Annotated in this window: 42 protein-coding genes and 6 pseudogenes (2 of these 48 only partly in view); 34 read left to right on the top strand and 14 right to left on the bottom strand. The window is 38.5% G+C overall.

Annotated features, from left to right (window positions below; genetic code table 11):
• The 10 genes and pseudogenes from P4S71_RS22010 to P4S71_RS21965 all read left to right on the top strand — a co-directional run.
• Nucleotides 1-325: the 3' portion of a hypothetical protein gene (locus tag P4S71_RS22010; protein WP_337151520.1), read on the top strand. Its footprint begins 23 nt before the window's first position; the window shows 325 of its 348 coding nt (coding positions 24-348); its start codon lies off the left edge, out of view; its stop codon occupies nucleotides 323-325.
• 232 nt (nucleotides 326-557) lie between these two features.
• Nucleotides 558-1,682, top strand: coding sequence for a DUF4297 domain-containing protein (locus P4S71_RS22005; protein WP_337151519.1), 1,125 nt, complete (start codon nucleotides 558-560; stop codon nucleotides 1,680-1,682).
• 57 nt (nucleotides 1,683-1,739) lie between these two features.
• A complete protein-coding gene (locus P4S71_RS22000) occupies nucleotides 1,740-2,243 on the top strand; it encodes a hypothetical protein (protein ID WP_337151518.1) in 504 nt (167 codons plus the stop codon).
• On the top strand, nucleotides 2,126-3,451 hold the full coding sequence (locus P4S71_RS21995) for a hypothetical protein (protein WP_337151517.1): 1,326 nt from the start codon (nucleotides 2,126-2,128) through the stop codon (nucleotides 3,449-3,451). Before P4S71_RS22000 ends, P4S71_RS21995 begins: the two co-directional genes overlap by 118 nt.
• Before the next feature lie 196 nt (nucleotides 3,452-3,647).
• The gene (locus tag P4S71_RS21990; RefSeq protein WP_337151516.1) at nucleotides 3,648-5,516 is read left to right on the top strand and encodes a hypothetical protein; all 1,869 of its coding nucleotides are present in this window, start codon (nucleotides 3,648-3,650) and stop codon (nucleotides 5,514-5,516) included.
• 330 nt (nucleotides 5,517-5,846) lie between these two features.
• Entirely contained in the window at nucleotides 5,847-8,390 is a 2,544-nt protein-coding gene (gene hrpB / locus P4S71_RS21985; RefSeq protein WP_337151515.1) for an ATP-dependent helicase HrpB, read from the top strand.
• 178 nt (nucleotides 8,391-8,568) lie between these two features.
• Complete coding sequence (gene istA, locus P4S71_RS21980; RefSeq protein WP_337149780.1) at nucleotides 8,569-10,119, top strand: IS21 family transposase; 1,551 nt, start codon at nucleotides 8,569-8,571, stop codon at nucleotides 10,117-10,119.
• Nucleotides 10,120-10,130: 11 nt separating this feature from the next.
• Entirely contained in the window at nucleotides 10,131-10,886 is a 756-nt protein-coding gene (gene istB, locus P4S71_RS21975; RefSeq protein ID WP_076923272.1) for an IS21-like element helper ATPase IstB, read from the top strand.
• Nucleotides 10,887-11,210: 324 nt separating this feature from the next.
• Complete coding sequence (locus P4S71_RS21970) at nucleotides 11,211-11,837, top strand: hypothetical protein (protein ID WP_337151514.1); 627 nt, start codon at nucleotides 11,211-11,213, stop codon at nucleotides 11,835-11,837.
• A 556-nt stretch (nucleotides 11,838-12,393) separates the two neighbouring features.
• Nucleotides 12,394-12,522, top strand: a pseudogene (locus P4S71_RS21965) (transposase); the annotation flags it as partial.
• A 404-nt stretch (nucleotides 12,523-12,926) separates the two neighbouring features.
• Here P4S71_RS21965 and P4S71_RS21960 read toward each other — a convergent pair.
• Nucleotides 12,927-13,781 carry a hypothetical protein gene (locus P4S71_RS21960; protein ID WP_337151513.1) on the bottom strand — a complete coding sequence of 285 codons (855 nt, stop codon included), beginning with the start codon at nucleotides 13,779-13,781 and terminating at the stop codon, nucleotides 12,927-12,929.
• A 303-nt stretch (nucleotides 13,782-14,084) separates the two neighbouring features.
• Between P4S71_RS21960 and P4S71_RS21955 the strand changes: the two genes are divergently transcribed.
• From P4S71_RS21955 to P4S71_RS21945, 3 genes are all read left to right on the top strand, one after another.
• The gene (locus P4S71_RS21955; protein WP_076920515.1) at nucleotides 14,085-15,791 is read left to right on the top strand and encodes an AAA family ATPase; all 1,707 of its coding nucleotides are present in this window, start codon (nucleotides 14,085-14,087) and stop codon (nucleotides 15,789-15,791) included.
• Nucleotides 15,791-16,654 carry an HNH endonuclease gene (locus P4S71_RS21950; RefSeq protein ID WP_337151512.1) on the top strand — a complete coding sequence of 288 codons (864 nt, stop codon included), beginning with the start codon at nucleotides 15,791-15,793 and terminating at the stop codon, nucleotides 16,652-16,654. Before P4S71_RS21955 ends, P4S71_RS21950 begins: the two co-directional genes overlap by 1 nt.
• A gap of 329 nt (nucleotides 16,655-16,983) precedes the next feature.
• On the top strand, nucleotides 16,984-17,448 hold the full coding sequence (locus P4S71_RS21945) for a nuclear transport factor 2 family protein (protein WP_337151511.1): 465 nt from the start codon (nucleotides 16,984-16,986) through the stop codon (nucleotides 17,446-17,448).
• 155 nt (nucleotides 17,449-17,603) lie between these two features.
• Here P4S71_RS21945 and P4S71_RS21940 read toward each other — a convergent pair whose 3' ends face one another.
• Nucleotides 17,604-17,924 (bottom strand): alpha/beta hydrolase-fold protein, encoded by a 321-nt coding sequence (locus P4S71_RS21940; protein WP_149615300.1) that lies wholly within the window; start codon nucleotides 17,922-17,924, stop codon nucleotides 17,604-17,606.
• 184 nt (nucleotides 17,925-18,108) lie between these two features.
• Between P4S71_RS21940 and P4S71_RS21935 the strand changes: the two genes are divergently transcribed.
• From P4S71_RS21935 to P4S71_RS21925, 3 genes and pseudogenes are all read left to right on the top strand, one after another.
• The gene (locus tag P4S71_RS21935; RefSeq protein ID WP_337151510.1) at nucleotides 18,109-19,224 is read left to right on the top strand and encodes an HDOD domain-containing protein; all 1,116 of its coding nucleotides are present in this window, start codon (nucleotides 18,109-18,111) and stop codon (nucleotides 19,222-19,224) included.
• Nucleotides 19,225-19,239: 15 nt separating this feature from the next.
• Nucleotides 19,240-19,791, top strand: a complete 552-nt coding sequence (locus P4S71_RS21930; RefSeq protein WP_337151509.1) for a heme NO-binding domain-containing protein — start codon at nucleotides 19,240-19,242, stop codon at nucleotides 19,789-19,791.
• Nucleotides 19,784-20,757 (top strand): annotated as a pseudogene (locus P4S71_RS21925) (sensor histidine kinase). Before P4S71_RS21930 ends, P4S71_RS21925 begins: the two are co-directional and overlap by 8 nt.
• Nucleotides 20,758-20,809: 52 nt before the next feature.
• Here the strand turns inward: P4S71_RS21925 and P4S71_RS21920 are convergent.
• The gene (locus tag P4S71_RS21920; RefSeq protein ID WP_007376172.1) at nucleotides 20,810-21,025 is read right to left on the bottom strand and encodes a hypothetical protein; all 216 of its coding nucleotides are present in this window, start codon (nucleotides 21,023-21,025) and stop codon (nucleotides 20,810-20,812) included.
• Nucleotides 21,026-21,196: 171 nt separating this feature from the next.
• Between P4S71_RS21920 and P4S71_RS21915 the strand changes: the two genes are divergently transcribed.
• From P4S71_RS21915 to P4S71_RS21900, 4 genes and pseudogenes are all read left to right on the top strand, one after another.
• Complete coding sequence (locus P4S71_RS21915; RefSeq protein WP_337151508.1) at nucleotides 21,197-23,104, top strand: DUF1800 domain-containing protein; 1,908 nt, start codon at nucleotides 21,197-21,199, stop codon at nucleotides 23,102-23,104.
• Nucleotides 23,105-23,114: 10 nt separating this feature from the next.
• Complete coding sequence (locus tag P4S71_RS21910; protein ID WP_337151507.1) at nucleotides 23,115-24,455, top strand: DUF1501 domain-containing protein; 1,341 nt, start codon at nucleotides 23,115-23,117, stop codon at nucleotides 24,453-24,455.
• A 107-nt stretch (nucleotides 24,456-24,562) separates the two neighbouring features.
• Nucleotides 24,563-25,274, top strand: a pseudogene (locus P4S71_RS21905) (DUF1499 domain-containing protein).
• Between the two features lie 143 nt (nucleotides 25,275-25,417).
• The gene (locus P4S71_RS21900; protein ID WP_337151506.1) at nucleotides 25,418-26,464 is read left to right on the top strand and encodes an NAD(P)-dependent alcohol dehydrogenase; all 1,047 of its coding nucleotides are present in this window, start codon (nucleotides 25,418-25,420) and stop codon (nucleotides 26,462-26,464) included.
• 64 nt (nucleotides 26,465-26,528) lie between these two features.
• On the opposite strand, the gene P4S71_RS21895 is transcribed toward P4S71_RS21900, so the two are convergent.
• Nucleotides 26,529-27,770 (bottom strand): MFS transporter, encoded by a 1,242-nt coding sequence (locus P4S71_RS21895; protein ID WP_337151663.1) that lies wholly within the window; start codon nucleotides 27,768-27,770, stop codon nucleotides 26,529-26,531.
• 472 nt (nucleotides 27,771-28,242) lie between these two features.
• Between P4S71_RS21895 and P4S71_RS21890 the strand changes: the two are divergent.
• Nucleotides 28,243-28,919 (top strand): annotated as a pseudogene (locus P4S71_RS21890) (IS30 family transposase).
• A gap of 239 nt (nucleotides 28,920-29,158) precedes the next feature.
• On the opposite strand, the gene P4S71_RS21885 reads toward P4S71_RS21890, so the two are convergent.
• Genes P4S71_RS21885 through P4S71_RS21850 form a run of 8 tightly spaced genes read right to left on the bottom strand, consistent with a single transcriptional unit; the run spans nucleotide 29,159 to nucleotide 37,432 of the window.
• Nucleotides 29,159-29,911 (bottom strand): DUF3379 family protein, encoded by a 753-nt coding sequence (locus P4S71_RS21885; RefSeq protein WP_337151505.1) that lies wholly within the window; start codon nucleotides 29,909-29,911, stop codon nucleotides 29,159-29,161.
• The gene (locus tag P4S71_RS21880; protein WP_007377767.1) at nucleotides 29,911-30,468 is read right to left on the bottom strand and encodes a sigma-70 family RNA polymerase sigma factor; all 558 of its coding nucleotides are present in this window, start codon (nucleotides 30,466-30,468) and stop codon (nucleotides 29,911-29,913) included. The genes P4S71_RS21885 and P4S71_RS21880 overlap by 1 nt, the downstream gene beginning before the upstream one ends.
• A 60-nt stretch (nucleotides 30,469-30,528) precedes the next feature.
• Nucleotides 30,529-32,187, bottom strand: a complete 1,659-nt coding sequence (locus P4S71_RS21875) for a BatD family protein (protein ID WP_337151504.1) — start codon at nucleotides 32,185-32,187, stop codon at nucleotides 30,529-30,531.
• Nucleotides 32,181-34,112 carry a VWA domain-containing protein gene (locus P4S71_RS21870; RefSeq protein WP_337151503.1) on the bottom strand — a complete coding sequence of 644 codons (1,932 nt, stop codon included), beginning with the start codon at nucleotides 34,110-34,112 and terminating at the stop codon, nucleotides 32,181-32,183. Before P4S71_RS21870 ends, P4S71_RS21875 begins: the two co-directional genes overlap by 7 nt.
• The gene (locus P4S71_RS21865) at nucleotides 34,112-35,098 is read right to left on the bottom strand and encodes a vWA domain-containing protein (protein ID WP_024591645.1); all 987 of its coding nucleotides are present in this window, start codon (nucleotides 35,096-35,098) and stop codon (nucleotides 34,112-34,114) included. The genes P4S71_RS21870 and P4S71_RS21865 overlap by 1 nt, the downstream gene beginning before the upstream one ends.
• Nucleotides 35,091-35,525, bottom strand: a complete 435-nt coding sequence (locus tag P4S71_RS21860; protein WP_004335624.1) for a DUF4381 domain-containing protein — start codon at nucleotides 35,523-35,525, stop codon at nucleotides 35,091-35,093. Before P4S71_RS21860 ends, P4S71_RS21865 begins: the two co-directional genes overlap by 8 nt.
• Nucleotides 35,526-35,527: 2 nt before the next feature.
• Nucleotides 35,528-36,472, bottom strand: coding sequence for a DUF58 domain-containing protein (locus P4S71_RS21855; protein ID WP_007377763.1), 945 nt, complete (start codon nucleotides 36,470-36,472; stop codon nucleotides 35,528-35,530).
• 3 nt (nucleotides 36,473-36,475) lie between these two features.
• Nucleotides 36,476-37,432, bottom strand: a complete 957-nt coding sequence (locus P4S71_RS21850; RefSeq protein ID WP_007377762.1) for an AAA family ATPase — start codon at nucleotides 37,430-37,432, stop codon at nucleotides 36,476-36,478.
• A 306-nt stretch (nucleotides 37,433-37,738) separates the two neighbouring features.
• Between P4S71_RS21850 and fadI the strand changes: the two genes are divergently transcribed.
• The 12 genes and pseudogenes from fadI to purF all read left to right on the top strand — a co-directional run bounded on the left by fadI (nucleotide 37,739) and on the right by purF (nucleotide 55,803).
• Nucleotides 37,739-39,049 (top strand): acetyl-CoA C-acyltransferase FadI, encoded by a 1,311-nt coding sequence (gene fadI / locus P4S71_RS21845; RefSeq protein ID WP_004335629.1) that lies wholly within the window; start codon nucleotides 37,739-37,741, stop codon nucleotides 39,047-39,049.
• Nucleotides 39,049-41,295 carry a fatty acid oxidation complex subunit alpha FadJ gene (gene fadJ, locus P4S71_RS21840; RefSeq protein WP_337151502.1) on the top strand — a complete coding sequence of 749 codons (2,247 nt, stop codon included), beginning with the start codon at nucleotides 39,049-39,051 and terminating at the stop codon, nucleotides 41,293-41,295. Before fadI ends, fadJ begins: the two co-directional genes overlap by 1 nt.
• A gap of 504 nt (nucleotides 41,296-41,799) precedes the next feature.
• Nucleotides 41,800-42,921 (top strand): 4-phosphoerythronate dehydrogenase, encoded by a 1,122-nt coding sequence (locus P4S71_RS21835; RefSeq protein ID WP_337151501.1) that lies wholly within the window; start codon nucleotides 41,800-41,802, stop codon nucleotides 42,919-42,921.
• A gap of 48 nt (nucleotides 42,922-42,969) precedes the next feature.
• A complete protein-coding gene (locus P4S71_RS21830) occupies nucleotides 42,970-43,986 on the top strand; it encodes an aspartate-semialdehyde dehydrogenase (protein ID WP_007377758.1) in 1,017 nt (338 codons plus the stop codon).
• A 353-nt stretch (nucleotides 43,987-44,339) separates the two neighbouring features.
• The gene (locus P4S71_RS21825) at nucleotides 44,340-44,789 is read left to right on the top strand and encodes a FimV/HubP family polar landmark protein (RefSeq protein WP_337151500.1); all 450 of its coding nucleotides are present in this window, start codon (nucleotides 44,340-44,342) and stop codon (nucleotides 44,787-44,789) included.
• The gene (locus tag P4S71_RS21820) at nucleotides 44,702-49,660 is read left to right on the top strand and encodes a FimV/HubP family polar landmark protein (protein ID WP_337151499.1); all 4,959 of its coding nucleotides are present in this window, start codon (nucleotides 44,702-44,704) and stop codon (nucleotides 49,658-49,660) included. The genes P4S71_RS21825 and P4S71_RS21820 overlap by 88 nt, the downstream gene beginning before the upstream one ends.
• Before the next feature lie 148 nt (nucleotides 49,661-49,808).
• Nucleotides 49,809-50,603: a tRNA pseudouridine(38-40) synthase TruA gene (truA, locus tag P4S71_RS21815; RefSeq protein WP_007376857.1), complete on the top strand. Its 795-nt coding sequence runs from the start codon at nucleotides 49,809-49,811 to the stop codon at nucleotides 50,601-50,603.
• 155 nt (nucleotides 50,604-50,758) lie between these two features.
• A complete protein-coding gene (accD, locus tag P4S71_RS21810; protein ID WP_007376856.1) occupies nucleotides 50,759-51,634 on the top strand; it encodes an acetyl-CoA carboxylase, carboxyltransferase subunit beta in 876 nt (291 codons plus the stop codon).
• A gap of 25 nt (nucleotides 51,635-51,659) precedes the next feature.
• Nucleotides 51,660-52,924 (top strand): annotated as a pseudogene (gene folC / locus P4S71_RS21805) (bifunctional tetrahydrofolate synthase/dihydrofolate synthase).
• An 11-nt stretch (nucleotides 52,925-52,935) separates the two neighbouring features.
• A pseudogene (locus P4S71_RS21800) lies at nucleotides 52,936-53,570 on the top strand (SPOR domain-containing protein).
• A 193-nt stretch (nucleotides 53,571-53,763) separates the two neighbouring features.
• Nucleotides 53,764-54,258 (top strand): CvpA family protein, encoded by a 495-nt coding sequence (locus tag P4S71_RS21795; protein ID WP_007376853.1) that lies wholly within the window; start codon nucleotides 53,764-53,766, stop codon nucleotides 54,256-54,258.
• An 18-nt stretch (nucleotides 54,259-54,276) separates the two neighbouring features.
• Nucleotides 54,277-55,803, top strand: coding sequence for an amidophosphoribosyltransferase (purF, locus tag P4S71_RS21790; protein ID WP_007376852.1), 1,527 nt, complete (start codon nucleotides 54,277-54,279; stop codon nucleotides 55,801-55,803).
• 116 nt (nucleotides 55,804-55,919) lie between these two features.
• Here the strand turns inward: purF and P4S71_RS21785 are convergent, their stop codons facing one another.
• Nucleotides 55,920-56,519 (bottom strand): Yip1 family protein, encoded by a 600-nt coding sequence (locus P4S71_RS21785; RefSeq protein WP_007376851.1) that lies wholly within the window; start codon nucleotides 56,517-56,519, stop codon nucleotides 55,920-55,922.
• Between the two features lie 205 nt (nucleotides 56,520-56,724).
• Between P4S71_RS21785 and miaE the strand changes: the two genes are divergently transcribed.
• Complete coding sequence (miaE, locus tag P4S71_RS21780) at nucleotides 56,725-57,492, top strand: tRNA isopentenyl-2-thiomethyl-A-37 hydroxylase MiaE (RefSeq protein WP_007376850.1); 768 nt, start codon at nucleotides 56,725-56,727, stop codon at nucleotides 57,490-57,492.
• On the opposite strand, the gene P4S71_RS23240 is transcribed toward miaE, so the two are convergent.
• Nucleotides 57,493-57,671: the 3' portion of a hypothetical protein gene (locus P4S71_RS23240; protein ID WP_442961704.1), read on the bottom strand. Its footprint extends 169 nt past the window's final position; only the last 179 of its 348 coding nucleotides appear in the window; the start codon falls outside the window, past its right edge; it ends in the stop codon at nucleotides 57,493-57,495. It lies immediately after the preceding gene.

Raw genomic sequence — 57,671 nt, 5'->3', positions numbered from 1 at the left:
AGTTTTATGGGGTTTTTTAGGGATAGCTGTTGGTGGTGGTGCATATGGTGCTTATGTGAAATTTTTCGGTAAAACAGTAAAAACGCAAGGACAGTCTTACATATCAGTAATTGAGTGTACTGTTTTACAAAACTCTAATAACAAAACAGAAATAAATGAGTTTCTTAAAAAGTATGAGGAAAGCAAAATAGATATTAAAAAATCTGATGCGGTAATGACAGGGGTAAACGCTATCATTAGTCAAAATGCTCAGCCAAAGGCTGCAGGAATGGGAGTTCCACTATCTATGTGCATTGAAATTTTAGAAAAAAAGTTACAAAACTAGAAAGCTAACAAGTGATTAATGTTCTCCCACCGTCCGCTATTGGCTTTGAACGAATATCGGATGGACGCACTAACACTTTTTTGGACAAAAGTAAGTGAGCTTACTTGAATCCGTGGACTAAAAAACATACTTTGAGTGAAAAAAAATTTCCAAGAACTCATTTCATTTCTTGAGAAGTACATTCGAAATTTATTTTCTAGCCCAAGGGGTTATGCCAATTTAGAGATGTTGTATGCTAACATCCATTAAAAAGTATAAATCACTTTTAGTTGGTATAGGTCATATGGCAGATAATCCACTCGCAGAAGCTCAGCGTGAATCCGCTGGAGCAAGCACATTTGGTAAGTATAACTTCCAGTTTCATTGGGCTTTATGTGAAATCATTGAAAAACATAAACAGCAAAAAGAATATGCATTGCTGATTGAGCATCATGAAGATGTAGTTATTGCTGATAGCTTGAATGTTTCTAGTGCGACTTTTGAGTTCTATCAGGTTAAAAATCAAATAGCCAAATTTACACCTGCAAGCTTAACCAAACGGAAAAAAGGTGATAAAGGAACACTAAAAGGTTCTGTACTTGGAAAATTACTAGAATCCTGTGTTAACACACCGTACGAAGATAAAATTACAAAAATTGGTTTAGTTTCCTCTAGTGGTTTTAGTTTAAAGCTTGATAAAGGCGTAGAGCTGGATGTGATTAAAACTGGCGATATCGATGAGGATGAATTGTCTACCTTAACTCAGAAAATTCAGACTGAGTTAGGAATTACCGTATTACCCGAGCATCTTCAATTCATAATTCCTGATATCAAGCTTGAGAATCAAGAGGATTACGTCCTAGGTAATTTTGCCAAGCTAGTTCACTCGCTTTTTCCAAATTCTCAGTGTAATGCTGTCGATATATACCGAGCAGTAATTGATGAAATGGGGCGCTTAGGGCGGATAAAATATGACTATAAAGACTGGGGCCGACTCATCGAGAAAAAAGCACTTACATCTACTAATGTACATGACGTGATTGTTCGACACTCTAGTTACCCAGGGGTTCAAGCTTTAAAAAGTGAATTTGATGACATTATCAATGAACTAGATTGTAACGCTAGAAAAAAGCGAACACTCAAACGTAGCTTTGGAGATTTGGCTCTGCGCAGAGCTGGCTTTATGAGTGCGTTAGATATAAAAACCACAACTCTTTTCAAGTCATCTTACAATAAAGTCGATGAAAGCAACTATGCTGATGATGTTTTACACATAACAGCACTAGAGCAACAAGCAATAGCTGATGGTTTAGATAAAGCAGTTGGCTCTTCTGATGAGATGTTGCTTGAAGTGATCTACTGCTTATTAAAGGCTTAATGATGAAAACAGAAAAAAATTACAAACTATTGATTAGAAATCTTAGGGAACACAAAAATGAAAGGCTTGCAATTTCAACGTCTAGTTCTACTGTCCGATTCGAAAAGAACGGCGAATCAGTTCACGTTTCCGAAGAGGTTCAATCTCGTTACAGGAAGCGACAATAGTGTTGGTAAGTCTACGTTAGTTAAAAATCTATTTTGGGCTCTTGGCTGTGACCCTCATTTTGATAAGGATTGGAAGTCCAACGATGTTAAAACAATTCTGTACTTTACGGTAAATAAAAATAAATACATTGCAAGCCGCTATGCTGATGGTATTTACTTTGGGTCAGAAGGCTCACCATTAAATAAGTATTCGAAAATTACAGGTCAATTCGCTGAAGACTTTTCTAAAGTTGTAGGTTTTGACTTATTGCTGACCAATAGAAATGAAGGTATAGATTGTCCCCCACCAGCTTACTATTTCCTACCGTTTTATATAGATCAGAAAAAAGCTGGGATGAGCCTTGGAATGGTTTTGAAGGGCTCGGGCAATACGCTCGATTCAAACCAAACCTAATAAAATATTTCAGTGGTTACTTGCCTAAAGAGCACTTTGACCTTGAAGAAGAGATCTTTGAACAAAAAGCCATTCAAGAAGAAGCTAATCAACAAGTAGTTCGGATAACAGAAGCAATAGAGCTTCTTAAAGAAGTTGCTCCAGAGCAAACCGTTGCAATTACTCCTGAAGAGTTTCAAAGCATTCAACGTGAAATAGAAGAAGAATTGGCTAGCTTCTCATATAGTCAATCAAACCTGTACGAGCTGCAATCTACATTAGCTAATGAGATCCATGAATTAGAACAGCAACACTTAATCGCTAGTACCTCAGCCAGAGAATTGAATGAGGACTACATATTTGCTGTCGAAAACATTCCATCAGACTCTCTTGAATGCCCTCTATGTGGTATAGAGCATGATAATTCTCTGTTAAGCCGAGCAGGACTTTTAGCTGATAAAGAAAGTATTGAGCAACAAGCAGACAAGATAAAATCTCTACTTGGGATTAAGTACCAAGAACGCAACGCTCTCAACCAAGAGATTAGTTTTATTACTGCTGAAATTGAGCGTATAAACGAAAAATACTTAAAAGAAGATTCTGGGGAACAACAAGAGAAACTTGAACAAGCAATTTATTCTATTTCACAATACAAGGTTAATCAAAATGTCTCGCATAAAAAAGAAAGCTTTCAGCTGCAGTTAAAGCAAGCGGACGACCAACAAAAGGAAATGAGGAAGGAGCAAAGAAAGCTGATTAACAAGGCTACTCGTGATGAACTGAATGAGCTTTTTATGGGCAATTTAGTTGAATCCATCAATTCATTGTCTGCCACGGGTGTAAACCTTGATGGCGTTAAAGCACCAATGGATTACAAAAAAATCCTAGGAGGTGGTGCAGCTGAAGGAACTCGGGGAACACTTGCTTATCAACTTGCCGTTCTTCGCCAAATTGAACATGCTAATCCATGTCAAATAGCCCCTTTCGTTATTGACACTCCTAATCAACAGGAGCAAGCCAAGCATCGATATGATCAAGTTATGGGCGTTCTTAAGGAAAACATCCCTAAAGCCTACCAAGTCATTTTATGTGCAATGGATAACCCGGCTTTAGATAGCTATAAGCAAGATGCTCATGTTATTAAGTTGGACAATAACCGCCTGTTGCAACATAAACCTTATGCACAACTACGTGCTGAGTATGAGCAAGTAGTCTTAAACAACACTTAAAAACAAGCTTAAGGTAAATTTTCTTTGTAGGATCATTACCTAACACACTTTGGGGCAGAAATAGTTATACCTCGCTAAAAAAATGAATAACCCACTAGTATTATTATACATATTTTAATGAGTAAGATATGAGAAACTAGCACAATGATACAAGCTAAAGAACGCTCCTAGCGTATATTATAATTAGGATCTAACAATGAATGACAGTCTGCCATACAGTTTGCCAGTAATAGATGCTATACGGCACGATTATGAGCGCTTTCGATTTGATACTCATCAGCATACCCACAAGGGACTGTTTACTAATGGTAAAGAACTATTTGCAGTTGTTCTTGATGTAAAAAATAACGAAGAACTGCTTAATAATTTAAAAGAGCAGTATCATAGATTTCATACAGTTGGCATACCTCCTGCTACTATTGTGGGCGAAATTCTTGATACCTATTGTTTGATCGAGTCACGCAGCAAGTTTGAAAAAACTCAAATACATGGTCAGCCCATGACGATGAATGAGACGATAAATCAATTAGTTTTAAATGTACCACGTAAGTACCATCCATTTTATGTCGATTTCTTATGGGCCACAAACGAGTTTAAACTGACTTTTAAAACAGCGATAACAGAGAGTGAGCAGCAAGATATTAAGTTAATTTGCGAATCTTTGGGGTATCAAGGGTATGACTACATTTTTGACGTTGAGACTACAATCCCTGATTATCCTGGGAAAGTGGAGCATAAGCCTAATACTTACAACAATATGCAACTTACAGCTAGTGGTTTGATACAGAAACAATTTCCGCAACAACTATTAGCTCGTTACGAAGAAGACGAAGACTTTTGGATTCAAAATAGACATTCTGTTTTCAGCGGAGATGAAACTGAGCAAAGGGATCGTTTTTTGCTCCCAAACTTTGAGATAAAGAAAACAAGATGTTTCGTAGATGCATCTGTGTTTCCTAGACAAAATATAAGAGTTTATTTAACGCTATACGAGCAGGTTGTCATCGCACTACCATTAAAGAGTGAAGCTGAATATTTCTATAGAATGTTCAAAATGAATCAACATGAGCTCAAAGAGTTGGTCGCCCGTGGTCGCTTACTCTTTGCAATCCCTCAAAATCTTAGTCGGTATTCAAAAGAACTATTACTAGACATTATTTCTGTAAACCCAAATGCCATCTTTTTTTCAAGACGATTAGCCGCCACTACTATTCAAGGGATTCAGAAGAAGTCGGGCATAATTGGGACTACGTTCTCAAGTGATGAACAATATAATTTCTTACACCACTGCTCGCGTATCGATAACCTCGATATCCAAAGGTTTGCACTAATGCTATCTGAGCAGTGGCAATTCGGTGAGTTTTTGGTAAACAAGGAAGGTGCAACTTCAGCTCACAGGCTAGGTATTTCAAATTTAGCTGTAAAAAGCTTTCAGGATCGGGGGCGAGATTTACTAATCGAACTGACAACAGCAAGTTCTAGCTATGAGTATGCCCAAGGGCTAGGGGCTCATCATTTTCCATTCGATGATGAAAACTACTCTGAAGTTGCAGCTTGCCAAATCGTTAGCGGCCTTTATAACGGTGTTACGGGAAACTCACAACAAGTTCGAGAGTCTGAGCTCAGTATGTTGTTAAATGAAATATTTGCTATAAATAACGATATGAACGTACTCGAACTTGATTCAGCTTTGTCCTCTAGTTTGATTCGTTCTATACCAAATATTGTTAAAGATTATGGAAACATGGATGAGGGCGAGTATTTCCACAAACTAAGAACGCTCAAGCAAGAGATCAAAGCAATAGAGAGTAATAAGGCTCGCTTATCAAAGCTTAATATTTCCGGGTTTGCTCCTACTTTAGTTGGCGCAGGCATGGAAATCTCTAACATCAAGGGTGGAGGCTTAGTCGCACTAGGTGGCTGGCTATTGAATGCGATAAAGGTTTATGCGGATGAGTCTGAATTAAAAAATAACCCTGTATTTACTCGAATTTCGAGTTTTAATCATTTCACAAGTCATGATGCTATTATCGTGCAGCGAGTGAGGGGTTCTATATCAAAATAAAGCATTTAGATATTGAGCACATTCTTTAGACTTATTTCAAATAATCTATAAAAGCATTTCAGGGAAATACTCGAACATGCTTTTGTTTAATCAGCGACTTCATTAAGTCCACTATGCCAATATAAAAACCATCATATAGAACGATTTATAGTAATGAAGTTTATCGATGTAGGTGAAAGTCTTTAAAAGAAATGAGTCCTAGTCTAATTTTGAGAGGGAAGAATATGAGCGGTTTTAGCTGCCCTATTTTTTATGATAATAAGTTAGATTCTATACTTAATTTTTAATACAGCACAGCATTGATAACCTCTAAAGGAATTTAAATATATTTTGAAAGAAGAACTCCCCATTATTAAGTTTCTCCCTGAAATTTCAGAGCAGCTCGGGGCTGCTCGTTCATTGATACTTCAAGCTGAGCCTGGTGCAGGTAAGTCGACGGAGGTTCCGTTGTATTTAATTAACTCTGATTGGCTGGATTCGAAAAAAATTATCATGCTTGAGCCGCGACGGATGGCAGCGCGCAACATTGCCAACTATCTTGCCCATAGGCTTGGCGAGAAAGTGGGGGAAACTGTTGGTTACTCAGTAAAAAATGATAAGAAAGTATCGGAGCATACAAAGCTTGAAATAGTAACAGAAGGGGTTCTGGCAAATCGCTTGCAAATTGATCCTGAGCTACCAGGTACAGGTTTAATAATATTTGACGAGTTCCACGAAAGGAGTATTTATTCCGATATTGCTTTGATGTTGTCATTGGAAGTGCAGCAATCTATCAGAGAAGACTTACGGTTATTAGTGATGTCCGCAACCATAGATACTGAGTACATTGCTCAATATATGAATTTTTCACCTGTAATTAAATGTCCTGGAAGATCATACCCCGTCAAAATAAGTTACAAGGGAGCTGGGTATGATCTTAAAAAAAGTGTGTGCGATGCTATAAATGATGCCTTATCAAAAGATGGAGGAGATATTTTAATCTTTTTGCCAGGCCAAGCGGAGATACGCAAATGCCGTGAGTATGCAGAGAATAACCTTGGTCAAACAAAGTACTTGGTATTTCTTAGTCTATATGGCGCATTACCAATCGATATGCAAGAACAGGTACTCTCTTCGGATTCTGCTCGTAGACAGAAAGTGATATTTTCAACTAATGTTGCAGAAACAAGTTTAACAATTGAAGGTGTTTCATGCGTAATCGATAGTGGGCTAGAAAAAGTACTCATGTATGACCCAACAAGTGGCATGAATAGATTAGACACTTGTTGGATATCTAAGGCATCAGCTACACAAAGAGCAGGGCGCGCAGGTAGGTTACAACAAGGACAATGCATTAGGCTATGGACAGAGAGAGACAATCAAAAACTACAGGACTTTAAAGATGAAGAAATAAAAAGAGTAGATCTTGCTCCCACTGTGCTTGAAACTCTCTTATGGGGTTATAAAGATTATGCAGGTATAAAATGGTTAACATCCCCACCAAAGCATCATTTCGAGATATCACTTGCATTACTTTCAACCTTAGGACTTGTAGATAAGCTAAATAAGCCGACCAAGCTGGGCCAAAGAGCTTCGAAGCTAAATTTGCATCCTAGACTGGCGGCTATGCTTTTAACAATCCAAGAGCCTGAATTAGTGACATTAGGGTGTGAGTTAGCATCACTAATCTCTGAAAGAGATTTGTTCTACAGTTCTGATAGCGTTGACATCACCCAAAGGTTATCCGCTTTACAAGAATATAAAGTAAACAAAAGTGGCGCTCTTCATTCATATCCAATTAAAAGGCAGACCGTAGAAGCTATAATAAAGGAGTCGAAAAGACTGAAACGGATGTTAGGGGTATTCCCAAGAGAAATTGAATTTTCGCTTGAACAACTTAATCGTAATGTTGGTACTTTGCTTTTAAGTGCTTACCCTGAACGATTAGCTAAAAAACGCTCCTCAGGTAGCTCCGGTTATTTATTGGCTAATGGGCGTGGTGTGGTTCTAACTGAGCATGATCCTCTTAATAATTTTGATTGGATCGTTGTATGTGACTGTGACGCTCAAAAGAAAGAAGGAAGAGTATATTCTGCAAGTCCGATAGATTTGGCTAGTATTGTTTCCAACAAGAAGCAGCTCATTTATAAAAATGAGTACAAGCTAGATAACAATAAGACAAAAATTGTTGGTAGAGAAGTGGTTAGCTATGGTGCAATAACGGTCTCTGAGAAACCCATAGCAAACATTCAAAAATCACAGTTCCAAAGTTGCTTAGCTAGCTTATTTAAAGTTGAAGGACTATCGTTACTCAATTGGACTGAAAAATGTGAGAGTTGGACCCAAAGAGTTAAATGGTTAAGTGAAAAAATCAACTTTCCTTCATTATCGAAAGAATCATTGTTGGATAGTTTAGATAATTGGTTATTGCCTTATATTAATCATATAAATAGTTTGCAGGCTCTCAGAAGCCTAGATGTCTACCCTATTTTAACTGCGATTTTATCGTATGAAGAGCAAAAAATTCTAAATTTAGAAGCCCCTACTCATTATATTACACCAAGCGAAAAATCAATTAAGATTAGGTATGAAAAGTATCAAGAACCAACGGTGTCAGTCTTACTGCAAGAAGTCTTTGGTGAATTAAAGTCACCAATGATAGCTAAAAATACAGTCAGATTAAGGTTTGAATTACTTTCACCTGCCAAGCGACCAATTCAAATAACTAGTGACTTAGCTAACTTTTGGGAAACATCTTACTTTGATGTCGCGAAAGATATGAGATCAAAATACCCTAAACATCGTTGGCCAGATGAGCCTTTAAAAGCTAAAGCTGGCCGTTCAATAAAGTCAAAGTGCATATTCTCTCCTGCTTTGATCACCCAATTGCATTAACTTTGATCGCTTATTCTCATTAAGCTTTGATCACTAAAATCACTTGTAAATGATCACTTTTATGCTCTTAATGATTTTGCCGTTCAAAGCTTAATACCACTCGTAACCGAGTTCACGTTTTATCATTTTTGTAGGTGTGTTAAACCGTTATCTGAATCGTTTGATGAGGATAACAACAATGACAACAAGACCTATATCTATGAGTAAATTACATTCCATTTTACGGCTGAAGTACTCAGCACAATTATCCCATCGAGAGATTGCCAGAAGTTTAAATATTTCACCTGGTACTGTGGCTAATTACCTTAAAAAGGCCAATGAGTTAGGCTTAAATCAATGGCCAATACCTGAGGATAAACAGCAAAATACATTTTTCAACACCAAACTCAAGCGCTTCTCAACGCGTAAAAAAAGACACCCAACGCCTGACTGGTTAAATATCAATAAAGACTTAAAACAACATAAACACCTAACATTACAGCTCGTGTTTGATGAGTTACTTGAAAAAATGGGTGAGTCTTATTACAGCTACAGTCACTTCTGCCGAGCTTATAAACAATGGTTAGGTACGCAACGACTCTCAATGCGTCAGCAGCATAAAGGGGGTGAAAAGCTGTTTGTGGATTATTGTGGTCCCACAATTACCATTACTTGTCCGACGACACAGGAAAAACGCACTGCTCAGATATTCGTTGCTGTGCTAGGTGCATCAAATTATACCTATGCTGAAGCAACGTATAGTCAGCAACTTGAAGATTGGGTAATGAGTCATGCGCGTTGCTTTGAATTTTTAGGCGGCGTTCCTGACGTTGTTATTCCCGACAATCTCAGAAGTGCTGTCAGTAAAACCTGTCGCTACGAGCCTGATTTAAATCCGACGTACTACCAGTTAGCCGAGTACTTTAACGTTGCTGTCATTCCGGCTAGACCTTATAAACCCAAAGATAAATCGAAGGCTGAAGTGGGCGTACAAATTGTTGAGCGTTGGATCATGGCACGCTTACGTAACCAAACCTTCCACAGCTTAGCGCAACTCAATCATGAAATAGCAAAGCTACTGGATATGATGAACAATAAGGTGATGAAGCAATATCAACAATCACGTAAACAGCTATTTGATATGGTGGATAAAAACGCATTAAAGCCATTGCCTGAAAAGCCCTATCAATATACACAAATCAAAACAGTGCGTGTGCATATTGATTACCATGTTGAAATAGAAAAACATTACTACAGCGTGCCTTATCTGTGGGTTAAAAAACAATTACGCGCACACATATCCAATCAACTCGTGCAGCTTTATTATGACGGTACTTTAATAGCACAGCATCCACGCTCAAACCGTTTAGGCGGACATACGACACAGACACATCATATGCCAAAGGCGCATCAAAAACAGCATGAGCAGTCACCGATAAATTTACGCTCATGGGCATTGAGTATCGGTGATTATACTCATCAAGTCGTTGAATTATTGCTTAATAGCAAACGTCATCCAGAGCAAGCTTATCGCACTTGTTTAGGGGTGTTAAGTTTAGCTAAAACGTATTCAAAGGAACGCCTCGAGCGAGCATGCTACCGAGCAATTTGCATGAATACGACCACACTCAGATCTATTAAGCAAATGCTGCAAAAAGGGTTAGACCAACAACCATTACCCACACTCCAAACAGAGCCAGAAAAGCCAATTACACATAGCAACATACGTGGCACAGATTACTACCATTAAGGAATGCAAACATGATAGAAACAATTAATCAGCAACTTCAACTGCTCAAGTTATCGGGTATAAAGCAAGCACTCAAGCAGCAGCTTGAACAGCCAAACCTATATCAAGAACAAAGCTTTATAGAGCGCGTCAGTTTATTGCTAACGCATGAAATTGATACGCGTGACCAAAGAAAAATAGAGCGACTAGTGCGACAAGCAAAATTCCGCGTACCGGGTCAGTTAAATCAACTCATTTACTCGCCGAAGCGCAATCTAGATAAAGCACAAATACGTAGCCTCAGCCAAAGCACCTGGCTGAGTTTACATCAGAATATATTAATTACAGGCGCCACAGGCTGTGGCAAAACCTACCTCGCGTGTGCCTTGGGTCACGAGCACTGTTTACAAGGGAAAAGTGTCTTCTATATTCGATTAAAAGAATTACTTGAAAGTCTATTTCTAGCACAGGCCGATGGCAGTTATCGAAAATTATTGGGTAAACTCATTAAATACGACTTACTTATTTTAGACGATTGGGGGCTAGAGCCACTCAGTGCTCAGCAACGAAGTGACTTACTTGAATTAATCGATGCTAGATATGGTTATAAATCACACATCATCATTAGTCAGTTACCACAGGAAAATTGGCACCAAATGATCGGTGAATCAACGCATGCTGATGCTATTTTAGATAGGCTGATTCATGGTGCAATTAAGTTGAATTTAAAAGGAGAATCGATACGAAAACAGTTAAATGAATTGACTGATGATGATCAGTTAAGTTAATTTAAAAATGGCTCTACAAAATGATAAATCAAGCGATCAAAGCTGATGAGAATCGGTGATCAAAGTAATGAGAATACGCACAAAGGCCAATTAGTCTTTGAATGAATTTAGTAGCTCATGTCTGATTTTAGAGTTTTGATAAATAAGTTCGGGCTTCATCTAACAGGCAGCTTAGAGCGAATAGCAGACATTAAAAAATTAAATTTATTCCTATGTTTTGAGTAGAAACCTAATTTTGTCCAATAACATTATTAAACGCCGTTTTGGTGTGTTATAAACCACCACAATGGTGTTTAATAAGCTGTTAGGCCTCTAAGGATAGATATGAGTTACGACGAACATGATGCTGCAATGGATGATTTTTATGATCGTATGAGTGAAGAGCTTTATCCTGATCATAAAGAGCAAGCTATCGATGAATTCATTGAAGAAAGGATGCAGTCCTATTATTTAAAACATCCTCATCTAATAGAAGCTCCGATTGTTAGTTATCATCACGCAAATGAGCTTTTACAAATATCTCCTCGCTCAGCATTAATTATGTACACAACAGCAATCGAACTATTTTTAAAAGTTGTTTTGTTAAAGCCTGTCCTATACGGCATGGTGCATAACGAAAGCGTAGCAGAACTAATTGTTGGTTCTACTATTGGTCAATCTGGTTTTGCTAGATATAACAAATTACTAAATGCACTGTGTTCACATGCCGCCGATATTGAGTTATCCGATATCAAAGGTATGAATGGAAAGCCAATTTTGTCAGAAGCCGAAGATGTACAAAAAATTAGAAATAAAGTGGTTCATCAAGGTTATGTTTGTACTGTAAATGAAATGGGATTGGCAAAAAATATTGCATCTCAAATTCTAACAGAGGTTGTTGAACCGGTCTTAAATAACTTGAACTTGGTTATTAGTACAGTAGATTCAAGGTTTTGCGTAATCAAGGCCTAACAAATGAAAATTGCAAAATACAGACTAAAACTTGTTGATAAATTAAAAGTATCCATAGATCGCAGGCTGTCTGGCTTAAATAGTGAGATGCAGGTTCAAAACCTTCGGTTCAATAGAAAGTACTCATTACTTGTTGGGCTTTTGATTGTAATTCAGATCTTGCTAGCTTATCTAGTAACGAACGTGTGGGTTCGAAACAAGAAGCAGACGATAAAGACGAACATAACACATATGAGCCTTAACTCTGTCAATAGGCATTAGTATTTTATTTGACCGTTTTTATACAGTGACGGTCAATTCTAAATCAATAAACAAATTCGTTTACTTCGTCTGTCGATGTGGTTGTTAAGCAAGTAGCTTACGGCAAACACATATAGAGGCTCTCTTATTGCGATCTCATCGCAGCCAGGTTTTTCCCAAATCCTTTTGGGGTTACTGGGGCACTAGACATTCATCGGTTAACATAATCATGGCACTACCAAGGCGGCTGGTTGGACTTCCCATAGTTTGCTAGACACCATTGAGTTACATTGTAACTTCTAATAAGAGGTGTTTTATGAGCAAAGGCAAACGTTATACTCAAGAGTTTAAAGAAGCGGCGGTTAAACAAATTACTGAGCGTGGATATTCAGTTGCAGAAGTCGCTGAGCGATTAGATATTTGTACCAAAACGTTATATCACTGGCGGAGCCAGTTATCTGTAGTGGCAGTTAGCAACAACAAAGGCAATAATTTTACGCCAAGCAAAGTTAAATTCCATATCGACCATTTTTTTGTTGCCAATGATACATGTGATTTAAACCTATGTTCGTTATAAATCATTTTTATCAAATTGTGATTTAAAAATCCATATTTTATGAATCGTATGGAGAGGAGTATTGATTTATAAAGTGAAGATGTATAAATCAAATTAATCCTTTTGGGCAGGGTTGAGTTATTTAAACGTCCGCTTTGTAAAAATGTTTAAATCGTTGTAAATGATAGCGATCATCTCTTGATAGCTTAAAGTTGCCAGTCAGGTGAAGTCCAAACTTATTCATAGAAACTGTAAGATCAGATATGAGCTACTACAATTAAAGGGATGTTTAATTATATTTCGTTAACTTGGGAGCTTTTTTGCCTCAGCTTCCCTAATTTTTCAAAGAAATCATTTTCTTCTAATCTGTCTATAAGGATGTCGAATATTTCGTATAAGTTTGAATCATCATTATCTAAACCCGTCAAAAGCAGAAACTCTGTTGATTTATAAATAACTTGAGGAATCTGCTGTGCCAAGTCAATAAATGCTTCTTTATCATGATATGGGGCCCAGTAATTAGGTTCTGCCTTAAATGGTTTTACACTTAAAAATGATAATAACTTAAAAAAAGCCATTTCTGCAGTCAATTCACCTTTATCAGCTTTATCGATTAATTCAGACCCAATGCAATCCATCATAGTTAATATTTGATGAAACAGTTCATAGCGATCAACTGAATATTCCAAATATTCGACGGTGTTCTTTGAAAATAGCAAATCATATAAGCCCATTGCATTTACATCGATAGTATCCGTCTGCCCCACAATTTCTAAACTGATACTTTCGGATTTGAGCCAGTTTTCAAATTGAGTTCTATGTTCAAAATAATGTTGAAAAGTTTGGCTTTTTCGAGCTAACTGGTAGTTGATTTCATTCTGTGATATTGACATTGCTCTTTGTTTCGAACCGTGGAAGCGTCCAATCATTACACCCAAAACTATTGAAATAGATGCTATACCTAAAGGAAGTGTAACGGCTGTCAAAAAATATTTATATCCTTCCACACTAATTTCGAAATTAAGAGCTGGGATTAGTAAGATTACTAATAAGATTGACACAATACATGGTGTAATTGTAACCCACCAAAAAATAGCGTTTTCATGTAGTGGTTTAGTGGGAACTATTGAAAAGTCAAAATATTTCAAGGTTTAATTCATCTTATAAAATTTGTGAGAGCGACATAAATAAAAATATTAGTTCCTCATGCTACCACAAAATACAGTCTAAAAAAGATAGGTCGTGAGACAGGTGCTTTGATAACCCTATTTTGTAATTATGCTTTAGAAAATTTACAGTTAGCAATACTTAAAGTTTTTTGTTAAAACTATCCAGAACAAGGTTTAAGTTTAAGCGCGACGTCTTAAAAATTACACGAGTCACATAAATATTAAAGTCTTATACGTTCAAGTACCATATCCTCAGGCTCTTATTAAAGGATTAGATAATAAATGAAAGTGTTTTACCAGAAAGGTATCAATTGGCGCGCGACTCCTGCGAAGCTCCCATCTGAAAATACCATGCTTTCTCTTTCGTTCAATAATTGGGATGACTATGGAGTAAGTACAACCCTTAATGCTGTCTTATATGTTGATGGTAAGAGTTTTCTCGATTTTGAACTCAAATTGTTAATTGAAGATGATAAATATTCACCAAAAAAATTAAATGAGTTATGTGAAAGTGGATGGGATGGCTTTTTTCCTATCCCAGAATTGAATTATGTATCGGTCCCCAGTGACATTGATCTTTATAATTTTTTAATTGCAAAGATTGGAATTGAAGAAGCTAAGAATACTCTTACATCAATAAGGGATGCGGGTTATTTAAAAAATATTATAGGTGATCAAGAAGCTGTCAAACTAATTGAACACGATGACTTTTCTATATCACCGCTTCGAGAAGGAGGGGCAAGGAAAGCATACGAAGACGGATGGAAGGTGTTTAATGCAGAGGTATCGAGCATTAAGGATTTCACGCTTAATACAATTAAAAGAGATGGGTTAATCGAGCCAATTTGTTTTAAGTTTAATTCTAACTTACTGCCCTACGATATTAATGTTCTTATTGGTGAAAATGGCATAGGAAAATCTCATACATTAAAGTCTTTAGTTGAATACTGGCTAGGTGTTGAACGAGGAAGCAAGCCTTCCCTTGCTAAAAGTCAGCACGAACCATTTGATCACTACCCAAATATTTCTAAATTAATTCTTATATCTTATAGCCCGTTTGAGGAATTTACGATTGATTTATCAAAAACAAATTTGAAAGATAAAGATGCTTATAAATACTTTGGTTTTCGTAAGATAATTGAGGATGTAGATGGGAATCAGAGAGTAGGCATTAGTCGAAATCTACCAGCAAGCGATTCTGTATCGTCAATATTGACGTCAATACATGATGATTTGAAGTTTGGCTCGCTAACTAATTGGACGCATAAGTTCGAAACTATATTATCTGTTTTGATGTCAGCTATTGAGTTTGATTTTGTCGCATTTGAAATAATTGAAAGTTTTGAGTTATTTAATCAAACTCCAGATTTCTCTGAGTTTTTAGTTGGTGAAGACAAGAAACATCTTAAAATCGACGGTCATGTTATTCAGAAAATAGAAGAATGGAATATTGATTTAAAAAGTTGTATTAAGTTTGATTCTGGCGCTGTCTTTATCAAAGACAATAAGGCAATTGAAATCAGTTCTGGGCAAAGACTGTTCTGCTATATTGTGGTAAATGTGGTTGGGCAAATAAGGAAAGATAGTTTAGTTGTTATTGATGAACCTGAACTTTTCTTACATCCGGCACTTGAAATTGAGTTTATTGCGTTGCTTAAAAAAGTTCTGAAAGCCTTTACATCAAAAGCAATTCTGGCTACTCACTCTTTATCTATCACTAGGGAAGTTCCTGCTAAATGTGTGCATGTTTACCGAAAGCAGAATGATAACGTCGAAGTGGAATATCCGCCTTTTGAAACATTTGGTGGAGATATGCAGAGAATTTCATCATATGTTTTTGGTGATAACTCGATTACTAAACCATTCGATACGTGGGTAGAAGAGCAGCTAGGAATATATGGCGATCCTCAAGACATTATCGATAGGCTCGGAGGTGAGCTTAATGAGGAAATGTTGATGAAATTGCTGAATTCAAGGAAGCCTAATTAATGGTATCTAAAATACGGCTTCCCGAAGAGGACTCTCTCGAAATTTTGAGAGGGATTATAAGCGAAAGACAAAAGTATAAAGTATTTTACAATCGGATTACTAATGATCTTATAAACCAAGCTGAAATGTTTATAGAGCATCATGGAAACCCATTAGGGCTTATTCCTCTTGACATGAATAACTATACAGATTCCGAAGAAGAGGCTCGTAAGCGAAAAAAATCTTTGATAGGGCTATACACACCTAAATGTGAAAAGTTACCTTTTGATCAACTAGAGATGATGAGGAAGCATAATGGACTAGTTGTTTGTCCTAGCTGTGGAGAACCTGGAAGACCTAGAACGCTTGATCATTACCTTCCTAAAGATATATTTCCAGAGCTATCTGTTTTGTTATTAAATTTGACGCCAATGTGTGATTGGTGTCAAGGTGAGAAACTCACAGACTATGTCACTGAAGATGGCCAAAAGAGATACATCCATCCATATTTTGATGACGTAGATAGACCTTTGTTCTCAATAACATTTGCGCCACCATTTTCTACTCCTTCAATAGATATAGCTGTTAAGGAAGAAATACCAGATGACTTGAGTTTATTAGTTGAGTCTCATTTGGAGGGCGTTGATTTTCTTACTCGTTTCAAAGAGTACTTTAAGACAAGGTATATAAGCGTCTTACGTAGAGCTCATAATTGTCGACAACGACCTGAAGAAAAAAACTTTCGGGATACTCTAGCTCTATTTCTGGAAATGGAACAGGAAAAATCCATCAATTCATGGGATGCAGTACTATACAGATCTATTCTTGAAAATGGTGAGTTAATGGAATACCTAGAGAATAGTCCATTACCGGGTAATTTATAGAGTATGCTTTTTTAGTTCAACTTAACAGTGTCAATGAGTCATCTTTTTTATCAATCTTTTGTCAATCTGAGTTGAAAATTATAGCGTCAATATTAATTTCTATTTTTTCACCGCTAAGTCTATATTTAAAGGACTTAGAGTCTGTCAAACCATTATACAGTTGCATAGTAATGCTAACTTTTGGCCAGACGACCCCGCTAATAGCGTTGCAACCAACAGAGTGAAAAGCAAAATGTAGGTGTTAATTCACTTAAAACTGATTTTGTTTGATTATTGAACTTACTAAGGTAATGTACCTATACAATATTTTTAGCTACAGGGAATAAGTGATGAAGCTACTTTTAACGTTAGGCTTGGCCTTAGTAACTGCTTTTTCGGCGTATGCTGAAAAGCCACTCGACTTAAAAGCGTTTGCGCAGCAGTACTATAAAACAATGTCCGCCACACAAGCACCCAACGCAGGTGCTAAAGAGCTTGAGGCTTATCTTGCATTGTTAACCGATGATATTGGTAATCAGCATATTCCGTATCAACCGGATGACTCACGTATTCCTGATGGTAAAAAGCAGATGCGCAAAGGTATGAGTTTTTACTTAGGTGCACACACGTTGTTTGAAAGCACACTGCTTAATACATTTGTGTTTAACGATACAGGCTTTGCTATTCGTTATAAGAATTTTGCAAAAGGCATTCACCCACAAAGTAAGCAGCCAATAGAATACACCTCCACAATGATGGAAGTAATCGAAATTGAAAATGGTAAGGTGGCGATGATCCGCAAATACCATGAATAATACTTAAAGTCTTATAAGCATTTTTATTAATTACTTTTTTGGATGGTAGTTAATTTATGTAAAAGCGTCGTATACAGCTAAATGCAGAGTATCGGCGTGATCTAGGTTTTTAAAATAGCCTAATTTCACTTGGCTTTTATTACCAAAAATAGGCGCTATTTTCTTATGCAATCGCCTTCCATTAATTCACCTTCTTTACCAACGTCAATATAAACCGATTGAGGAAACGATTGTGGCTCAAAAGGGCTATTTAGTAATTCATTATTGGCCCACCATAAGCTTGAGCTAATTATTACGTAATAATTAAAAGTTGCAGAGTGATTAAATAAAATATCGCTTGAAAGCAGACCAGCTAATGATTGACCAATTAAAGTATTTGTTGAGTTGGAACGGTATGTTTTATTAATCAGTGGGCGAAGCTTGTCGTTTATAAAACTAATAAAAAAGGTGCTATTAAAAATATCTTTTTCATTCAATCTATTTAACCGGCTGGTTTAACATTAATTGTGCAGTAATTAAGTATATCCTATCAGAGCTCAATGGCTTTATCTTAATCCTATGAATCTCTAATACGATTAGGCCCTTTTCGTTTTATGTCTATTTGTGAATTTATACTACGCTTTGATTAGAAATTAATACGTTATAGCGAAGGTATAGTGAATGCATGAGCAAAAAATAAATATACTTTTAATTGATGATGACGAATTACTATTACGTGCACTAGCAAAAACGTTGAGCCGCTTATGTGTAAATGTAACTGTAGCCTGCTTACAGTTACCTAATGAATTTGAACGCTACATAGGAAATAATAAAACACCCGACATTATTTTTTGTGATTCTATGATGCCACTTTCTTCAGGGCTTAAAGTACTAGAGCACGCTAAAGCGATCTGTCCTACAGCCTTAAGGTGTTTATTTACCAGTGATTTAAGTAGTAACTATCAACTACAAGTTAACAACACAATCCACTTTCATCTTGTAAAACCTTTTACACAAAAACATTTAGTAGCGGTGCTAGACAGCGCTAAGTTATTAAAATTACTTCCTATTCATGCTCCTCATCGCGTTATTTTAGGGCAGCTTTCAGACTTGCCATTTTTAGGTGTTGTGACTCAAAACTTATTAAGTGAGTTAAACAAAAATGAGCCAAACATTTCTATTTTAGAAAATAATATTAGCCACGACCCTGTATTAACGGGAAAAGTTTTGCAGGTAGCCAACTCCGCATTTATGGGGTTTGATAGTCAAACTACAAACTTAAAAGAGGCGATTATAAGAATTGGTTTAGTTAGTTTAAAGGCGATTGTGGTTTTTTCTGAATTGTCTCAACAATTACTTAATAAGGCTAAGCAAGAGACGCTTAATGAGTTAATTAATAAAGGATATAAAAAAGCAAGTATGGCGCAATCGCTCGCTAAGTATTTAAAGCAAGATAGGCAAACACAGTTGTTTGCATTTGCAGTTGGTTTGCTTAGTGTTATTGGTGAATTAGCTTCTATGTGTATTGTGCAAGATAACGAAGATGAAAACGTGCCTAAGTACGCTCTTAGTGCCTACTTATTAGCGCTTTGGGGGTTTGAAAAGTCAATTGTTAGGGCGCAGTTACTGGATGATTTACCTGTGGATGAGGGGATATCATTAACTGTTATTCATATGATTGTTGAGCATGCTTATTGCCAGCAAGTAATTGAGTTTAATCAAACTGAATATGACTTTATTGATGATTTGAAAATACTAGAAGATGTACAACAATGGTTTTTAAGTTTTAAAAAGTGATACACGAGGGGATGTATGAAAGGTGTTATTTTTAGAGGACTTGAAGCCCTCGTTATTGAAAAGTGCGGCATGGCTGCGTGGGATGATTTACTTGAAAGAAATGCACCTAGTGATCGTATTTATATTTCAGCAGAAAGCTATCCAGATGAAGAAATAGTGGGTTTGGCGCAAGATGTAGCTGATGCTTTATCTATGTCTATGCCTGATGTTTTAAAGGCATTTGGTGAGTATTTATTTGGCCACTTAAGGGGCCGGCACCCTACAATAGTTGAAAACTTTAATGGATTTGCGGACTTAATTATGGGTATCGATAAGGTGATTCATGTTGAAGTTGCAAAGCTATATCAAGAGCCAAATTTACCAGAAATTAAAGCAGAGCTTATTGAAGATGGATTTATTTTGATGCATTACTATTCCAAAAGGCAGCTGTGCATGTGCGCTGAAGGGCTTATTTTTGGTGCAGCCTCTCATTACGGTATTGAGGTGGCGCTAAATCATGTTGAATGTATGCATAATGGTTTTGATAAATGTGTAATTGAAGTTAAATATGAGATTGGCAATGAGTGAAGATACCCACAACTACAAAAAAGCATACCTTCGTGAAAAAACAGCAAGAGATGAACTAGAGATGCTACTTGAGGATAAAACACGCGCATTATTTTGTGCAAACCAAGATCTTGAAGAAAAGCTTAACATGTTAAAAAATCAGCAGGTTACTCTTATGCAAAGTGAAAAAATGGCTACTTTAGGGACGCTATCGGCAGGTGTTGCCCATGAAATAAATAATCCACTGGCATATGTAACAAGTAACCTTGAAAGTATTAAATTTTTTAAACCTACGCTGATAGCATTAATGACTGTTGCAAAACAATATATTAATAAATCAATATCTGCTGCAGAGATGGAAACATTACTAATAAAACTTGATAAAGAAAGTGATATTGATTTTATTTTAGATGATCTAGATGAACTATTAAATGATACGCATGAGGGATTACAGCGAATTGCGGCAATTGTTAATAACTTACTTAATTTTGCTAGACCAAAAAATAATTCCATGGCTATGGCTAATATTAGAGAGTCGCTAGAGGGGCTATTAAGTTACTCGCTAATCAATTAAAAACATGCAACATAACGTGTTCGGATGATGAGTTACCATTAAGTTATTGTAATTTGTCGGCAATTAATCAAATCTTCGTAAACCTTTTACTAAACGCTAAATATGCCTGTGATTTAGTACAAGACCAGCAAGGAGAAATTCTTGTTAATTTATTCTCAGACGAGAAAAATATCTACATTGAAGTGTCCGATAATGGCTGCGGAATGGATGAAAAAACAGTCAATCATATTTTTGAACCATTTTACACTACAAAGCCTGTAGGTGAGGGAACTGGAATGGGAATGGCTATTGTATATAACGTATTAAAGGAACATAAGGGATCTATAGAAATTGAGAGTGAGCTTAATAAGGGCACTCTAATGCGTTGTATATTACCCATAATAACACTGCCAGAATCATCTCTAGCGTGTTAAAAGTAATTAACGTATTTATATTAATAAATTACGTATTAGAGGGTTTTTTTACTTATATTTCTTTACCTGCGTGCCGCTCAGCTAGGTCATCAAGTTCTGCAATAGTGTAATCAAACCCATTTTCGTCATACTCATAGCTTACTTTTACACTGTCGCCACCATTAAAAAGACGAGTTTTTACATCGTTAACAGACCAATTTTTTAGTTCATGTGAAAATCGGTTGGCAACTTGTGAAGATTCAAAACGATAGCTAATTTCTGTTTTCATAAATAATAAAGCCCAAGCTAATTTAAACCACCGTATTTTTTGTGTTTTTGAGGGGTAGTCAAGTTTCGGTTACAAAAAATAAAGGGTTAAATTGTAAATTTTGTGTTTCAATAAATGCATCAAACTCGGTACATGGTAACGTACCTTTATTAAAAGACGATGACGACTTTCATGCATTATAAATATTTTTTGATGGCAAGCTCAGTTTTGCTACTAAGTGCTTGCGGTGGTTCAGGCTCAGATGATACGCCAACTATTAATGGAAATGAAATTCCTATTTTATCTGTGGCTAATATTCCAAGCGATATAACCAAAAGCCAAACTATTGAATTAACCGCAACAGCGAGCGATAACGACGGCACAATAACAAGTGTGATCTGGGAGCAAACTGCTGGTCTGAAGGTACTTGATGAGCCAATAGCTGCTAACTCTGTGATAATAAATATTCCTTCAGCATTGAGTTATTCACCAAAAGAGTATGCCTTTAATGTAACGGCAACGGACAACGAAGGTGCTATTGCAGTTAAAACGGTAAGTTTTATTGCCAGAAACGCGATGGATGAATTTGCTGCTGCACGTTTGCTACACCAAGGTAGTATGGGGCCAACACTTAATGAAATACGCAAAGCCCAAGGGTTAAGTGAGCAGCAATGGCTTGAAAGCCAAATAGCATTGCCAATTGAATACCACCGAAGTTATTTAGTCAATAGTCCGGATCAAGATGACTTTAGATATATCAACCGTATTGATGGTTGGTGGAAGGCGACCCTGCGCAGTGACGATCAGCTTCGCCAGCGCGTTGCATTTGCATTGAGCGAGATATTAGTGGTGTCGGATGCCAATAGCAGCTTAAGCTCTCAACCAGAAGGAATGGTTACCTACTACGATTTACTGCTTAAAAATGCATTTGGTAATTACCGGGAGTTACTAGAGGATGTCACGCTTTCGCCAATTATGGGGACTTATTTAAGCCATTTAGGTAACGAAAAAGCAGATGATGCACTTAACATTCGTCCAGACGAAAATTACGCACGTGAAGTAATGCAGTTATTTACCATTGGGCTTGAAGAGCTAAATAAAGATGGCAGCGCAAAGCTTGATGCCCAAGGGAATACCATTGCCACTTACGGGCAGTCTCAAATTGAAGGCTTTGCACGGGTATTTACTGGTTGGACGTTTGCCGATAGTGAAACGTTTAAACGCAAAAGCCGTGATTATATTAAACCAATGCAAGCATTTAGCGAATACCATTCAAGTAAACAAAAAGTACTTTTAAATAATGAAGTAATCCCTGAGGGCTATGGGCCAGAGGAATCACTGCAAATAGCACTCGATAATTTATTTAATCACGCCAATGTAGCACCATTTATTACTAAGCAACTAATTCAACGATTAATTACATCAAATCCAACCCCTCAATATATTGAGCGAGTGGCTAATGTGTTTAACGATAATGGCGATGGTGTGCGTGGGGATTTAGCGGCTGTCATTAAAGCTATTTACTTAGATGACGAGGCTCGTCATTTTGGCAGTGTTTTAAGCTATCAAGGAAAAGTTAAGGAGCCCTTACTAAAAACAGTACAATTTTGGCGAAACCTTGATGCAAGGTCTTTAGAAGGGGAGTATAGAACATGGAATTTAATAAATAATTATGGGCAGGGGCCAATGCGTTCGCCATCTGTATTTAACTTTTTTAGACCCGATTATCAGCCAGCTCAATTACGCAGTGATGAGTTAGTCGCACCGGAATTACAAATAGCGGGTGATACTACATTAATTGGCACTATGAACGAGCATTTCTCAGGTTTAGTATGGGGAACTGCAGAAGCACGTGATGATTTAAATCCCAAAGAGTTATATGTTTATATCAAGAGCGATATGAGCTTTTTAAAAAGTAACGGGGTAGGTGCCTTACTTGAACAGTATAATGTTTTATATTTTGCAGGTTCAATGAGTGCTGATACGCGCCAAGCATTGCTTGATTTAGATGCATACTTTAATGATGCCGAATATCGAGAACGGGTATCGTATTTACTTTACATAATTGCTATTTCACCTGAATTTAATTTGCAGTATTAGGAGAGACATAATGAGCATAAATAGAAGACAGTTTTTGTCGTTATGTTTAAAAGGCGGTGTGTCGGCGGCCGCGTTAACAAGTTTACAACTGCAAGCATTAACGGGGTCAGTAAATGCGATTGAGTTGGGGGATTACAAAGCGTTGGTGTGTGTGTTTTTATATGGCGGTAATGATTCACTTAATATGCTAGTACCATTAGAAGGTGAGCAACGTAGTTTGTATGAACAAAGTCGTCAAAACCTTGCTGTTTCGGCGCCTATAGCACTTAATAGTGCAACTAATTTTGCTGGTGGAGTTGGGCTGCATCCTTCGCTTGCGCCTATTAAAAGTGTGTTTGATTCGTCTAATCTAGCGTTTGTTGGCGGCCTTGGAACTTTACTCGCACCTACTACTCTCGATGATTATAAAAATAAAACCTTGACGATCCCCAAACATTTGTTCTCGCATAATGATCAGCAGGCATCATGGATGTATGGGCGTGAAAAACAGTCGTTAAATAGTGGGTGGGGCGCACGTTTACTTGAGCGCTTAGAGCAGCAAGATCAGTTTGCCGCTAATATATCGCTTGATGGTACAAACCTTTGGCAAACGGGTAATCAAACAAAAGCATTTGCACTTAATAAAAGCGGTATAAGTAAAATTAATGCATTTAGTGATTATAAGCCGCGCATGGAACATGTAACTACTATAATGAACCGGATTATGAGTAATACAGTTCATCCCCTCAGTAGTGCTTACGCTGATAGCTTCAAGTCGGCGATTAATAACACCCAAGCGATGAATAATGCGCTAGAAACAGCGCCAGCGTTAATTACTTCATTTAGTGATACAAGTTTATCGGAGCAGTTAGCAGCAGTTGCTAAAACAATTAGCGTGCAGTCAAAATTAAGTACTCAGCGCCAAGTGTTTTTTGTGTCTATGGGCGGGTTTGATACCCATGATAATCAGCTAGATACTCACCCTGTATTGCTAAGCACATTAGCCCAAGGGCTTAGTGAGTTTGATAGTGCGATGAAAGAGCTTGATATGGCAGATAAAGTGACTGCGTTTACTATGTCTGATTTTGGTCGTACGTTGACCTCAAATGGCGATGGTACTGATCATGGTTGGGCAGGGAATCAAATAGTAATGGGCGGCGCAGTAAAGGGTGGCGATATATATGGTGAGCTTTTAACTCAGCATTTAGATGGCCCACAAGATACCAGTGGCGGGCGTTTAATTCCAAGCGTTGCAAATGAGCAGTACTTTGCCACATTGGCTCAGTGGTTTGGTGTGCCGAGCTCTGAGCTTGTTGATATTTTTCCTAATTTAAGTAACTTTGATCACACAACATTGGACTTTTTTGTGTAATTAGTCGCTAATAGTAATCTAAAAGCACTTATAGGCAGTATAAGCTACTCGTTAATAGCGTTTATCTGTTTAATAATAAAAATCACACATAATAAAGGAATCATAAAATGAAAATTTTAGTGAGCTTAGTTAGTTTAATTGCCTTTTTGCTGGTCGTTCTGCCTGGGCCTTTGTACAAATTTGGTATTGTAGAACTAGGAACTGCATTCACAGGCTTTCGATTTGGCGTTTATGCAGGTGGCGCTGCACTTGTGTTACTTTTAATACAGATAATCTTTATGCGCAAAACTGTGACATTTGGTAGTGCAGGTATTGCGGTTGTATTTTCAGCAGTGGCTATAGCAATGCCTTTAAATATGATGAACACAGCTAAAAGTGTGCCGCCAATACATGATATTTCTACCGACTTAGTTAACCCCTCAGTTTGTAGCTATTGCACCACTTCGTGTTGATGCGCCAAACCCAGTTGCCTATGCAGGCGAAGAAACCGCAATTGAACAACGCAAAGCTTACCCAGAACTTGCAACGCTTAGTTTTGCTCAATCTAAAACTGATTTGCTTGAAGCTACAGAGCAAGCAGTGAAAAACTTGGGTTGGGAACTTGTTAACACAGATACAAGTTTAGGTCTTGTAGAAGCGACTGATACAACAACATGGTTTGGTTTTAAAGATGATGTCGTTGTCCGCATTAACGATGAAGGCAGTGAACGTTTCGTCGATATTCGTAGTAAGTCGCGAGTAGGACGTAGTGATTTAGGCAAAAATGCACAGCGCATTCATACATTAATTAATGAACTAAACAGCTTACTTGCAAAATAATTAAATTTAGCGCCCTAGTACTAACGATTAAGCCCAAACACTGTTTGGGCTTTTTTTGTGCCTATTTTATATTGTCAGGTTCTATTCACGGGCTATGGGCTATGCTGTTGATGATTTAAATTTTTAACCACTATGGAGTTATTATGAAAACAGTAGGATATGCAGCAAAAAGCCAAGGTTCTGAATTGACAGAGTTTTCTTTTGAGCGCCGCGATTTACGAAATAACGATGTAGAAATTGAAATTTTATACTGCGGTGTGTGCCATTCAGATTTACACGCCGTACGAAATGATTGGGGCGGCAGTGACTACCCGTTAGTACCTGGGCACGAAATTGTAGGTAAAGTCATGTCGGTAGGTAGCGACGTGAAAAAATATAAGCAAGGCGACACTGTTGCTGTTGGTTGTATGGTTGACTCGTGTCAAAGTTGCGATCAATGTGATAATCACGAAGAGCAATTTTGCCGAGAAGGTATGATTGGTACATACGCAGGTAAAGACCGTATTAGTGGTGAAATGACCCAAGGTGGGTATTCTAAACATGTTGTTGTACGTGAAGAATTTGTACTTTCAGTACCAGAAAATTTAGACCTTTCGCGCGTTGCGCCATTGCTTTGCGCTGGTATTACTACTTACTCACCACTGCATAAATGGGGCGTAAAAAAAGGTAGCCGTGTGGGTGTAGTTGGCTTAGGCGGACTTGGTCATATGGCTGTTAAAAATGCAGTTGCGATGGGTGCAAGCGTAACGGTTATTGGTCGTAGTGAATCTAAAAAAGATGATGCCGTTAAATTAGGTGCTCAGCATTACTTAGTGTCATCTAATGATGACGAAATGAAAGACTCGCAATCTGCCTTTGACGTCATTATAGATACAGTCCCTGTAAAACATGATTTATCTATTTACACGCCACTACTTGATGTAGATGGTACATTAGTTATTGTTGGTCAAGTTGGTCCGGTAGATGAAGTAAATACAGTGCCATTATTAATGGGTCGCCGTCGTATTGCAGGCTCACTTATTGGTGGTATTGCACAGACGCAACAAATGCTCGACTTTTGTGGTGAAAATAACGTGCTACCTGAGTGCGAAATGATCAACATAGACGAAATTAACACGGCGTACGAGCGTATGGAAAAATCTGACGTACGATACCGTTTTGTTATTGATATGGCATCACTAAACGCTTAATTTTACCTAAAAAGAGCCGCTAATTAGCGGCTCTTTTTGTATTTTAAATTAACCAGAACTCAAGTTAATTAGCTGCTTGCGCTGTTGGTTGCTGTTTATTTAGTTGTAAGTAACTTAGTAGCCACATCCCCAAACCACCTAAAAATAATGCAGCTGCTACGTAACCTGTTTGATTAGGTGCAGCACCCTGTGCTATTGCAATTCCACCGACCCAAGGGCCTATAGCATTGGCAGTATTAAATGCGCACTGTACTAAGGCGCCAATCATAGCGTGGCCTTCTGGGGCGACGTCCATTAAAAGCGTTTGAATCAGCGTAGCCAAGCCCACACTGCAACCAATAAAGAAGATCACAGCATAAAGAGCCCAAATATTATGGCTTGCCGTTACATAAGCAAAGGCAAATACAATGGTACATACAAGTGCAAGACCAGTGGTTTTAATTGCAGATTTATCGGCTGCTTTACCCAGTACATAGTTACCGAGCGTACAACCGATACCAAACATTACCATTGCGATAGAAATAGTATACGGGGCTGTTTTTGTTACCACTAATATGGTGTCGGCAATGTAAGTATAAATACAAAACACCCCACCAAAGCCAATAATTACAATACCTAAAATAGACCAAACCAGTTTATTTTTAAGTACGCCAAACTCGTTTAGTAAGTTAGAAGGTTTAGCGTTATCGATATTTGGCACTACTTTATAAACAAAAATAAAAGCAATAAATGCAAGCACTGCAGCGCCAGCTAAACAATAACGCCAACTTAAATTTTGACCTACAAGTGTAACTATAGGCACGCCAACAATAGTAGCCACAGTTAAACCCATAAACACCTTAGACATAAAGCTTGCACGCTTACCTTTTGGGGCAATATCCGATGCTAATAAAATAGCAGCACCAAAATATGCACCATGAGGTAAGCCACTTAAAAATCTAAATATTACAAGCTGCTCAAGCGATGTTGCCATCGCGCTTAATCCGTTTGAGACAAACATTAAGCTTATAAAAATGAGCAATGCTTTGCGCTTTCTCATATTAGCAGTTGTTAGCATTAAAATAGGCGCGCCCACGACAACACCAATGGCGTAAGCACTAATTGCATAACCACTTTGTGATGGCGTTGAACCAAATGTTTCGCTAATTAGTGGCAGCATAGGCATCATCGAAAATTCAGATAATCCTAAAATAAATGTACCGAGCGCTAATACAAATAAAATAGCGGTTCTGTTAAGTTGACTAGATGCCGACGTTACATCTGATGTCATAAAAAATCCTTTGAAATTGATGTGAAATACATAGATAAAAGCAACAGTAAAATATGTAAAAATATTATATATAGGCTAGATTCTGTTTATCTTTCGAGATTGAATTTAACTGCAGTGTGTTTTTTAGGCAAGGCAGAGCTTGTTAGTGTGATTATTCCCTCATGGATGTAGGTAAAAGGTGTTGAGCAGAACGCGGAAGCTTTGCTCTGTTTTTACTTAGCCCACTAGGTTACACACCTCGCGCCGCGATTAAATCGAACCTAGATAGAACGAATTTTAATCTATAAACAGACCCTAGAAAAAATGACGTGATTTAGAGATAAACAGGTGGTTATATTAAGTTAAAAAGTGCGCGGCGTCATGTGCCAAACTGAAATTAAATAAGATATATACGATTTATGCATTTAATAGCCTAGATTCAAATTGTAAGTGCATAACTTGTTTTGGCTAGATTAAGTGGTCAGTTGCTCATAAGCTAACTGCTTTTTCTCCGGCAAGAGATTTTACAATGAGACATTACAAACAACTGACCTATGAGCAAAGATGCCAGATCGCTATTCTAAAGAAAAGCGGTTTTACGCAACAAAGTATTGCTGAGCTAACTAATTTATCGCAATCTACGATTATCACAAGCGCAGTCATGGTAAGACAAACCGAGGACAAATAAAAAATCGCGTTAGCATTGAAGAACGTCCACAAATAGTTGATGAGAAAGGCCGTATCGGAGATTGGGAAATAGATACCGTCATAGGTAAAGGCCATCGAGGCGCCCTTGTTACCATTGTAGAGCGGGTCACCCAATTCACTGTATCAACTCAGGTGGCAGGAAAAACAGCACAAGCCGTCACTGCGGCGACGATAGAACTATTAAGGCCATATAGGTCAGCGCTTCATACCATAACGGCTGACAATGGAAAAGAGTTCGCTTATCATGAGCAAATCACAAAGGCATTAAGTGTTCCTGTTTATTTTGCTCACCCTTATCACTCATGGGAGCGCGGATTGAATGAAAACACGAATGGATTACTACGCCAGTATTGGCCGAAGAGCACAGATTTTAAGGCGGTAACACCAGCGCAAGTTATACCAGTACTTGAGCAACTTAATAATCGTCCGAGAAAGACACTTGGATTTGAAACGCCTGCAAAATTGATGCAGGATCACTTGGCGCCTAAAGCCGCCTAAACGTTATGCACTTCAGATTTGAATCCGCGAGTACATAACAATGCCAATAGTGAAAAAATAACGATGATATTCTTCATGAAATTCCTTAATTTTAATCGAGCCGCGATTATAATTTACTTTCATGAGGAATTTAATTAATTAGTTTAAAAATCAGAGTTTTTAGGTATAAAAGGGATGATTTATTAGAGGGTATTTAATGAAAAAACCGCTCAGTAGAAACTAAGCGGTAAATTTGTTTTTTAAAGCCAACGAATGGCGCCTGTAACGCGTTCGTTATATGTATCTAGGGGTGCTCCAAGACTTGCCACTAAAATAGTATCAGCTTGTGAACCTCGGTTGATATGGCCTTCAAAGCGCTCATCTTTAAAATCATCATCACCAAATCCAAATGATTGATTTTCAGAAGGTACTATAAATACAGTCATAGGGCCAAAGTCAGATTCAAATATTAAATGCAGGCCTTTTTCGCCTTTAAAATCACAAAACATAGCGTAAGTGACTGCACCAGGAAGTTCATCAATATGACCGCCTAAAACAGCTAACTTATCGTTTACACTTTGCAAGCTAATGGGCTCTTTTTTATCAAGCGCACTAATTTCGTAGTACACATGAGCTAGTGCATGTTCACCCGCTTCGTGTGCAATATTTTGCTCTGTACTAAAAAAGAAGGCACTAATCGCCACTACAAAAGATGCTGCTAACGCAAGATGCACGCGGTCAAGCTTAAAACGCGAGCGGGCATCAACTACATTTTTTCCTGTTGCTTGTTCTTCTTGTAGTGCTTTTTCTTTTAACGATGTGTTTAAAAGAATGCGATCTGCAAGGTTTTCAGGCACAGGTATGTCTAAAGAATCTTGAATAAATTTATCAAAATCTTTCATATCGTTAATAAAACTTTGTCGCTCAGGGTTATTGTTAGCAAACTCCATGAGCTCCTTGTCAATGTCGTTTGGCTGCGCAATAGTGCGGCGACGAAACTCAAGTTCATCCATTATTTTGATGCCCCTTTAAGTTGTTCATCATCACGGCTTAAAGCCTCTTTAAGTTGATTTCGGGCACGGTATAAACGGGTCATTACCGTGTTTTTATTTAAATTAAGTATGTCTGCAATCTCTTCACCAGAGCAGCCCATTACAACTTGCAGTAATAACGGCTCTCGGTATTCATCAGATAGCAGTGCAATCTGGCGTTGAATAACCGTTTGTTCCATTTCATCATCTAATGAGTGGCTGGTTTCATCAACAAGCGTATCGTTTTCTACGTCGCTATAATCAAACTGTTTACGTTCAAATCGGCGTGCGTTTTCTCTTCGTAATATAGTAAGTAACCAGGGTTTAGCTGCTTTTTGATCAAGTAAAGAGTCGAGTGAACGCCAAGCGCGTAAAAACGTTTCTTGTACTAGATCATCTGCTATGTGCGGATCACGACATAGCCAATAAGCAAAGCGATAAAGCTCTTTATTGTAAACGTGGACCAAGGCTTCATAACGCTTTTGTTTCTCTGCCATATCGATTAAGACCTGATTGTTTGATTTTTTCTTTCCAAGCATAAGCACTTTTTTAATTAAAAATTATTATTTATTGCAAAAAAGACCTGAGTATCGTAGTTATTAATCATAAAGGTCTTTTAATACAGCTTGTTGCGACTTTAATGCCTGAGTTTGATGGTTCTCAAGAATTTTAATAATAGCATTAAGATCACAGTTTGTAGTTCTATTACTGTAAAGCTGTGCCTGCAATTGCATAATATAGTTATTTAACTCACTATTGCTTACAATGCAGCATAGTTCATCAATTGCGCCCACATTTTTATTCGTAACCAGGACCGCATAATTATTAAGCTCATTATAAAACACTTTATTATCGTTTGATTTTGCTACCGCAACCAGCTTTTTCAAGCTTGGTTGGTTAATTATATCCGCAGTTGATTGTACTTTCTTAGTGGTATTGCTAGTAGAACGGTTAAACCAATAAAAAATTACAGTCACAATCCATAAAACATAACCTAATATCGCAACAGCAATAAGCCACAATGGTATATTTTTTTGTACTTGCATTGATTCTAACTGTGTAGCATCTACATTATTATTTGGCGAAGATGTTAGCGTATCGATAGTTTGTTGATTACTGTTAGTTGTTGAGCTAATAGCTGTACTACTAGGTGTAACAGTTATAGTACGCTTGGGTAATGTAGCTACGCTAATACGGTTCATTTTAGTATTAAACCAAGGCAGCTGTATTTCAGGTAAAGTGTAAGTACCTGGTTTTTGCGGCAGTAATGCATACGATGCAGTTTGCTGCGATACAACACGTCCGTCACGTACTGCATTGTTATTTTCTTTTTTATCAGGGTAGCTGCGTATGCCATCAATGGTAGGCATAGAGATTTCAGGTAATTGCTCTTTTGTAACGCCAAGAGCGGTAAGTGTAATAGTACGTGTTATAGGCGTACCGACTTCTACGGTGTTGTCGTTAGGTTGCCATTCTTCGTCTAGATTAACCAACTCGCTTGGTAACCACGTTCCCTTATAATCACTCGGAATTGGCTTGATTTCTATTTGCTGGTCGTCGCCAAGAGCGGATACTTCTAATTGACGATAATTTTGTTGTACTCGCCCTTGAAAAGCAGGACCTGCAATCGTGTAGACACCACTTTTTTGTGGCTGAATTAAATACTCGCGAGTAATAACAAGGTAGCGCTTGCCATCAACCAGCTCATAGCTCTCGGTTTGTTTACCTAATTGAGTAAGCTGAGCGTCTTCCATACTTGGTGCACTTAGGCTGCCATCAAGCAATTCTTTCGCAAGGTAAAGTTTAATAGTGTAAACGCCTGCTTCTTGCACAAATAATGAATTACTCGAGAGCGACGTTTTTAAAAATATTTCGTTATTTTTATCTGCATCAACTGAGCGTTTTGCCACTTTTAATTTAATAGGCTGTGAGGTTAACCCTGCAACGCTAAATGCCGGAATCGTGTAATCACCCTCTGTGCGAGTCATTAATTTGACCGACCACGTAGTTTGTTTATTAATGCTGCCATTAATAATGTTGGTACGAGAGCTTAAGCTCGTCGGGCCTACAACAAAGTCTTTTAACAGCGATGAGGTGTCTGGTTGCTCGCCTTTAACTGTATCGTCTACCGATATATTAAGCATAAAAAATTCACCCGCTAATACAGGGTTTTTATCTACGCTGGCTTCTAATTTGGTGGCAGCCCACGAAGGCATCGCACTTAATAGCAATAAACAGCAAAATAATCGCATTACCATGATTTTTCGACTCCTGTAGGGCGACGTTTATATTGTCTTTTTTGGGCTTCTAATTGCATTTTATTCCGTAATAAAATAGCCGGATCGTCCGGGACTTTTCTAAGTAGTTGATTAAGCTGTTGTGCTTTTTCTTTTTCTTCATTAGTGAGCTCACTTGCTTGGGCTTGCATCGCTTGTTGCTGAGCACTTTGTTTTTGCTCATCAGTGGCGGGTTGCTCACTCATTGCTTGTGGCTTACTTTGTTGCTGCTCATCCTCTTTAGGCTGGTCAGCGTCTTTATTTTGCCCTTGCTCACTTTGTGGCTGGGCTTGCATATCAGGTTCATTTTGCTTGTCTGATTGTTCGTCAGGCTCACCTTGTTGATTTTTTGATTGTTCAGACTCTTTATCTGATTTTTCATCGCTCGGGCTTTGACTTTCGTTTTCGCCTTTTTCAGAATCGCTTTTATCACCATTTTGTTGCTGATCCTGTTTTGACTGTTCAGAATTTTGCCCTTGGTTTTGCTCATCTTTTTTCTGACTATCATCTTGGTCTTGAGAGTCGTCGCCGTCGCTTTGCTGATCTTGCTGGTTTTGTTGCTCTTGTTGATTTAGTAATTGCTCAACTAAGGCTTGGTTATCGGCTGCTTGCGTAAAGTCATCTTGTAAGGTTTGGGCTTGTTTGTACGCCTCAATTGCGTCCTCAAGTTTACCAGCTTTGGCAAGGGCATTACCGTAGTTGTATAAACCGGTAGCCGACTTATCATTACTAAACTCATTAAGTGCAGCATCAAAATTACCTTGCTGGTAAAGCGCAGCGCCTTTTAACTCACTCGATTGCGCCTGTGTTGCTGCATCGAATTCTTTATTATTGTAAGCCTGCAATGCACGTTGATCTGCATTTTGCAAAAGAGTAGGGAGCTCTACGGCATACGCATTTTGCTGCGGTAAAAAACCAAAAGCTAAAAATGCGCCTAGCAAGGCAGCGCGTCTAAATAAATACAAACCAAATGGCAGTAATAACAAGAGTCCGTAAATACCTGCATCTATTCGCCAAAGCGCATGGCTTTGTTTTTCGTCTTTCAATAATTCACTCTGTGCATTTGGGGCAAACGTATTTATGTCGTTATTACTAGGCTGGTAACTAGCAAATTTACCACCACTGCTCGATGCTAAATTTTTAAGCTGACTGGCATTGAGAGTAGGTACTACAATTTGGCCGTATCTGTCTTTCAAAAAACCACCTTCAGGTAACTTAATTGGAGCGCCTTGAGCGGTACCCACGCCATATATATTTAATCTATATTGGGCGTTACTGGTAAAGCTACTCACGTCGCTTTGTTCTTGTTGGTCAATACCGTCGGTCACTAAAATAATGTCGCCATCAATATAACCCGCTTGCGTTAATAGCTCTTTGGCCATATCAAGACCGGCTAAAACGTTTGAGCCTTTGTCTGGCATTATTTCAGGGCTTAAGCTTGGAATTAAATTACTAAGTGTTGTGGCGTCGTTTGTTAGTGGCGATATTATATAGGCCGTGCCTGCGTAAGCTACAAGCGCGGTATCACCTTCTTTAAATAGCTCAATCATATCAAGCGCTTTAAAGCGTGATTGCATTAAACGATTTGGTAAAATATCGGTGCTGTACATTGAGTACGACATATCCATAACAATTACACGGGCACTTTTACTTTGAAATACAGGAACTTGTTTTTTCTCAAAGCTAGGCCCAGCACTAAATAAAATGCCAAGGCTGCAAAACAAAGCAACTAACCAAAGTGGCTGGCTGGCTTTAGTGTTTGCTTCGCTCATTATAAATTGTGCTAAATGCGGTGCAATTAGCTGCTCACTAGTCGTTTTTTTATGCTTAATTAAGGCGACAAAAAATAATGCCACAGCAGGTATGAGTAACCATAAAAGAGCAGGGCGAATAAATTCAAAATCCATTAGTTTGGCTCCTTTAATGCACGCAGTGTACTCAGCATTACTTTTAAGCTAATAAGTAAAATAGCGATAAGTAACGGGTAGTAAAATAATGAGCTTTGTGGGCGAAATGTTTGTTCATCAGCGCTAATAGGTTCAAGTTTATCAAGCTCTGCGTAAATTTGTTGAAGGCCTGCTACATCTTTGGCCCTAAAATATAATCCGCCAGTTTGCTCGGCAATCTTTTTAAGTAAGCTTTCATCTAAACTACTGCCACTAGAGCCACCCATGTTAAAGAGGCTAAAGCCGCGCGGATTATCTGAGCCAACGCCAATGGTGTACACTTTAATACCTTCCTCGCGAGCTAGCAGCAGAGCATCTTCTGGGTTTAAATTACCAGCGGTATTTTGTCCGTCGGTTAATAGCACCACAATACGGTTACTCTCATCTTTATTGGCAAAGCGTTTTACCGAAAGACCCAATGCATCACCAATGGCTGTTGCGCGTCCTACTAAACCAATTTGCGCTTCACTGAGCATTTTACTTACTGTTTTAACGTCGCGCGTGAGCGGGGTTTGTAAAAACGCGGTGTCGCCAAATAATATCAGCCCAAGCCTGTCGCCTTGACGCTGCTCTATAAAATCACTGAGTACGGCTTTTACCATGGTAAGGCGGTCAACATATTGGCCATTGTAAGCCATGTCTTGTTCGGTCATCGAGCCTGATAAGTCAACTGCTAACATTATATCGCGCCCTTCATTTGGTAATGAGATTGGCTCATCTAACCATGTTGGATTGGCAGCGGCAGTAACAAGTAATAACCAAATTACCCACTCGAAAGGATTTAAACGTCGTGCGTGTGGCTCAATGCTTTGACTGGTTAAATTGTGCTTTGCAAAACTGGGTATACGTAAACGCGTACTGGCATTACTTGCTGCGGGTTTTAATAGTAAAAGTAATAAAGGTAAGGGTATTAATAAAAATAACCATGGCCAGCTAAATTCAAACATTTACTGACTCCTTTATTTTAAATTGCTTAATACCTTGGCGAAATTTTTCGCACAGTGTTGTATCTTTTTGGCTGGGGTTATACAAGCTTAGTATTTCTTGTTCTGTAAAGCTCAAACCGGTAAGCGTATTAAGTGTTGTGCACCATTTAGAGGTAGATTGTGCAGCAAGTCGCTTGTCGTAATATTCAATCACTAAACGTTTTAAAATAATATGCAGTTGCTGAGGGTTTTGCTCACTTTGGCTCAATTGTATTGCGTAGCGTTTAGGCTTTTTAAATTTATGTTTTTTATAAAATATATAAATAGCTGCGCACAGTGCTAAAAACAGCAGTGCAATAATAACCCACCAAGCAGGGGCGAGTGGCCACCAATTAACTTGGCTTGGCGCTATTATATCGTGCAGGCCATCGAGTGGATTGGTTTGCATGGTTATTTTCTCACTAATTGCAGCTCAAGCGGTGTTGCTGCATTGAATGATATTAAATTAAGACCCGATTTAGTTAGGCGATTAAAGCGCGCGCTAAATGCTTGCTCAGCATTTTTAGCAAAGCGTTCTCTAAAGCTGTTATCCATTAATGGTAGGGCAAAGTCCTGACCATTTGCATTAACAGTAACGGCTTGCTTAAACGCAGGTAACTGATGCTCAAACGGATCGCTTATGTGGCAACCAATCAGCTCGCAGTGGCGGCTTAATATTTCGAGTTGCTTAAAGCTGGCATCATCCAGAGCATTAAAATCAGACACTAAATACACTAAGCTACCTGGTTTTGCTAAATGATTAAGGCGCTTTAGGTTATCGCTAAAGTTGTTAGGGGCTGTTTTATCAATATTGTTAAGCGCTTGCTGGTGGTTATCGCATAAATTATGGCAAAGCTTAAGCACTGCTTTTTCACGGGCACTGGGTTTTAGCTCTAAATGCGAGTGCTGATTAAACACAATACCGCCAATTCTATCGCCGCGCTGACACGCCGACCATGCAACAAGAGCGCTTATATGCGCAGCTTGCACCGACTTTAATAGTAACTTTGAGCCAAACAGCATTGAGTTTGAAAAATCAGTAAATACAAACACAGGGCGCTCTTTTTCTTCTTGAAAGAGCTTTGTGTGAGTCTCGCCGGTACGCGCAGTAACTCGCCAATCAATAGAGCGAATATCGTCACCTTGCTGATAATGTCGCACTTCGGCAAATTCCATTCCTCGGCCTTTGTGCGGTGCAAGGTATTGCCCTGTTAAGGTGTTTTTTATTTTTACCTTAGGGGCAAGTTCAAGCAATTGCGCTTTGGCTTTGTAATACATCAGCTCTTTGAGTGCTAAATTAACACCGTGGCTATGGCTCTGTTTGAGCCATGCTTGGGTTTCTAATTGTTTTTGCATAACTTATGGTACGGCTACAAGTTCAACTATACGGCTTATTACTTGATCTTTAGTAATGCCATCGGCTTGGGCTTCGTAACTTAAAATAATGCGATGACGCAGTACATTATGCACAACAGCTTGAATATCATCAGGTGCTACAAAGTCGCGACCTTGAAGCCATGCATGAGCACGAGCACATTTATCAAGTGCTATTGTTGCACGCGGGCTTGCACCAAACTCAATCCAGCTACCTAGTTGCGCGTCTAATTTAGCGCCTTCACGGGTAGCAATAATAAGTTGTACTAAATATTGCTCAAGTGGCTCTGCTAAATAAAGGCCTAATATTTCTTTACGCGCTGCAAATAAATCGCTTTGACTAATTTTTTGCATTACTGGTTGTTGTTCATTAAGCGCTTCGCCGCGTGTTAAACGCAGTATATCAAGCTCATGCTCTGCGCCAGGGTAGTCAATACTTAGGTGCAGTAAAAAGCGATCCAGCTGGGCTTCTGGTAACGGGTAAGTCCCTTCTTGCTCTAGCGGGTTTTGCGTTGCCATAACTAAAAACAGTTCGCTAAGCGGATATGTATTTTTACCCACGGTAACTTGTCGCTCTGCCATGGCTTCTAATAGTGCTGATTGTACTTTGGCTGGTGCACGGTTAATTTCGTCAGCTAAAATAAGGTTATGAAAAAGAGGGCCTTTTTCAAATACAAACTCGCTAGTTTGTTGGCGGTAAATGTCGGTACCTGTAACATCAGCCGGTAATAAATCTGGCGTAAACTGTACGCGCTGAAATGAGCCTTCAATGCCTTTAGCAAGTGCATTAACTGCACGTGTTTTTGCAAGCCCAGGAGGGCCTTCTACTAATAAGTGACCATCAGCTAAAATAGCAATAAGTAGCGCTTGTGTAAGCTCTGGCTGGCCAATGATTTGTGTATCTAAGTACGTTTTTAATTGTGAAAATGCGTTAGCTGCCATAATAAGTGGACTGTCCTCGTCAGCTGGGTTTGTACCTAATAGTGCTAGGTGATAAATACTGACCTATTTATAAGGTTTATAATTGAGTAACTCAAGGGTTAGACTGTATTTTTTAAAATAGTTCGTTATTTCTTAACGATTTTTAGCGTACCACAAAACTTTGTAAATGCGTCTAAAAAAGCCTATTGTGATAATCGTAATTAAACACTGTTTATATAAATTTGTGTTTATCTATTGGCTTTAGGGCACGGGTTGTTTAGAATCGAGGAAAACAAACAGGTCAGACCTGTCAGCGGGAGAGCATAAATGTCTGAGCAAAACATACTAAAAACACCAAAGGGCGACCGTATTGCCATCGTTAGCGGCTTACGTACACCTTTTGCAAAACAAGCAACAGCGTTTCACCATGTACCAGCACTTGATATGGGTAAATTGGTGGTTAACGAAATGCTTGAACGATTAAATTTCAATAAGTCAGAAATTGATCAACTTGTATTTGGTCAAGTAGTACAAATGCCAGAAGCGCCAAATATTGCACGTGAAATTGTATTGGGCACAGGTATGCCGGTATCGGTTGATGCATATTCTGTATCGCGCGCATGTGCTACCAGCTTTCAGGCTATTGCTAATGTAGCTGAGTCTATTATGGCGGGATCTGTAAGTGTAGGTATTGCAGGCGGCGCAGACTCGTCATCAGTACTGCCAATTGGTGTTAGTAAAAAGCTAGCAGGCAGCTTAGTTGATTTAAATAAAGCGCGTACGCTTGGTCAACGCTTAAAAATATTTTCAAAACTGCGTTTAAAAGACTTATTACCAGTGCCACCTGCTGTAGCAGAGTATTCAACAGGCCTTTCAATGGGGCAAACTGCTGAGCAAATGGCTAAAACACATAATATTAGCCGTGAAGATCAAGATGCATTAGCGCATCGTTCTCACTCACTTGCAACGCAAGCATGGGCTGATGGTAAGTTAAAAGATGAAGTAATGACGGCGCATTTACCGCCATATAAAAGCTTTATTTCAGAAGATAACAACATTCGTAAAAACTCAACGGTTGAAGGTTACGCCAAGCTTAAACCTGTTTTTGACCGTCAGCACGGTACTGTTACCGCAGCAAATGCAACACCATTAACTGATGGTGCAGCGGCCGTACTTATGATGAGCGAAAGTAAAGCAAAAGCACTTGGCTACGAAATACTTGGTTACGTACGTAGCTTTGCATTTTCGGCAATTGGCGTAGAAAAAGACATGTTAATGGGCCCTGCTCATTCAACGCCTATTGCACTTGATAGAGCGGGTATTACGCTTGCTGATTTAGATTTAATTGAAATGCACGAAGCGTTTGCATCGCAAACACTTGCCAATATGAAAATGTTTGCTTCAGACAAATTTGCACAAGAGCATTTAGGTCGCAGCAAAGCAATCGGCGAAATTAACATGGATAAGTTTAACGTTAACGGCGGCTCTTTAGCATATGGTCACCCATTTGCAGCAACAGGTGCACGCTTAATTACGCAAAGCTTACACGAGCTTAAACGTCGTGGTGGCGGTTTAGCATTAACAACAGCGTGTGCTGCTGGTGGTTTAGGTGCAGCCTTTGTATTGGAGAGTGCGTAATGACAGATTCAGTATTTAATTTAGCGGTAGATGAAAATAAAATCGCCGTTGTAACTATTGATGTGCCAGGGGAGAAAATGAATACCCTGCGCAGTAGTTTTGCCGATGACTTAAAAGCATTATTAGAAGACGCTAAGTCGCAAAATGTAAAAGGCATGGTATTTATAAGCGGAAAAAGCGATAACTTTATCGCGGGCGCCGATGTAAAAATGCTCGATAGCGTTCAAAAGCGTGAAGATGCGCTAGCTATTAGCGAACTATGCCATCAAGCATTTTTTGATATGACAAAACTGCCATACACTACAGTAAGTGCGATTCATGGCGCTGCATTAGGTGGTGGTTTAGAATTTGCTTTAGCGTGTGATTACCGTGTTGGTACCGACAGCGATTTAACAAAAATTGGCTTACCAGAAGTGCAACTTGGTTTACTACCAGGTGGCGGCGGCACGCAGCGTTTAACTAAAATTGTTGGTATTCAAAAAGCACTAGAGTGGATGCTAACAGGTAAACAAATTCGCCCTAAGCAAGCTAAAAAATCAGGCGTGCTTGATGATTGCGTACCGCACAGTGTGCTGTTAAAAGTTGCAAAAGAATTTGCGACTAAGAAAAAGCCACAAGCAAAAGAGCCAAAACTCGACAATATTAGTAAATTATTAGAGTCAAACCCGTTTGGTCGTAACTTTATCTTTAAAAAAGCCAAAGAAAACGTACTTAAAAAAACGGGCGGGCACTACCCAGCACCACTCGCTATTATTAAAGCAGTGCGTGCTAGTGTAGAGCTTGATGAGCTAAAAGCGTATAAAACAGAAGCTGAAAGCTTTGCAACACTTGTAATGAGTGACGAATCTAAAGCGCTTCGCGGTATTTTCTTTGCAACCACTGAAATGAAAAAAGAGTGGCGCAATGATGGCGCACCAGCAATCAGCAAAACTGCTGTTTTAGGTGGTGGATTAATGGGCGCAGGCATTGCGCACGTAAGTGCTGTTAAAGCTAAAGTACCGGTGCGTATTAAAGATGTAGCAGAGCAGGGCATTAGTAATGCAATGAGCTACACCTACAAAATTTTAGATAAGCGCCTTAAGCGTCGTATTATGTCTAAAGCTGATGTGCAGTTAACAATGAACCGCATTACAGGTACAACTGACTACAGTGGCTTTAAACACATTGACTTAGTGATAGAGGCGGTGTTTGAAGATCTTGCACTTAAGCAAGGTATGGTTGCTGACGTAGAGCAGCAATGCCAAGCAAATACCATTTTTGCTAGTAACACGTCATCATTACCAATATCACAAATTGCAGCGCAGGCAGCACGTCCTGAAAATGTAATTGGCTTACATTATTTTTCACCAGTGGAAAAAATGCCATTAGTGGAAATTATTCCACACGAAGGTACGTCTCAAGAGACCATTGCTCGCGTTGTTAACTTTGCACGTAAGCAAGGTAAAACGCCAATTGTTGTAAAAGACATGGCTGGTTTTTACGTAAACCGTATTTTAGCGCCTTATTTAAACGAAGCAGCTAACTTAATGCTTGCGGGTGAGCCAATTGAAAAGATTGATGCAGCCCTAGTCGAGTTTGGCTTTCCGGTAGGACCGCTGGCTCTACTTGATGAAGTAGGTATTGATATTGGCTCTAAAATTGCCCCAATTCTTGAAAAAGAATTAGGTGAGCGTTTTAAAGGCCCTGATGCATTTGTGCGTATGATTGATTCAAAACGCCTTGGCCGTAAATCAGGTCGTGGTTTTTATGAGTACGACAAAAAAGGCAAAAAGGTTGATGAGTCAGTTTACGAACTACTGGGTGTTACCCCAGCTCCACGTTTAAACAAAAGCGAAATTGCTAAGCGTTGTGTATCGAAAATGCTTAACGAAGCAGTACGCTGTTTAGATGATGGCATTATTGCCAGCCCACGTGATGGCGACATTGGTGCAATATTTGGTATTGGTTTCCCACCATTTTTAGGTGGCCCGTTTAGCTATATGGATAAATTAGGCGCAAGTAAAATAAGTGCTGATATGTCTACATTGGCTAACAGCGATGCTAATTTTGCTCCATGTGAGTCACTGGTAACAATGACAAGCTCTGGTGCTACTTTTTACACTGTTTTACAAGCCGATATAGCTGGTGAGCAAGCAACTGTGGATGCAGCGATTGCGGTTAAAGCGGACGTTGAAGTTACGCAAGAAGATGCTACAGAAGCCTCGCCTGAGGTTGTTGAAGTAAACGAAGATAAAATAGTAAAGTAATCCTTCAAAGTTACTTTTGATTAAATGCAGCTCGTTTAGATGAGCTGCATTTTTTTAGGGAGTTACTTCAACACATTTTTATCTTTAGAAATTAAATATACAGCGGTGTCGTTATTAAGCTCACAGGTTAAAAATATAATACTGTGATAAATCCTCTCTAAATTGACCGGTAATCCAAAAGCTTAATATGATCCTTTAAAGGTGATTTTTTTCAAAAATGGACTGACTAGATCCTGTTTATTTTCGAGGTTAAACATACACTGTCCTTGCGTTCGCCCTAGGGGAAATTTACTCTTTGTTGCCTAAATGGGTGTAGGTAAGGGGCGGAAGCTTTGCTCGATTTTTACTTAGCCCACTAAGTTACAACCTCATGCCGCAATTAAATTGCCCCTAGAACGAGCAAATTTTAATCCTGAAAGGTCAACAAGCCCTCGCTTTTTAGTTTGTGTAAAGGCTAGGTTGTTCGCTACAATAGCGCCTCTTAATTGCTAAATGGACTCTGTAATGAAAATTCTTGCCGATCAAAATATGCCTTTAGTTGAGCAGTACTTTGCAGACTTTGGTGAGGTTGAGCGTTTTGATGGTCGTAAATTAACCCCTGAACAATTAATTGATGTAGATGTACTCCTTACTCGTTCAGTGACCAATGTTAATTATGAGCTGTTGTCACAAGCTAATAAGCTTAGCTTTGTGGGTACAGCCACAATTGGCATTGACCATATTGATACGCAATTACTGCATGATAGAGATATCGCTTTTACTAGCGCGCCTGGTTGTAATGCCGTTGCGGTAGCTGAATATGTAATTAGTAGCTTATTTGCATTAAGCCAAGAAAATGCGCGCCCATTGTGTGGTCAAACAATAGGTATCGTCGGGATGGGCAACATTGGTACGTGTTTAGCTGAAAAATTAAAAGCACTAGATGTTGATGTACTGTTATGCGATCCAATTAAGCACGAACAAGGCTTACTACAAGATCACATAGCGCTTGATGAGTTATTAGCAAGATCAGATGTTGTTACTTTTCACGTTCCCCTTGTTAAAAGTGGCGAGCATAAAACGCTGCACATGATGGGTAAAGAGCGATTAAAAGCACTTAAGCCAGGGCTTACGCTGATTAATGCAAGCCGAGGCGATGTAATTGATAACCAAGCGTTGCTTGAGGTAATGGAAGCGGGAGCCGATCTGGATTTAGTGCTTGATGTATGGGAAAAAGAGCCCAATATTTTAACTGAATTACTAGAACATGTTCGCTACGCCAGTGTGCATATTGCGGGTCATACGCTTGAAGGCAAAGCTCGTGGTACACAAATGCTGTATCAAAAACTATGTGAACTGAAAAGTGTCGATGCGAGTAAATCGTTGAATGACTTTTTACCTACTCCAGCTATTACACAAGCGGTTATTACGCCAAACTTCAATGAGCAGGATGTTGCCTGTTTAGTGCATTTAATTTACGACGTTCGCCGTGATGATGGTATTTTACTTCGCCATTTAGAAAGTGATGGTTTTGATAGTTTACGAAAAAGCTATCCGGTAAGACGAGAATTTAGCACCTTGTCGATACAAGGTGATAGCTCACAACTAGCTGCACTTAGTCAACTTGGTTTTACCATAGCTAAATAGTTATTTAACTAACGATGTTGTTTTAATGTCGTTTATAGAGGAAGAAATATGTCGCAAAAATATAACGTTGCCGTACTTGGCGCTACAGGTTTAGTAGGCCGTCAAATCATTGAAACGCTAGCAGATCGTAAGTTTCCTGTTGATCAGCTTTTTTTACTTGCTAGCAGCCGCAGCGCGGGTGAAGATATAAAGTTTCGTGGTGAGACCATTGAAGTATTAGACGTTGAAGGCTTTGACTTTAGCCAAGCGCACATAGGTTTGTTTTCTGCTGGTGGCAGTGTATCTGAAAAATATGCACCTATTGCAGCAGACGCCGGCTGTATTGTAATTGATAACACATCACACTTTAGAAATGATTTTGAAATCCCATTAGTAGTGCCAGAAGTTAATGCGTCAAGCCTAGCTGATTTTAGAAATCGTAATATTATCGCTAACCCTAACTGTTCAACTATTCAGATGATGCTAGCACTTAAACCAATTTATGATGCTTACGGAATAGACCGTATCAATGTATCTACTTACCAAGCTGTATCGGGCGCAGGTAAAGAAGCGGTTGATGAACTTGCAAAACAAACTGCTAATTTAATGAATGCTCGTCCTATGGATAATAAAGTTTTTCCAAAGCAAATAGCATTTAACGTTATTCCTCAAATTGATAGCTTTGAAGAGAACGGCTACACACGCGAAGAAATGAAAATGGTAAATGAAACCCATAAAATTTTGGGTGATACGACTATTGCTGTAAATCCTACATGCGTACGTGTGCCTGTATTTTTTGGACATTCTGAATCAATTAATATTGAAACGCGTATGCCTTATGACTTTGAGCATGTTAAGCAACTTTTAAAAGATGCCCCTGGTGTTGAGTTGATTGACGATGAAGGTGATTATCCAACGGCAGTATCTGATGCAAGCGGAAATGACACTGTTTATATTGGTCGTTTACGAGCTGATATCTCGCACCCTCATGGTTTAAATATGTGGGTTGTAAGTGACAACACGCGTAAAGGCGCTGCAACTAACAGTATACAAATTGCAGAAGAACTTATTGCTAATTACATGTAATATTTTATAGCTAACGATTAGTTTAGAAGCGGTAAGCACCAATTGTTTGCCGCTTTTTATTCGGGTTACCGCCATTTTTTTGCCACTTATCTCACGAAGTATATAAACCTACTGATAATCCTCGATAAATTTATATTATTAATAATGTTTTTAGGTATTTATTTTCAATGTGTTGCAATGGATATTACTCCTGAACTGGTTTATAGTTTGTAATTGGAATAGAGCTTGCAAAAAAAATAGATTGTAATAACAAATTTGAATCAGTCATTTGACTGATAAAAGCAAGATTAATCAATGTTTATGCACTTAACTTTCTCGGTGCTGCGTTAACATTTAAACATTAAAGGATCAGCATGCGCGGTTTAGCTACACTTATTATATTAGCGTCTGCATTGATAGTAACATCAGTTTACTCTCAAGACAGTACCCAGTTAAAGGGGCCAAAGGGCGCTGACTATGGTGCGCAAGGGCGATCTATTGGGCCAATAAAACCGACGGATACGCTTTGGCGTATAGCGGCTAAGGTACGCCCGGACAACTCGGTTAGCATTTATCAAGTTATGCAGGCTTTGTATAACAAAAATCCTAATTCATTTTTAGAGCAAAACCTTAACCACATGCAAAGTGGTGCCTATTTAAAAATTCCTACTCTAGCTGAAATTAGAAATGTTAATATACAACTCGCTAAACAACGTTCTGAACAAGATGATGCGTTATGGGAAAAGAAAAAAACGGTACGCTTACGCAAAGTGAAATTAATTCAGCTCAAACTCAAGTTACTCAAGCTCGTAAAGTTGATGTAGATGACGCAAAAAAAGAATTACAAAAAGAAATTAAAGAAATTAAAACAGATCAAACTAGTAAGTTAGTTGAGCTTCAACAACAATTCAAAAGTTCAGTTGATAACGTAGAAGAAATTTTAGTTGAAAATAATAATTTAAAAAAACAGCTTACGGGCATCTCCAAAGAGCTTGAAAATGTGCGTATGCAGCTCGGTCAAGACAGTGAAATACAGCAACAGTTAAAAGAACTAATAATTAAACAAAATGAAATGATAGAACAGCAAAAGGCTGAGAAAATAGAGCCAGAAGCTGAATTTGATCTGGGATCTTTTTTATCTAATCCTTTTGTTCTTGGATTATTGATGGTTATTCCTGGGTTATTGATTGTTTTTGCTGTTGTGATGTTCTTACGCAAGCGGGCTAGTAAAGATGATGTCCAAAGCGACGATGATTTTTTACCACAAACACCTACCTACGCAAACGATGACGATTTAGATACTCAAAATATTGAAGACCCTATCGTCCCGGAACCACTTGATGACTTAAGTATTCAGCTAGATGATAGTTTAGAAAATGATATCTTACCGGACGATGATACCCCATTACCGGATGATGATATTGCTTTTGATGACAGCCTAGAGGACTTTACTGAGTCTGATAGCCTACTTGATCAGGATGAATTAGAAAGTTTATTAAGCGATGATATTGTTTTTGACGATGAAAATATTGAAGACGATGAACTTGATATTTTCATGCAACAAGATTTCGATAAATCACCTGATGATAGCCCAGAAGGTGATATTGATTTAGATTCGCCACTAGAATCATCAAATAGTGATGATATTTTAAGTAATGATGATTTAGATAGTTTATTTAATGAAGATGATGGCTTATCGGAGTTTGACTCACCACAAACAAACGATATAGAAGAAGATAATAGCTTAGAATCGAATGATGAAATGGCCGCCCTTAGCGAAGAACTCGCTGAAGATGATGATTTTGATATTGATGACTTATTAGATCAAACAAATACTGAATCAGATTTAGATAATACAGAAGATAGTCTTTCAAGTGAAAAAGATGATTTTGATTTAGACGATATTGATAGCTTAATTGATCAAGCTACAGACGATAGCGTTGATGAAGTCTTAGTCGAAGAAAGTGATGATTTTGATTTAGATGATATTGATAGTTTAATTGATGACGCTGCGGATGACATTGCACCTGATGCGTTAGTCGAAGAAAAAGATGATTTTGATTTAGACGACATTGATAGCTTAATTGACCAAGCTACAGACGATAGCGTTGATGAAGCCTTAGTCGAAGAAAGTGACGACTTCGATTTAGACGATATTGATAGTTTAATTGATGACGCTGCGGATGAAAGTGCTGCTGATGCGTTAGTCGAAGAAAAAGATGATTTTGATTTAGACGATATTGATAGTTTAATTGATGACGCTGCGGATGAAAGTGCGCCTGATGCGTTAGTCGAAGAAAAAGATGATTTTGATTTAGACGATATTGATAGTTTAATTGATGACGCCGCGGATGACAGTGCTGCTGATGCGTTAGTCGAAGAAAATGATGATTTTGATTTAGATGATATTGATAGTTTAATTGATGACGCTGGGGATGACAGTGCAGCTGATGCGTTAGTCGAAGAAAAAGATGATTTTGATGGTATTGATAGTTTAATTGATGAATCCGCAGATGAAGAAGCTGAGACTGAAAAGCGTGACTCTGATATTAATGTGGCATTAGCCGATTCTGCCGATGATTTAGCCGAAGCGCAGGAAGAATTAAATGTTGCTGATGTAGAGTCTCTAGCATCTACATTAATTGAAGAGCCTGAACTTGTAGAAGAGCCTGAACTTGAAAAAGAGCCTGAACTTGCAGAAGAGCCTGAACTTGAACAAGAGCCTGAACTTGAACAAGAGCCTGAACTTGAACAAGAGCCTGAACTTGAACAAGAGCCTGAACTTGAACAAGAGCCTGAGCTTAAAGAAGAGCCTGAACTTGAACAAGAGCCTGAGCTTGAAGAAGAGCCTGCGCTTTTAGAAGAGCCTGAACTTGAAGAAGAGCCTGAACTTGTAGAAGAGCCTGAACTTGTAGAAGAGCCTGAACTTGTAGAAGAGCCTGAACTTGAAGAAGAGCCTGCGCTTATAGAAGAGCCTGAACTTGAAGAAGAGCCTGAACTTGCAGAAGAACCTGAACTTGCAGAAGAGCCTGCGCTTTTAGAAGAACCTGCGCTTTTAGAAGAGCCTGAACTTGTAGAAGAGCCTGAACTTGAAGAAGAGCCAGCGCTTTTAGAAGAGCCTGAACTTGAAGAAGAGCCAGCGCTTTTAGAAGAGCCTGAACTTGAAGAAGAGCCTGCGCTTATAGAAGAGCCTGAACTTGCGGCAGACCTAGATGATTTTTCAGATACTTCAGAGACCTTACTTGATCCAGAAGATGCACTAGAAGAATACAATGATGACGAACTAAAAAGTGTTGATGAACTCTTAAATGAGTTACAGCAAGTAGAAGATGATTATATTGAAACGCCAGAGTGGTCTTTAGAAGATTTAGATAATGATATTGAAGAAGTTGAAATTGATTTAGGTGATGATCCATTAGCAGATGATGCAAGCACAAATCGATTACCTGAACATTCAGATACCAATATGGTAGTGAGTGATGAAAATTCAGACGAATATACTGAATTAGATATAGACGAACCTTACTCAGGTGCTACTGATGAACAAGATGTTGAGTCTACGCAAGATATTGATTTAAAATCTGAGACTAAACAAGTTATAGCAAGTCAAACTGAACAAGATTTAGCGAGTGCACTTGCGCAAGGAAGCGATTTAGATAGCCTCGAGGATGATTTAGACGATGAGCTGTTACTCGATAATGACTTTACTGAACTTGATAAAGATCTAGCAATTGATGCTGAACTACAAAACAGTCAAATAGATGAAAATCTTAACGAATTCGATAACGATGAATTACCGATAAGCTTAGATGATGATATTACGGTTAATGAATCTGAAATTCCAGAGCTTGAAAAAACTCAACCTTTAGAACCTGACGACGAATTGTTACTTGATAATGATTTTACTGAGCTTGATACAGATCTAATCAATGATGATGAATTATCACTAAATTTAAATGACGAACCAAAACCCTCATTACCGAGTCAAACAGAGCAAAATTTAGCGAATGCACTTTCAACTGAAAATGATTTAAATAGCTTAGATGATGATTTTGACGATGAATTATTGCTTGATAATGACTTTACGGAGCTTGATACAGATAGCGATGAGTTATCGGTAAATTTAGATAATGATTCTGCTCAGCTTGATACAGATTTAGCAATTGATGCTGAACCTCAAAATAATTCAAACGTTGAAATAGATGAAGCTTTTAATGTAGAGGATAACGATGAGTTATCGGTAAATTCAGATGCTGGTATTTCGGTTAATGAGTCTGAAACTCCCGAGCTTGAAGAAACTCAACCTACAGAGCCGGACGACGAATTATTACTCGATAATGATTCTGCTCAGCTTGATACAGATTTAGCAATTGATGCTGAGCCACAAAATAATTCAAGCGCTGAAATAGATGAAACTCTTAATGTAGAGGATAACGATGAGTTATCGGTAAATTCAGATGCTGGTATTTCGGTTAATGAGTCTGAAACTCCCGAGCTTGAAGAAACTCAACCTACAGAGCCGGACGACGAATTATTACTCGATAATGATTCTGCTCAGCTTGATACAGATTTAGCAATTGATGCTGAGCCAGAAAATAATTCAAGCGCTGAAATAGATGCAGCTCTTAATGTAGAAGATAGCGATGAATTACCGATAAATTCAGATGCTGGTATTTCGGTTAATGAATCTGAAACTCCCGATCTTGAAGAAACTCAACCTACAGAGCCGGACGACGAATTATTACTCGATAATGATTCTGCTCAGCTTGATACAGATTTAGCAATTGATGCTGAGCCACAAAATAATTCAAGCGCTGAAATAGATGAAACTCTTAATGTAGAGGATGATGCTGATAGCGATGAATTATCGGTAAATTTAGATGACGAACCAACACATTCATTACCGAGTCAAACCGAACAAGACTTAATGAATGCGCTCTCAGCTGGAAACGATTTAAATAACTTGGATGATGATTTTGACGACGAGCTGTTACTTGATAATGATTTTACGGAACTTGATGCTGAATTAGAAAGCACCGCAGGCTCTGAAACTATGATTTCGGAAAACCCAGATGAAGCGCTTTCTAATGAGCTCGCTGGTGAGCAAACGAATGCCGATCGTGAAGCTGAAATAACCCGAACTGAGTTATTTAATAGCAGTGATATAGCATCAGATGATGAGCTTGATGATGAGTTTATGGCTGAGCTAACGGAAACTGATTTTGATTCATTACTTAACGAATTAGCTGAACCAGAAGAATTAAGTGTTGAAGATAGTAGTGAGTTTGACGTTGATTTTGACAGTTTGCTAAAAGAAGACTTAGGAGTTGATGAGGCGTTAGTTGTTGAAGAACCGCTTGTCCAAAGTAACAATGTTGAGCAACTTGATAATGATGAATTTGTAGATATTGATTCATTATTAGAAGAAAGTGACGACGCTGAACTTGAACACGAACCTTACAACGACGTTAATATGGATGTTGGCTTGAGTGAATTTGACGCGTTACTTGCCGGTGATAATCCGACGGATGTTGATGCTGAAAGTGGTGGCTACTCAGCTAAATTAGATTTAGCGCGTGCTTATATTGAAATTGATGATTTTGATTCTGCGCTTAAAGTCATTGAGGATGTTATTAACAAAGGTCCTGAAGAAGTTCAAGAAGAGGCGCTTAGTTTAAAAGCTAAACTAAAATAATTAAAATGTTTCTAAGAACCCGTATCTGGCTTAGCTAAATACGGGTTTTTTTATGTGTATTGGTTTGATTACGACAGGTCTCCTTTTATTGCATCGTTAGATAGCATAAAATGCCTCGTTCATTAGCACAGTAGGTAAAGCAGTAATTATGCGAGTAGCACTTGGAGTTGAATACAACGGCGCACGTTATAGTGGTTGGCAACGTCAATCTCATGTAAATAGCGTACAGCAAGAAGTAGAAAAGGCGCTGTCGCGCATTTGTAATCATCCAGTTGAAGTTATATGTGCGGGTCGTACAGATGCGGGTGTACACGGTACAGGCCAAGTAATACACTTTGACACTGAGGCCGATCGCGATATGGTTGCATTTACACTAGGTATGAATACTTTAATGCCTAAAGATATTGCTATTCGTTTTGCTCAACCCGTTGCAGATGATTTTCACGCTCGTTTTAGTGCTACAGCACGTCGTTATCGTTATATTATTTATAACTCGCCTTTACGAGGAGCTGTACTAAATGAAGGCGTTACGCATTTCCATCATCAACTAGATGAAACCAAAATGCAGGAAGCGTGTCAGTATTTAATTGGCAAACATGACTTTACTTCTTTTAGGGCCATTCATTGTCAAGCGAATACACCGACAAGAACAATTCATCATTTATCGGTACGTCGCCAAGGTACTTACGTTATTATTGATATTAAAGCGAATGCGTTTTTACATCACATGGTGCGTAATATCACAGGCAGTTTAATGGATGTTGGTTTACATAAACACCAACCTATATGGATAAAAGAGCTACTTGATTGTAAAGAACGCGCAAAGGCCAGTGCTACCGCTAAGGCTGCTGGTTTGTATTTAGTGGATGTTGACTACCCTGAGCAATTTGATATTCCTCAAACACCTTTAGGCCCTTTATTTTTGCCGGATATAGATGTTTAATTAAGGTTAGTATAAGTGCTTTTTATGAGCACTTTTAACTACTAAGACCAGTTTTTTATACCGCGTTAGTGTAATTCATGTTTTAATTGAAAAAATTTGTCTGCTAATTGCTATTAGCAGGCTCGCGACACAGTACAGTATTAAGAGAGTTGCAAATGAGTTGGCTAGAAAAAATCTTACCTAAAACGACAAAATCATCAGGTCGTAAAGAAATCCCAGAAGGTGTTTGGGCTAAGTGTACATCGTGTGATTCAATTTTATATAAAGCTGAATTAGAAAAGTCATTAAACGTATGTCCTAAGTGTGACCACCACATGCGTGTTAGTGGCCGTAAGCGCCTAGAGCACTTTTTAGATGAAGGTGATCGTCAAGAGCTTGGTACACAACATGAGCCTAAAGATATTCTTAAGTTTAAAGATTCTAAAAAGTACTCTGACCGTATCAGTGCAGCCCAAAAAGCAAGTGGTGAAAAAGATGCACTTGTGGCGATGAAAGGCCGATTAAAAGGTATTCCAGTGGCAGCGGTAGCATTTGAGTTCTCATTTATGGGTGGTTCAATGGCTTCGGTTGTTGGTGCTCGTTTTGTTGATGCTGTTGATCAATGTTTAGAGCACAATATGCCGCTTATCTGTTTTTCTGCATCAGGCGGAGCACGTATGCAAGAAGCGCTTATGTCGCTTATGCAAATGGCTAAAACAAGTGCTGCGCTTGCAAAAATGACTGAAAAAGGCCTTCCGTTTATTTCAGTAATGACTGACCCAACAATGGGTGGTGTATCTGCATCACTTGCTATGCTGGGCGATATTAACGTTGCAGAACCTAAAGCGTTAATTGGTTTTGCGGGTCCTCGTGTTATTGAGCAAACTGTTCGCGAAACATTACCTGAAGGTTTTCAGCGTAGTGAATTTTTGCTAGAACACGGTGCAATTGACATGATTATTGACCGCCGTGAAATGCGCGATACCCTTGCACGCATTTTAGCTAAATTTATGAACTTGCCTTCTACGGAACAAGAGCATAGAGTAGCGTAAATTTCAGCTTTACTGATTACACGCTATGACAAAAACAATTCCTAGCCAATCATCAAGCCTTGATGATTGGCTTTTTTATTTAGAAAGTGTTCACCCTGCTAACATTGCAATGGGCTTAGAACGAGTTGCTAATGTTGCCAACAATATTGGCCTTTTAAACACTCCAAGTAAAATTATTCTTATTGCGGGTACAAATGGTAAGGGCACCACTGCACGTTGCTTAGAGTCGCTATTACTAGCGCAAGGTTTTAGCGTGGGTACTTACGCATCTCCACATTTAATTCGTTATAACGAGCGTGTACGAGTTAATGGGGAAGAATTGGCAGACCAATTTCATATAGATGCTTTTCACCAGCTTGAGCAAGGCCGTAAAGACACTCCTCTGACTTATTTTGAATATGGTACTTTGGGGGCATTGGCAATTTTTAAACGCTGTAACGTCGATTATGTATTACTTGAGGTTGGTTTAGGTGGGCGCTTTGACGCTACAAATATAGTAACGCCGTATGCAAGTGTGATTACCACTATAGACTTAGACCATAAAGAGTATTTAGGTGATACCCGTGAGTTGGTGGCTTATGATAAAGCCGGTATTTTTCGTGAAAACACGCCCGCTATTATCGGGGATTTAAATATTCCTCACACAATGACTGATTATGGCAAGGAAATTAATGCCAATATGACGTTGTCGGGCAGTGACTTTATTTTCAAAGAAAATGCTGAGAGCTTTAATTGGCAATATAAACAGCATAATCTTGAAATAGATAAGCCAGCAATACCGTGTCAAAATGCAGCCACTGCGCTAACTGCGCTAAGTGTTTTAAACTTATTACCTAGTGTGCAGATAATAAGAGATTGCCTAGCTAATTTAGTTGTAGAAGGGCGGTTTCAGCAGTTAAGTACTGAGCCTTTAGTCTTTACAGATGTGGCACATAACCCTGAGTCGGCGCGTTATTTAGCCAATAAGTTATCAAGCTATAAAGATAAAGGCTTTAAAATTCATGCATTAGTCGCTATGCTTGCTGATAAAGACAAAGTCGGTGTACTTAAAGAAGTAAGCAACCTGGTCGATGAGTGGTCGTTAGCGAGCTTAAGTAGCCCGCGAGGCGACACTGCAAGTAATTTACAAAATGCACTGCAGGAATTGTCTCATCATAATACTATCAATAGCTATGATAGTGTGGCACAGGCACTAAGTGTAATTTTACCAAAACAACAACGTGATACTATGTTGATTGTATTTGGTTCTTTTTTACTGTGGCCGGCGCTATTAATTACTTTAAAAAATAGAGAGGATGTCGGTGAACTCAAGTTTTATTAATCGCTTAGTCGGAACAAGTATAGTGGTGATCGCAGCAATTGTGTTTATCCCCAATATACTCGATGGCGAAAAAGTGCATTATAAAGAAGGCTTTAAAGCGATTCCTGATCGCCCTGAGTTCAAAACAATCGATCTTCAAGAGTCAATTGATGAAAATGTTGCTAACGCAGAGCCACTAAAGCAAGATGAAATCGAAGATATTCAAGCTGACGATGAGGCTTTTGAGCAGCAAAATGCAATAGTGGAAAGTGATTATGCTGTAGAGGATAAAGTCGTTGAAGCAAGCATAGAGCCTAAAGCAAAACCAACGACTCCTGTTCAAGCTAAACCAAAACCGATTGCACCGCGTAAAAGTGATGAAAACCTAACGAGTATGGCTTATGTTATTCAATTAGGTAGTTTTTCACATGTTGCAAACGTAAAAGCATTACAAGCTAAACTAAAGGTTGAAGGGTTTAAAACGTTTACTAAACCGATTAAAACCCCAAATGGGACATTAACCAAAGTATTTGTTGGCCCTTCACTTGATAAAAGTGAATTACAAAAGCAGCTCCCCAGCTTAAAAAGCTTACTAAATTAAATGGTAAAGTTACGCAATACGAAGTAACAAAATAATTATAAAAAAGGCTTGTATAACAAGCCTTTTTTATTTATTAATATTTTTTTATGATTATCACTCGCCCGCAATACCCATTCTAAAATGTTAATTTTTTGTATTGACTACAACCCAGTATTCTCCCGTTTAAACTTGCATACTAACGATGTTTGGGTATAGAATGCGCCCCAAATTAGCGACTAATTGGTTCTTATGATCTGGGTTGATTACGCCATTATTGGCATCATTGCACTGTCTACCATCATCGGTTTAATACGCGGCTTTGTAAAAGAAGCAATGTCATTAGCGGTATGGGCTGGCGCCTTTATCATCTCTAGCTTGTTTTACCAATATTTAGCTTCCTTCCTAACAACCATTTCTGAACCCCTTTTAAGAAATGCTGCGGCCATAGCCATATTATTCTTTGCGACGCTACTGTTAGGCGGTTTACTAAACTATATTTTAGGTGAGCTTGTACATCGTACTGGTTTATCGGGTACCGACCGTGTTTTTGGCATAGTGTTTGGTGCTCTACGAGGCGTGTTGGTCGTGAGCGCGTTACTCTTCTTTCTTGATGCTTTTACTGGTGCACCCAATACGCACTGGTGGGGCAATTCTATTTTGATTCCAGAATTTGGCTTTGTTGTTGAATGGTTCTTTTCGTACCTAGAAAACAACTCGAGCTTTTTAAATTCAGTAAACCGTTAATCGGCGAGGATAAATTACATGTGTGGTATCGTTGGAATAGTCGGAACATCTCCTGTTAACCAGGCGATTTATGATGGCTTAACTGTTTTGCAGCACCGTGGTCAAGATGCCGCGGGTATCATTACCATTGAGAATAATACGTTTAGCTTACGCAAAGCAAATGGCTTAGTGAAAGATGCCTTTCACACTCGTCATATGAAACGACTACAAGGTACAATTGGTCTTGGCCATGTGCGTTATCCTACCGCAGGATCTTCAAGTTCATCTGAAGCACAGCCTTTTTATGTTAACTCACCGTTTGGTATAGCGCTTGCCCATAATGGTAACCTTACTAATGCAGAAACTTTAAAAGAGCAGTTATTCTCAGAAGCACGTCGTCATGTTAATACAACATCAGACTCTGAAATTTTACTTAATGTTATGGCACATGAATTAAGCAAATCTGATAAGTTGCATTTAGACCCTGAAGATATTTTTACTGCGGTAACCGAAGTAAATAATAAAGTAAGCGGTGGTTATGCAACAATTGCTATGATCATCGGTCACGGTATTGTTGCTTTTCGCGACCCCAATGGTATTCGCCCACTTGTATTTGGTAAACGCGAAACCGAAAAGGGTACGGAATACATGTTTGCCTCAGAGAGCGTTGCGTTAAAGCCTGATGGCTTTGAGTTTATTCGTGATGTTGCGCCTGGCGAAGCTATATATGTTACAGAAGAAGGTGAATTTCATTCGCTTAGTTGTGCTGATAAGGCATCTTACTCGCCATGTATTTTTGAATTCGTTTATTTTGCACGTCCTGATTCAACAATAGACCGTATGTCTGTGTATGCAACACGCGTAAACATGGGGACTAAACTAGGCGAAAAAATTGCACGTGAATGGGCTGACAAAGATATTGATGTCGTTATCCCAATCCCAGAAACGTCATGTGATGTAGCACTGGAAATCGCACGTGTGCTTGATTTACCATACCGCCAAGGCTTTGTTAAAAACCGTTATATTGGTCGTACGTTTATCATGCCTGGTCAAGAGATGCGTAAAAAGTCAGTACGTCAAAAGCTAAATGCAATTGATCGTGAGTTTAAAGGTAAAAACGTATTATTGGTTGATGACTCAATTGTGCGTGGTACAACATCAGCACAAATTGTTGAAATGGCCCGAGAGTCTGGCGCTAAAAACGTTTACTTTGCATCAGCAGCGCCTGAAATACGCTTCCCTAATGTGTACGGTATTGATATGCCTTCAGCAGCTGAGCTTATTGCTCACGGACGTGAAGTAGAAGATATTAATGCAAGTATTGGTTCTGACGGTTTAATCTTTCAATCGTTAAAAGATTTAATTGCTGCGGTTAGCCAAGAAAACCCTGAAATTACTAAGTTTGAAACGTCAGTATTTGATGGCCAATATATTACAGGCGATATTGATCAAAACTATTTAAATCGTATTGATAAGCTACGTAACGATTCTGCAAAAAGCACCCGCGAAAGTGCGATGTCTTCAGGTTTAGAAATACACAACCAAGACGAAAACGAAGCTGATTAATAGTTAGTTAATAAAAAGTCGTTACACATAAAAAAAGGAGCTAATTAGCTCCTTTTTTGCGAAGGAAAGAAAGGGAACATTTCTATCAAACACGACTCTCTATTAGGTAAACTTTATTAAGTAAACATTGGGCTAACAATCCCATTTGTCCAAAGCATAGCTGTTACAGCTAAAATAATAACCAGTAATATTAATCCACACGTTACTACCGAGCTGGCGTAAATAAAGCCACGCTCTTCTGGGATATGCATAAGTATTGGTACGCCGGTGTAGAGTAAATAAACCGAGTAAGCCAGTGCAATAATTCCAACACACACTACAAACCAAAGTACAGGCCAAAAAGCGGCGAGTGCCGACATAAACACTGGAGTTGCAGTATATGCTGCAAGTTCAAGTGTTTGTGTAAATGTAGGCTTAGAGCCAAATGTAACCGCCATCCAATGGGCTAAATACGCCAATGCGAATACGCCCGCTATTAAAGCAAAATACATCGCGCCTGCAATTAGCAGTGCACTATCGTGTGTTAAAAATACCGCATCACCTGCGCCTATACTCCATCCTAAATAAACAGACGAGTAGTAGCCCATTATTGAGGGGAACAGAGCAATTAATAAAATATGTGACAAGCTGTAGGTTAAACTTTCGTGGCGGTTATCGATTGTTTGCCACTCTTCTAGGGGATGAGCATAGATTCCCCAAAGATGGTTTAGTATCATAGTATTTACTCCATAAAGGAACGTATCATTGTTTTGGTTGGTTTATTTTTATACAGTCTATGTACAGTTATGGTTCACTTATTTTGCAAAGTCAAGTTAACTCGCTATTAACACTTTTACGCAAGTTAGGGCTTTGATTTATCCCAAGCAAAATTTCGTGTTAAAATAATGGTCTATCAAATTTATTTAGTAATGAGCAGTCAACGTGCCACACAGCCAACTTTTAGAGCCGATTAATAACTTTTTATTGTGTACCACCCCAGAGCAATGGGTGGAGCAAGCAATTAAAAAAGAAAACCTATCAGTCATTTTAATAGATCACTTAATTTGTGAATTAAAAGCGGCTCAAAGTGCGATGTTTTTAATACGTAAATATGCTGTTGATAAAGAGGGAAGTGATGCCTTACTTGAATGGCTAAAGCCATTTGAAGCACTTATTTATAAGCGTGAAGGTAACTGGCGCGATCTGGCGGCTAAAAATAAACTCACTAAATCAATAATACCTAAATCTAGCTCACAATACGGGCAAGGCCTAATCGATAAAATGGTTTTATTAATAAAAGAAGAGCTGCATCACTTTTATCAAGTGCTCGAAATTATGGACGAGTACGGTGTAGAGTATCAAAGCATTACACCGTGTCGTTATGCAAAAGGTATGCTTCGTCATGTTAAAACATTCGAGCCTGATGCATTAGTCGATAAGCTAATAGTAGGCGCTTATATTGAGGCACGTTCGTGTGAGCGTTTTGCAAAGCTTGCGCCACATGTTGATAAACGTTTGGGTGATTTTTATATTTCGTTATTACGCTCAGAAGCGCGTCATTACCAAGATTATTTAACTTTAGCGCAAGAAATAGCTGATTTTGATATTACCGAACGCGTGAACTTTTTTGGTGAAAAAGAAAAAGAACTAATTTCTACAACTGACACTGACTTTAAGTTTCATAGTGGCGTACCTACAGTGTCAAACTAGTTAATTTTCTTTTAAAAAATTAATGTATTCAGTAATTTTTTCATTGCTGAAATTATGTTTTTTCATAATATCAGCAATACTTCCGTTTTCTACTATTGCATCAATCCCCCTATTAAACTTTTGTAAATATTCTTTAGCTCTATAGTTTGATTGAGAAATAACTAAATATAACTTGTGAG

Origin of the sequence: Pseudoalteromonas sp. B62 (assembly GCF_037162565.1) — a bacterium.
GTDB lineage: Bacteria > Pseudomonadota > Gammaproteobacteria > Enterobacterales > Alteromonadaceae > Pseudoalteromonas > Pseudoalteromonas fuliginea.
The sequence above is the reverse complement of the archived record's forward strand: the minus strand, read 5'-3'. Positions and strand labels throughout refer to the sequence as shown.

Excerpts from the sequence above, each read along its gene's own strand:
- istB (WP_076923272.1), top strand. The coding sequence starts at position 10,131 with ATGATAGAAACAATTAATCAGCAACTTCAACTGCTCAAGTTATCGGGT.
- P4S71_RS21990 (WP_337151516.1), top strand. The coding sequence starts at position 3,648 with ATGAATGACAGTCTGCCATACAGTTTGCCAGTAATAGATGCTATACGG.
- accD (WP_007376856.1), top strand. The coding sequence starts at position 50,759 with ATGAGTTGGCTAGAAAAAATCTTACCTAAAACGACAAAATCATCAGGT.
- truA (WP_007376857.1), top strand. The coding sequence starts at position 49,809 with ATGCGAGTAGCACTTGGAGTTGAATACAACGGCGCACGTTATAGTGGT.
- P4S71_RS21785 (WP_007376851.1), bottom strand. The coding sequence starts at position 56,519 with ATGATACTAAACCATCTTTGGGGAATCTATGCTCATCCCCTAGAAGAG.
- P4S71_RS21935 (WP_337151510.1), top strand. The coding sequence starts at position 18,109 with ATGCATGAGCAAAAAATAAATATACTTTTAATTGATGATGACGAATTA.
- P4S71_RS22005 (WP_337151519.1), top strand. The coding sequence starts at position 558 with ATGCTAACATCCATTAAAAAGTATAAATCACTTTTAGTTGGTATAGGT.
- P4S71_RS22000 (WP_337151518.1), top strand. The coding sequence starts at position 1,740 with ATGAAAGGCTTGCAATTTCAACGTCTAGTTCTACTGTCCGATTCGAAA.
- P4S71_RS21950 (WP_337151512.1), top strand. The coding sequence starts at position 15,791 with ATGGTATCTAAAATACGGCTTCCCGAAGAGGACTCTCTCGAAATTTTG.
- P4S71_RS21865 (WP_024591645.1), bottom strand. The coding sequence starts at position 35,098 with ATGTTTGAATTTAGCTGGCCATGGTTATTTTTATTAATACCCTTACCT.
- P4S71_RS21920 (WP_007376172.1), bottom strand. The coding sequence starts at position 21,025 with ATGAAAACAGAAATTAGCTATCGTTTTGAATCTTCACAAGTTGCCAAC.
- P4S71_RS21795 (WP_007376853.1), top strand. The coding sequence starts at position 53,764 with ATGATCTGGGTTGATTACGCCATTATTGGCATCATTGCACTGTCTACC.
- fadJ (WP_337151502.1), top strand. The coding sequence starts at position 39,049 with ATGACAGATTCAGTATTTAATTTAGCGGTAGATGAAAATAAAATCGCC.
- P4S71_RS21885 (WP_337151505.1), bottom strand. The coding sequence starts at position 29,911 with ATGGATGAACTTGAGTTTCGTCGCCGCACTATTGCGCAGCCAAACGAC.
- P4S71_RS21820 (WP_337151499.1), top strand. The coding sequence starts at position 44,702 with ATGGGAAAAGAAAAAAACGGTACGCTTACGCAAAGTGAAATTAATTCA.
- istA (WP_337149780.1), top strand. The coding sequence starts at position 8,569 with ATGACAACAAGACCTATATCTATGAGTAAATTACATTCCATTTTACGG.
- fadI (WP_004335629.1), top strand. The coding sequence starts at position 37,739 with ATGTCTGAGCAAAACATACTAAAAACACCAAAGGGCGACCGTATTGCC.
- P4S71_RS21870 (WP_337151503.1), bottom strand. The coding sequence starts at position 34,112 with ATGGATTTTGAATTTATTCGCCCTGCTCTTTTATGGTTACTCATACCT.
- P4S71_RS21825 (WP_337151500.1), top strand. The coding sequence starts at position 44,340 with ATGCGCGGTTTAGCTACACTTATTATATTAGCGTCTGCATTGATAGTA.
- P4S71_RS21830 (WP_007377758.1), top strand. The coding sequence starts at position 42,970 with ATGTCGCAAAAATATAACGTTGCCGTACTTGGCGCTACAGGTTTAGTA.
- P4S71_RS21875 (WP_337151504.1), bottom strand. The coding sequence starts at position 32,187 with ATGGTAATGCGATTATTTTGCTGTTTATTGCTATTAAGTGCGATGCCT.
- P4S71_RS21930 (WP_337151509.1), top strand. The coding sequence starts at position 19,240 with ATGAAAGGTGTTATTTTTAGAGGACTTGAAGCCCTCGTTATTGAAAAG.
- P4S71_RS21900 (WP_337151506.1), top strand. The coding sequence starts at position 25,418 with ATGAAAACAGTAGGATATGCAGCAAAAAGCCAAGGTTCTGAATTGACA.
- purF (WP_007376852.1), top strand. The coding sequence starts at position 54,277 with ATGTGTGGTATCGTTGGAATAGTCGGAACATCTCCTGTTAACCAGGCG.
- P4S71_RS21915 (WP_337151508.1), top strand. The coding sequence starts at position 21,197 with ATGCATTATAAATATTTTTTGATGGCAAGCTCAGTTTTGCTACTAAGT.
- P4S71_RS21970 (WP_337151514.1), top strand. The coding sequence starts at position 11,211 with ATGAGTTACGACGAACATGATGCTGCAATGGATGATTTTTATGATCGT.
- P4S71_RS21860 (WP_004335624.1), bottom strand. The coding sequence starts at position 35,525 with ATGCAAACCAATCCACTCGATGGCCTGCACGATATAATAGCGCCAAGC.
- P4S71_RS21955 (WP_076920515.1), top strand. The coding sequence starts at position 14,085 with ATGAAAGTGTTTTACCAGAAAGGTATCAATTGGCGCGCGACTCCTGCG.
- P4S71_RS21855 (WP_007377763.1), bottom strand. The coding sequence starts at position 36,472 with ATGCAAAAACAATTAGAAACCCAAGCATGGCTCAAACAGAGCCATAGC.
- P4S71_RS21945 (WP_337151511.1), top strand. The coding sequence starts at position 16,984 with ATGAAGCTACTTTTAACGTTAGGCTTGGCCTTAGTAACTGCTTTTTCG.
- P4S71_RS21850 (WP_007377762.1), bottom strand. The coding sequence starts at position 37,432 with ATGGCAGCTAACGCATTTTCACAATTAAAAACGTACTTAGATACACAA.
- P4S71_RS21910 (WP_337151507.1), top strand. The coding sequence starts at position 23,115 with ATGAGCATAAATAGAAGACAGTTTTTGTCGTTATGTTTAAAAGGCGGT.
- P4S71_RS21880 (WP_007377767.1), bottom strand. The coding sequence starts at position 30,468 with ATGCTTGGAAAGAAAAAATCAAACAATCAGGTCTTAATCGATATGGCA.
- P4S71_RS21835 (WP_337151501.1), top strand. The coding sequence starts at position 41,800 with ATGAAAATTCTTGCCGATCAAAATATGCCTTTAGTTGAGCAGTACTTT.